The organism is Novosphingobium sp. MD-1 (assembly GCF_001014975.1).
In the GTDB taxonomy this organism is placed as follows: Bacteria; Pseudomonadota; Alphaproteobacteria; order Sphingomonadales; family Sphingomonadaceae; genus Novosphingobium.
In genome coordinates, this window is record NZ_BBXA01000020.1 from 339,531 (window position 1) to 393,738 (window position 54,208).

Annotated in this window: 58 protein-coding genes and 3 tRNA genes (2 of these 61 only partly in view); 25 read left to right on the forward strand and 36 right to left on the reverse strand. The window is 67.7% G+C overall.

The genetic code is table 11. From position 1 onward, the window contains the following. Nucleotides 1-505, forward strand: the 3' portion of a protein-coding gene (locus tag NMD1_RS06460; RefSeq protein WP_125954093.1) for an adenylate/guanylate cyclase domain-containing protein. The gene continues 1,277 nt to the left of window position 1, outside the view; the window shows 505 of its 1,782 coding nt (coding positions 1,278-1,782); the start codon falls outside the window, past its left edge; its stop codon occupies nucleotides 503-505. A 209-nt stretch (nucleotides 506-714) separates the two neighbouring features. Here NMD1_RS06460 and NMD1_RS06465 read toward each other — a convergent pair whose 3' ends face one another. The 10 genes from NMD1_RS06465 to NMD1_RS06510 form a co-directional block, all read right to left on the reverse strand. Continuing rightward, the gene (locus NMD1_RS06465; RefSeq protein ID WP_125954094.1) at nucleotides 715-1,128 is read right to left on the reverse strand and encodes a DUF3035 domain-containing protein; all 414 of its coding nucleotides are present in this window, start codon (nucleotides 1,126-1,128) and stop codon (nucleotides 715-717) included. 1 nt (nucleotide 1,129) lies between these two features. After that, the gene (lspA, locus tag NMD1_RS06470) at nucleotides 1,130-1,663 is read right to left on the reverse strand and encodes a signal peptidase II (RefSeq protein WP_223806752.1); all 534 of its coding nucleotides are present in this window, start codon (nucleotides 1,661-1,663) and stop codon (nucleotides 1,130-1,132) included. Next, nucleotides 1,660-4,536, reverse strand: a complete 2,877-nt coding sequence (ileS, locus tag NMD1_RS06475; RefSeq protein WP_125954096.1) for an isoleucine--tRNA ligase — start codon at nucleotides 4,534-4,536, stop codon at nucleotides 1,660-1,662. The genes lspA and ileS overlap by 4 nt, the downstream gene beginning before the upstream one ends. Nucleotides 4,537-4,740: 204 nt before the next feature. Beyond that, on the reverse strand, nucleotides 4,741-5,670 hold the full coding sequence (locus NMD1_RS06480) for a bifunctional riboflavin kinase/FAD synthetase (protein WP_125954097.1): 930 nt from the start codon (nucleotides 5,668-5,670) through the stop codon (nucleotides 4,741-4,743). Next, nucleotides 5,667-6,872 (reverse strand): dipeptidase, encoded by a 1,206-nt coding sequence (locus NMD1_RS06485; protein ID WP_125954098.1) that lies wholly within the window; start codon nucleotides 6,870-6,872, stop codon nucleotides 5,667-5,669. The genes NMD1_RS06480 and NMD1_RS06485 overlap by 4 nt, the downstream gene beginning before the upstream one ends. Nucleotides 6,873-6,875: 3 nt before the next feature. Next, nucleotides 6,876-7,364, reverse strand: a complete 489-nt coding sequence (locus tag NMD1_RS06490; protein WP_125954099.1) for a dihydrofolate reductase — start codon at nucleotides 7,362-7,364, stop codon at nucleotides 6,876-6,878. Next, nucleotides 7,364-8,422 carry a 5-(carboxyamino)imidazole ribonucleotide synthase gene (locus NMD1_RS06495; protein WP_125954100.1) on the reverse strand — a complete coding sequence of 353 codons (1,059 nt, stop codon included), beginning with the start codon at nucleotides 8,420-8,422 and terminating at the stop codon, nucleotides 7,364-7,366. The genes NMD1_RS06490 and NMD1_RS06495 overlap by 1 nt, the downstream gene beginning before the upstream one ends. 40 nt (nucleotides 8,423-8,462) lie before the next feature. Next, on the reverse strand, nucleotides 8,463-8,960 hold the full coding sequence (gene purE / locus NMD1_RS06500; RefSeq protein WP_124810619.1) for a 5-(carboxyamino)imidazole ribonucleotide mutase: 498 nt from the start codon (nucleotides 8,958-8,960) through the stop codon (nucleotides 8,463-8,465). A gap of 30 nt (nucleotides 8,961-8,990) precedes the next feature. Then, nucleotides 8,991-9,677 carry a 2,3-diphosphoglycerate-dependent phosphoglycerate mutase gene (gene gpmA, locus NMD1_RS06505; protein ID WP_125954101.1) on the reverse strand — a complete coding sequence of 229 codons (687 nt, stop codon included), beginning with the start codon at nucleotides 9,675-9,677 and terminating at the stop codon, nucleotides 8,991-8,993. Nucleotides 9,678-9,713: 36 nt separating this feature from the next. Beyond that, the gene (locus tag NMD1_RS06510; protein WP_125954102.1) at nucleotides 9,714-9,938 is read right to left on the reverse strand and encodes a hypothetical protein; all 225 of its coding nucleotides are present in this window, start codon (nucleotides 9,936-9,938) and stop codon (nucleotides 9,714-9,716) included. Nucleotides 9,939-10,095: 157 nt separating this feature from the next. Here NMD1_RS06510 and NMD1_RS06515 point away from each other — a divergent pair. After that, nucleotides 10,096-10,170 (forward strand) — tRNA-Thr (locus tag NMD1_RS06515). A 42-nt stretch (nucleotides 10,171-10,212) separates the two neighbouring features. Here NMD1_RS06515 and NMD1_RS06520 read toward each other — a convergent pair. After that, entirely contained in the window at nucleotides 10,213-10,503 is a 291-nt protein-coding gene (locus tag NMD1_RS06520; protein WP_125954103.1) for a GNAT family N-acetyltransferase, read from the reverse strand. A 50-nt stretch (nucleotides 10,504-10,553) separates the two neighbouring features. Between NMD1_RS06520 and NMD1_RS06525 the strand changes: the two genes are divergently transcribed. Beyond that, complete coding sequence (locus NMD1_RS06525) at nucleotides 10,554-11,582, forward strand: low specificity L-threonine aldolase (protein WP_125954104.1); 1,029 nt, start codon at nucleotides 10,554-10,556, stop codon at nucleotides 11,580-11,582. Next, nucleotides 11,579-12,499, forward strand: a complete 921-nt coding sequence (locus NMD1_RS06530; protein ID WP_125954105.1) for a DMT family transporter — start codon at nucleotides 11,579-11,581, stop codon at nucleotides 12,497-12,499. Before NMD1_RS06525 ends, NMD1_RS06530 begins: the two co-directional genes overlap by 4 nt. Here NMD1_RS06530 and NMD1_RS06535 read toward each other — a convergent pair. Next, nucleotides 12,409-13,272, reverse strand: coding sequence for an SDR family NAD(P)-dependent oxidoreductase (locus NMD1_RS06535; RefSeq protein WP_125954106.1), 864 nt, complete (start codon nucleotides 13,270-13,272; stop codon nucleotides 12,409-12,411). The genes NMD1_RS06530 and NMD1_RS06535 overlap by 91 nt on opposite strands. Further along, a complete protein-coding gene (locus NMD1_RS06540) occupies nucleotides 13,269-14,582 on the reverse strand; it encodes a M48 family metallopeptidase (RefSeq protein ID WP_125954107.1) in 1,314 nt (437 codons plus the stop codon). The genes NMD1_RS06535 and NMD1_RS06540 overlap by 4 nt, the downstream gene beginning before the upstream one ends. A gap of 105 nt (nucleotides 14,583-14,687) precedes the next feature. On the opposite strand from NMD1_RS06540, the gene pepN reads away from it, so the two are divergent. Both pepN and pgeF read left to right on the forward strand, forming a co-directional pair. Then, a complete protein-coding gene (gene pepN, locus NMD1_RS06545; protein WP_125954108.1) occupies nucleotides 14,688-17,360 on the forward strand; it encodes an aminopeptidase N in 2,673 nt (890 codons plus the stop codon). A 1-nt stretch (nucleotide 17,361) separates the two neighbouring features. Then, the gene (gene pgeF, locus NMD1_RS06550; RefSeq protein WP_375600790.1) at nucleotides 17,362-18,159 is read left to right on the forward strand and encodes a peptidoglycan editing factor PgeF; all 798 of its coding nucleotides are present in this window, start codon (nucleotides 17,362-17,364) and stop codon (nucleotides 18,157-18,159) included. A gap of 117 nt (nucleotides 18,160-18,276) precedes the next feature. Here pgeF and NMD1_RS06555 read toward each other — a convergent pair whose 3' ends face one another. The 4 genes from NMD1_RS06555 to galE form a co-directional block, all read right to left on the reverse strand. After that, nucleotides 18,277-19,560, reverse strand: a complete 1,284-nt coding sequence (locus NMD1_RS06555) for an MFS transporter (protein WP_125954109.1) — start codon at nucleotides 19,558-19,560, stop codon at nucleotides 18,277-18,279. A gap of 83 nt (nucleotides 19,561-19,643) precedes the next feature. After that, a complete protein-coding gene (locus NMD1_RS06560; RefSeq protein ID WP_194918862.1) occupies nucleotides 19,644-20,294 on the reverse strand; it encodes an HAD-IA family hydrolase in 651 nt (216 codons plus the stop codon). 120 nt (nucleotides 20,295-20,414) lie between these two features. After that, nucleotides 20,415-20,540, reverse strand: a complete 126-nt coding sequence (gene ykgO, locus NMD1_RS06565; protein ID WP_003046794.1) for a type B 50S ribosomal protein L36 — start codon at nucleotides 20,538-20,540, stop codon at nucleotides 20,415-20,417. Nucleotides 20,541-20,612: 72 nt separating this feature from the next. After that, a complete protein-coding gene (galE, locus tag NMD1_RS06570; RefSeq protein ID WP_125954111.1) occupies nucleotides 20,613-21,617 on the reverse strand; it encodes a UDP-glucose 4-epimerase GalE in 1,005 nt (334 codons plus the stop codon). A 152-nt stretch (nucleotides 21,618-21,769) separates the two neighbouring features. Here galE and NMD1_RS06575 point away from each other — a divergent pair, with 152 nt between their 5' ends. The 4 genes from NMD1_RS06575 (at nucleotide 21,770) to NMD1_RS21670 (ending at nucleotide 24,533) form a co-directional block, all read left to right on the forward strand. Next, the gene (locus tag NMD1_RS06575; RefSeq protein ID WP_125954112.1) at nucleotides 21,770-22,516 is read left to right on the forward strand and encodes a DUF4136 domain-containing protein; all 747 of its coding nucleotides are present in this window, start codon (nucleotides 21,770-21,772) and stop codon (nucleotides 22,514-22,516) included. A 75-nt stretch (nucleotides 22,517-22,591) separates the two neighbouring features. Next, nucleotides 22,592-23,194, forward strand: coding sequence for a DUF4136 domain-containing protein (locus NMD1_RS06580; RefSeq protein WP_125954113.1), 603 nt, complete (start codon nucleotides 22,592-22,594; stop codon nucleotides 23,192-23,194). Continuing rightward, nucleotides 23,191-24,345 (forward strand): M14-type cytosolic carboxypeptidase, encoded by a 1,155-nt coding sequence (locus tag NMD1_RS06585; RefSeq protein WP_125954114.1) that lies wholly within the window; start codon nucleotides 23,191-23,193, stop codon nucleotides 24,343-24,345. The genes NMD1_RS06580 and NMD1_RS06585 overlap by 4 nt, the downstream gene beginning before the upstream one ends. Before the next feature lie 56 nt (nucleotides 24,346-24,401). Next, on the forward strand, nucleotides 24,402-24,533 hold the full coding sequence (locus NMD1_RS21670) for a hypothetical protein (protein WP_255352090.1): 132 nt from the start codon (nucleotides 24,402-24,404) through the stop codon (nucleotides 24,531-24,533). 18 nt (nucleotides 24,534-24,551) lie between these two features. On the opposite strand, the gene arsC is transcribed toward NMD1_RS21670, so the two are convergent. Genes arsC through NMD1_RS06600 form a run of 3 tightly spaced genes read right to left on the reverse strand, consistent with a single transcriptional unit; the run spans nucleotide 24,552 to nucleotide 26,258 of the window. Continuing rightward, complete coding sequence (gene arsC / locus NMD1_RS06590; protein WP_125954115.1) at nucleotides 24,552-24,893, reverse strand: arsenate reductase (glutaredoxin); 342 nt, start codon at nucleotides 24,891-24,893, stop codon at nucleotides 24,552-24,554. 55 nt (nucleotides 24,894-24,948) lie between these two features. Continuing rightward, a complete protein-coding gene (locus NMD1_RS06595) occupies nucleotides 24,949-25,458 on the reverse strand; it encodes a (2Fe-2S)-binding protein (protein ID WP_125954116.1) in 510 nt (169 codons plus the stop codon). 32 nt (nucleotides 25,459-25,490) lie between these two features. Then, on the reverse strand, nucleotides 25,491-26,258 hold the full coding sequence (locus tag NMD1_RS06600) for a class II aldolase/adducin family protein (RefSeq protein WP_124810635.1): 768 nt from the start codon (nucleotides 26,256-26,258) through the stop codon (nucleotides 25,491-25,493). A 174-nt stretch (nucleotides 26,259-26,432) separates the two neighbouring features. Between NMD1_RS06600 and NMD1_RS06605 the strand changes: the two genes are divergently transcribed. Then, nucleotides 26,433-27,158 (forward strand): 2OG-Fe dioxygenase family protein, encoded by a 726-nt coding sequence (locus NMD1_RS06605; protein WP_125954117.1) that lies wholly within the window; start codon nucleotides 26,433-26,435, stop codon nucleotides 27,156-27,158. On the opposite strand, the gene NMD1_RS06610 is transcribed toward NMD1_RS06605, so the two are convergent. Further along, nucleotides 27,136-27,627: an Lrp/AsnC family transcriptional regulator gene (locus NMD1_RS06610; RefSeq protein WP_158453919.1), complete on the reverse strand. Its 492-nt coding sequence runs from the start codon at nucleotides 27,625-27,627 to the stop codon at nucleotides 27,136-27,138. The two genes, NMD1_RS06605 and NMD1_RS06610, sit on opposite strands and share 23 nt — an antisense overlap. Before the next feature lie 154 nt (nucleotides 27,628-27,781). Here NMD1_RS06610 and hppD point away from each other — a divergent pair, with 154 nt between their 5' ends. From hppD to NMD1_RS06645, 7 genes are all read left to right on the forward strand, one after another. Next, nucleotides 27,782-28,867, forward strand: coding sequence for a 4-hydroxyphenylpyruvate dioxygenase (hppD, locus tag NMD1_RS06615; RefSeq protein WP_124810600.1), 1,086 nt, complete (start codon nucleotides 27,782-27,784; stop codon nucleotides 28,865-28,867). After that, a complete protein-coding gene (locus NMD1_RS06620) occupies nucleotides 28,864-29,409 on the forward strand; it encodes a VOC family protein (protein ID WP_125954119.1) in 546 nt (181 codons plus the stop codon). Before hppD ends, NMD1_RS06620 begins: the two co-directional genes overlap by 4 nt. Then, a complete protein-coding gene (gene fahA, locus NMD1_RS06625) occupies nucleotides 29,406-30,698 on the forward strand; it encodes a fumarylacetoacetase (RefSeq protein WP_125954120.1) in 1,293 nt (430 codons plus the stop codon). The genes NMD1_RS06620 and fahA overlap by 4 nt, the downstream gene beginning before the upstream one ends. Then, nucleotides 30,695-31,351, forward strand: a complete 657-nt coding sequence (gene maiA, locus NMD1_RS06630) for a maleylacetoacetate isomerase (RefSeq protein WP_199558073.1) — start codon at nucleotides 30,695-30,697, stop codon at nucleotides 31,349-31,351. Before fahA ends, maiA begins: the two co-directional genes overlap by 4 nt. 81 nt (nucleotides 31,352-31,432) lie before the next feature. After that, nucleotides 31,433-32,476 (forward strand): YeiH family protein, encoded by a 1,044-nt coding sequence (locus tag NMD1_RS06635; protein WP_125954121.1) that lies wholly within the window; start codon nucleotides 31,433-31,435, stop codon nucleotides 32,474-32,476. Between the two features lie 39 nt (nucleotides 32,477-32,515). After that, the gene (locus tag NMD1_RS06640) at nucleotides 32,516-33,760 is read left to right on the forward strand and encodes a molybdopterin-dependent oxidoreductase (protein WP_125954122.1); all 1,245 of its coding nucleotides are present in this window, start codon (nucleotides 32,516-32,518) and stop codon (nucleotides 33,758-33,760) included. Continuing rightward, nucleotides 33,757-34,158 (forward strand): cytochrome c, encoded by a 402-nt coding sequence (locus tag NMD1_RS06645; protein ID WP_199558074.1) that lies wholly within the window; start codon nucleotides 33,757-33,759, stop codon nucleotides 34,156-34,158. Before NMD1_RS06640 ends, NMD1_RS06645 begins: the two co-directional genes overlap by 4 nt. Before the next feature lie 3 nt (nucleotides 34,159-34,161). On the opposite strand, the gene NMD1_RS06650 is transcribed toward NMD1_RS06645, so the two are convergent. Beyond that, nucleotides 34,162-35,040, reverse strand: a complete 879-nt coding sequence (locus NMD1_RS06650) for a LysR family transcriptional regulator (protein ID WP_125954123.1) — start codon at nucleotides 35,038-35,040, stop codon at nucleotides 34,162-34,164. Nucleotides 35,041-35,143: 103 nt separating this feature from the next. On the opposite strand from NMD1_RS06650, the gene NMD1_RS06655 reads away from it, so the two are divergent. Next, a complete protein-coding gene (locus NMD1_RS06655; RefSeq protein WP_125954124.1) occupies nucleotides 35,144-36,256 on the forward strand; it encodes an S-(hydroxymethyl)glutathione dehydrogenase/class III alcohol dehydrogenase in 1,113 nt (370 codons plus the stop codon). Nucleotides 36,257-36,447: 191 nt separating this feature from the next. On the opposite strand, the gene NMD1_RS06660 is transcribed toward NMD1_RS06655, so the two are convergent. Genes NMD1_RS06660 through NMD1_RS06680 form a run of 5 tightly spaced genes read right to left on the reverse strand, consistent with a single transcriptional unit; the run spans nucleotide 36,448 to nucleotide 41,462 of the window. Further along, nucleotides 36,448-37,233 carry an enoyl-CoA hydratase/isomerase family protein gene (locus tag NMD1_RS06660; RefSeq protein WP_125954125.1) on the reverse strand — a complete coding sequence of 262 codons (786 nt, stop codon included), beginning with the start codon at nucleotides 37,231-37,233 and terminating at the stop codon, nucleotides 36,448-36,450. Continuing rightward, a complete protein-coding gene (locus NMD1_RS06665) occupies nucleotides 37,230-38,306 on the reverse strand; it encodes a phosphotransferase (RefSeq protein ID WP_125954126.1) in 1,077 nt (358 codons plus the stop codon). The genes NMD1_RS06660 and NMD1_RS06665 overlap by 4 nt, the downstream gene beginning before the upstream one ends. Then, nucleotides 38,296-39,483: an acyl-CoA dehydrogenase family protein gene (locus tag NMD1_RS06670; protein ID WP_125954127.1), complete on the reverse strand. Its 1,188-nt coding sequence runs from the start codon at nucleotides 39,481-39,483 to the stop codon at nucleotides 38,296-38,298. The genes NMD1_RS06665 and NMD1_RS06670 overlap by 11 nt, the downstream gene beginning before the upstream one ends. A gap of 41 nt (nucleotides 39,484-39,524) precedes the next feature. Beyond that, the gene (locus tag NMD1_RS06675; RefSeq protein ID WP_125954128.1) at nucleotides 39,525-40,289 is read right to left on the reverse strand and encodes an SDR family NAD(P)-dependent oxidoreductase; all 765 of its coding nucleotides are present in this window, start codon (nucleotides 40,287-40,289) and stop codon (nucleotides 39,525-39,527) included. A gap of 33 nt (nucleotides 40,290-40,322) precedes the next feature. Next, on the reverse strand, nucleotides 40,323-41,462 hold the full coding sequence (locus NMD1_RS06680; protein ID WP_125954177.1) for an acyl-CoA dehydrogenase family protein: 1,140 nt from the start codon (nucleotides 41,460-41,462) through the stop codon (nucleotides 40,323-40,325). Between the two features lie 89 nt (nucleotides 41,463-41,551). Here NMD1_RS06680 and NMD1_RS06685 point away from each other — a divergent pair, with 89 nt between their 5' ends. Beyond that, nucleotides 41,552-42,169 carry a TetR/AcrR family transcriptional regulator gene (locus tag NMD1_RS06685; protein ID WP_233497385.1) on the forward strand — a complete coding sequence of 206 codons (618 nt, stop codon included), beginning with the start codon at nucleotides 41,552-41,554 and terminating at the stop codon, nucleotides 42,167-42,169. Nucleotides 42,170-42,288: 119 nt separating this feature from the next. After that, nucleotides 42,289-43,455, forward strand: a complete 1,167-nt coding sequence (locus tag NMD1_RS06690) for an iron-containing alcohol dehydrogenase (RefSeq protein WP_125954130.1) — start codon at nucleotides 42,289-42,291, stop codon at nucleotides 43,453-43,455. 13 nt (nucleotides 43,456-43,468) lie between these two features. Here NMD1_RS06690 and NMD1_RS06695 read toward each other — a convergent pair whose 3' ends face one another. Then, nucleotides 43,469-44,164 carry an RlmE family RNA methyltransferase gene (locus NMD1_RS06695; RefSeq protein ID WP_125954131.1) on the reverse strand — a complete coding sequence of 232 codons (696 nt, stop codon included), beginning with the start codon at nucleotides 44,162-44,164 and terminating at the stop codon, nucleotides 43,469-43,471. Further along, a complete protein-coding gene (locus NMD1_RS06700; RefSeq protein ID WP_124811173.1) occupies nucleotides 44,161-45,453 on the reverse strand; it encodes a Ppx/GppA phosphatase family protein in 1,293 nt (430 codons plus the stop codon). Before NMD1_RS06700 ends, NMD1_RS06695 begins: the two co-directional genes overlap by 4 nt. Before the next feature lie 168 nt (nucleotides 45,454-45,621). Between NMD1_RS06700 and NMD1_RS06705 the strand changes: the two genes are divergently transcribed. After that, nucleotides 45,622-45,695 (forward strand) — tRNA-Gln (locus tag NMD1_RS06705). A gap of 212 nt (nucleotides 45,696-45,907) precedes the next feature. Here the strand turns inward: NMD1_RS06705 and NMD1_RS06710 are convergent. The 7 genes from NMD1_RS06710 to NMD1_RS06740 all read right to left on the reverse strand — a co-directional run bounded on the left by NMD1_RS06710 (nucleotide 45,908) and on the right by NMD1_RS06740 (nucleotide 50,416). Then, nucleotides 45,908-45,984: transfer RNA gene (locus tag NMD1_RS06710), tRNA-Arg, on the reverse strand. A 30-nt stretch (nucleotides 45,985-46,014) separates the two neighbouring features. Further along, on the reverse strand, nucleotides 46,015-46,380 hold the full coding sequence (locus NMD1_RS06715) for a DUF2280 domain-containing protein (protein ID WP_125954132.1): 366 nt from the start codon (nucleotides 46,378-46,380) through the stop codon (nucleotides 46,015-46,017). Between the two features lie 279 nt (nucleotides 46,381-46,659). Then, the gene (locus NMD1_RS06720) at nucleotides 46,660-47,916 is read right to left on the reverse strand and encodes an AAA family ATPase (RefSeq protein WP_158453920.1); all 1,257 of its coding nucleotides are present in this window, start codon (nucleotides 47,914-47,916) and stop codon (nucleotides 46,660-46,662) included. Continuing rightward, the gene (locus tag NMD1_RS06725; RefSeq protein WP_125954134.1) at nucleotides 47,909-48,859 is read right to left on the reverse strand and encodes a toprim domain-containing protein; all 951 of its coding nucleotides are present in this window, start codon (nucleotides 48,857-48,859) and stop codon (nucleotides 47,909-47,911) included. Before NMD1_RS06725 ends, NMD1_RS06720 begins: the two co-directional genes overlap by 8 nt. Beyond that, entirely contained in the window at nucleotides 48,856-49,167 is a 312-nt protein-coding gene (locus NMD1_RS06730; protein WP_125954135.1) for a MarR family winged helix-turn-helix transcriptional regulator, read from the reverse strand. Before NMD1_RS06730 ends, NMD1_RS06725 begins: the two co-directional genes overlap by 4 nt. A gap of 142 nt (nucleotides 49,168-49,309) precedes the next feature. Next, nucleotides 49,310-49,570 (reverse strand): helix-turn-helix domain-containing protein, encoded by a 261-nt coding sequence (locus NMD1_RS06735; RefSeq protein ID WP_125954136.1) that lies wholly within the window; start codon nucleotides 49,568-49,570, stop codon nucleotides 49,310-49,312. A gap of 21 nt (nucleotides 49,571-49,591) precedes the next feature. Next, nucleotides 49,592-50,416, reverse strand: coding sequence for a hypothetical protein (locus NMD1_RS06740; protein WP_125954137.1), 825 nt, complete (start codon nucleotides 50,414-50,416; stop codon nucleotides 49,592-49,594). 128 nt (nucleotides 50,417-50,544) lie between these two features. Between NMD1_RS06740 and NMD1_RS06745 the strand changes: the two genes are divergently transcribed. The 3 genes in view from NMD1_RS06745 to NMD1_RS06755 are tightly spaced (at most 5 nt apart) and all read left to right on the forward strand, a layout consistent with a single transcriptional unit that may run on beyond the window. Further along, nucleotides 50,545-52,044 (forward strand): class I SAM-dependent DNA methyltransferase, encoded by a 1,500-nt coding sequence (locus tag NMD1_RS06745; RefSeq protein WP_125954138.1) that lies wholly within the window; start codon nucleotides 50,545-50,547, stop codon nucleotides 52,042-52,044. Continuing rightward, a complete protein-coding gene (locus NMD1_RS06750) occupies nucleotides 52,034-53,071 on the forward strand; it encodes a virulence RhuM family protein (protein ID WP_125954139.1) in 1,038 nt (345 codons plus the stop codon). The genes NMD1_RS06745 and NMD1_RS06750 overlap by 11 nt, the downstream gene beginning before the upstream one ends. Nucleotides 53,072-53,076: 5 nt before the next feature. Beyond that, nucleotides 53,077-54,208, forward strand: partial view of a restriction endonuclease subunit S gene (locus NMD1_RS06755; protein ID WP_233497386.1) — the 5' portion only. Its footprint extends 65 nt past the window's final position; the window shows 1,132 of its 1,197 coding nt (coding positions 1-1,132); it begins with the start codon at nucleotides 53,077-53,079; the stop codon falls past the right edge of the window.

The window sequence follows — 54,208 nt, forward strand, 5'->3', positions numbered from 1 at the left end:
GGGTGCGCCCAGCGTTTCGGCGCGGATCGGCCTCGCCACGGGCGATGTGGTGGTCGGCTCGATCGGTTCGGCCGCCTCGCGCAATTTCACGATCATGGGCGATGCGGTCAACGTCGCCTCGCGCCTCGAAAGCGCCAACAAGACCTATGGCACGCTGATTCTGGCCGACGAGGCGACCATGCTCAAGGTGCGCCACCGCATCGAGGCGCGCGAGATCGACCTGCTGGCCGCGCCGGGCAAGAGCGAGGCGGTGCGCATCTACGAGCTGCTGGGCGAGATTGGCGAGGTCGAGCCGGACCTGCTTTCCGCGCGCGATGCCCATGCCCACGCGCTCGCGCTCTACCGCGCGCGGGAGTGGGACAAGGCCGAAGCCGCCTTCGCCGAAACGCTGCGGATCGCGCCGGAAGATGGCCCGGCGCGCGTGTTCCTCACCCGCATCGCCGCCTTCCGGGCGGCCCCGCCGCCGGCGGACTGGGCCGGCATCTGGCTCAGCCCGGGAAAGTAGGCGACACGATCCTTCGCATACGCGGCGCGTTTTCCCACCCCCAACCCCTCCCGCAAGCGGGAGGGGAGCGAGACTTGCGCCGCCGCAGGCGGCGTTAGTCGCAGCGGGGTGGGCTTTCCACGCCCCGCGCTCGCGAAAAATATAATCGCCAAAAGGAAAACCCCCGCGCGCGGCGGAGGTTTCTGAGTCCGACAGGGACTGTGCCCGGATCAGCCGGGAATATTGGCCTGTGCCTCGGCGCCGTCGCCCTGCGGCGCGGCCAGGATGTCGCGCAGCCCGCTGCCCTTGGCAACCGTCTTGGTATCCGGATCGCCCACCGAGCTGCGGATGCCGGCGGCCGAAGCGCCCGAACGGTTGATCACGTCGGTTTCCACCGCGCTGCGCGGGGCCGGGCCACCGAACAGCGCTTCCAGCGCCTGCTTGCCGGAATCGACGTCCTGCGGGCGCGGCGCGCCGGGGTTGGGCGGGGTCAGCGCGAAATCGGGCGGCACCACCAGCGGCGCCTGGCGCGTCACCGCGAATTCATCGGGACGCACGCGATTGAACAGCGAGCCGCCCGCGCCGCAGGCGGACAGCAGGCCCGCGCCCGAGACGAGAAGGCAAAGAGTGGCGGCTTTACGCATATCAGGCATTCTCCGTGGCGGCGGCATCAGCTTCGGCATCCGCGCCATTGGCGGGCTTTTCGCGCGAAAGCAGCGACCGGGCAAGCAGTATCAGCACGCCGAAGGTGATGGCGGCATCGGCGATGTTGAAAATCAGGAACGGGCGCCATTCCCCGAAATGGAGGTCGGCGTAATCGATCACGTAACCGCGCGAGGCGCGGTCGTAGATATTGCCCAGCGCCCCGCCCAGTACCAGCGCAAGGCCGACGATATCGCCCAGCACCTTTTCGCGCAGCATCCACACGGCCACGCCCAGCGCGATCACGGCGGTCACCAGGATCAGGCCGTAGCGCATCTCGGCCGAGGTTGCCGTGAACATGCCCAGCGAAACGCCGTAGTTCTCGGTCCAGCGCAAGTCGAAGAACGGCAGCAGCGGAATTGCGCCCACGTCCGCCAGCGCGAGCCGGCCGGTCATCAGCGCCTTGACGCCGCGATCCACCGCGAACGTAAGCAGCGCCAGCGCGAAGCCGGCAAGGCGGCGGCCGGAAACGGTCACGCGGCCTGCCCGTCCAGTTCCGCGACCACCGTTTCGCAGCGCGCGCACAGCGCGCCGTCTTCGGCCACTTCGGGCAGATGGCGCCAGCAACGGCCGCATTTGTGGTCGTGGGTTCGGGTGACGGTCACGCCGTCATCCTGCCCGCGCACGACTGTCCCGGTGATGAACAGTTCGGCCAGATTGGCCTCCGGCGCGCCTTCGGGCACCAGCACTTGCGCTTCCAGCCCCGACCCCAGCACCTTTTCGCGGCGCAGCGGCTCGATCGCCTCGTTCACCGTGGTCCGCAGCGCGCGCAGTTCGGCCCAGCGGTCCTCTTCCACCACCGAGACCGGCACCACCGGCCATTCGAGCAGGTGCACGCTGTCGCTGCCGGGGAAGCGCGTCTGCCACACTTCCTCCGCGGTGAAGACCAGCACCGGCGCGGCATAGCGCACCAGCGCGTGGAACAGCATGTCGAGCACGGTGCGATAGGCGCGGCGCTTGGGATCGCCCGGCGCGTCGCAATAGAGCGAATCCTTGCGGATATCGAAGAAGAACGCGGAGAGGTCCTCGTTGCAGAACTCGCTCAGCGCGCGGACATAGGTGTTGTAGTCATAGTCCGCCACCGCCTGCCGCAGCGTGCCGTCCAGCCGTTCGAGCAGGACGAGCATGTAGCGCTCCAGCTCGGGCATCTCGCCCACCGGCAGCTTCTCGTCCTCGCCGAACCCGTCGAGCGCGCCCAGCAGGTAGCGGAAGGTGTTGCGCAGCTTGCGGTACTGGTCCGCCACGCCGGCCAGGATTTCCTTGCCGATGCGGTGGTCCTCGGTGAAATCCACCGACAGCGCCCACAGCCGCAGGATATCCGCGCCGTAATCGCGCATCAGGTCGATCGGGCTGATCGTGTTGCCCAGCGACTTGGACATCTTCAGGCCCTTGGCGTCCATGGTGAAGCCATGGGTCAGCACGCCCTTGTACGGCGCATGGCCGCGCGTGGCGCAGGCTTCCAGCAGCGAGGACTGGAACCAGCCGCGGTGCTGGTCCGATCCTTCCAGATAGAGGTCCGCGTGCGGACCCTGATAGCCTTCGGGCCGCAGCAGATCGGGCCAGCGGCCCGATTCCAGCACGAAGGCATGGGTGCTGCCCGAATCGAACCACACGTCCAGGATGTCGGCCACGCGCTCGTAGTCTTCGGCCTTGTAGTCCGGCCCCAGCAGGTCCTGCGCCGCCTCGTCCGACCAGGCATCGACGCCTTCGGCGCGGATGGCGTTGACGATGCGGTCGTTCACCGCCGGATCGACAAGGTACTGGCCGGTCTTGCGCTCGACGAACAGCGTGATCGGCACGCCCCACGCGCGCTGGCGGCTCAGCACCCAGTCGGGCCGGCCTTCCACCATCGCGCCGATGCGGTTGCGGCCCTTTTCGGGCACGAAGCGCGTTTCGGCGATGGCCGCCATCGCCGCCTGCCGCAGCGTGGGCGCGGCGCACAGCGCTTCCTCGGCCGGGTTGATCGCGCCGCCTTCGGTTTCCCAGCGGTTCTCGCCCGGCGTCTTGGGCGAGATATGCGTCATCACCCGGTCCATCGGCACGAACCACTGCGGTGTGCAGCGGAAGATCACCTTGGCCTTGGAGCGCCACGAATGCGGGTAGGAGTGCTTGTAGTCCGCGCTCGCCGCCAGCAGCCCGCCCGCCTCGCGCAGCGCGGTGCAGATCGGCCCGTCGGGTGCGTTGAACTTCGGGTTGATGACCGAGCCTTCACCGCCCAGCCACGCCCAGTCCGCGCGGTACTTGCCATCGCCCTCGACCGCGAACACCGGATCGATCCCGTGCGCCTTGCACAGCAGGAAGTCGTCCTCGCCGTGGTCGGGCGCCATGTGGACAAGGCCCGTGCCGCTGTCGGTGGTGACGAAATCGCCGGCGAGCAGCGGGCGCGGTTTGGCGAAGAACCCGCCAAGGTGGTGCATCGGATGGCGAGCGACGGTACCAGCTAGGGCCGAACCCAAATACCGCCCCGCCGGACCGCTCTTGTAGGTCTCGATTTCGCAATCGGCTCGATCGAGAAATGCCCCGGCGAGATCCCGAGCCACAAGGTAGCGGCGGCGATCGACCTCAACAATCGTATATTGAACATCCGGCCCATACGCGAGCGCCTGGTTCACCGGAATCGTCCACGGCGTCGTTGTCCAGATCACCGCGTAAGCGCCGACCAGTTCCGCGATCGGCGATTCCGTGATCTCGAACGCCACGTCCACCTGGGTCGAGACGATGTCCTCGTATTCGACTTCCGCCTCGGCCAGCGCGGTCTTTTCCACCGGGCTCCACATAACCGGCTTGGCGCCGCGATAGAGCATCTGGTTCTCGGCGAACTTGAGCAGTTCGCCGACGATGGTGGCCTCCGCCTGGAAATCCATCGTCAGGTACGGATGGTCCCAGTCGCCGTTGATGCCGAGCCGCTTCAACTGTTCGCGCTGCACGTCCACCCACTTCTGGGCATAGGCGCGGCATTCGGCGCGGAATTCGCGCGGGGGAACCTCGTCCTTGTTCTTCTTCTTCTTGCGGTATTCCTCCTCGACCTTCCATTCGATGGGAAGGCCGTGGCAGTCCCAGCCGGGCACATAGGGCGCGTCCTTGCCCAGCAGGCTCTGCGTGCGGCAGACCATGTCCTTGAGGATATGGTTCAGCGCATGGCCGATGTGCATGTCGCCATTGGCATAGGGCGGGCCATCGTGGAGGATGAACTTCTCGCGCCCGGCGCGGGCATCGCGCAAGCGGCTGTAGAGGTCCTGTTCCTGCCAGCGCGCGAGAATGCCCGGCTCCTTCTGCGGGAGTCCGGCCTTCATCGGGAAATCGGTCTTCGGCAGGAAGACGGTGCTTCGGTAGTCGCGCTGTTCGGTCATGATCGGCGGGCCTTAGCGGCGCGCGGGGATTCCTGCAATTGCGTGATGGTTTGGCGTAAAGGGGATCAGCCCACCCCGCTGCGACTAGCCGGCACTGCGGCCCGGCAAGTCTCGCGCCCCTCCCGCTTGCGGGAGGGGGTGTGTCGCGCGTTCCCTCCCCTCCCGCTTGCGGGAGGGGCCGGGGGTGGGCCGTGGCACGAGCTGCTACCCCGCCGCCAGCAGCCGCCGCGCCTCGTCGCAATCGCGGTTCATCTGTTCGACCAGCGCATCGAGCGAATCGAACTTCGCCTCGGGCCGCAGGAAGTGGTGGAAGGCCACCTCGATCTCCTGCCCGTAAAGATCGCCGGACCAATCGAAGAAATAGGGTTCCAGCAGTTCCTTGGGCGGATCGAAGGTGGGGCGGATGCCGATGTTGGCCGCGCCCTGCACCACGCGCCCGTCGGGCATCCGGCCGGTGACGGCATAGATGCCGTAGCGCGGGCGCAGATAGCTGCCGAGCGGCAGGTTGGCGGTGGGAAAGCCGATCGTGCGCCCCAGCTTGTCGCCGTGCTGCACCACGCCCCGGATCGCGAAGGGCCGCGTCAGCAGCCGCGTGGCGGTGGCGCAATCGCCCGCCTGCAGCGCGGCGCGGATGCGACTGGAGGAAACCACTTCGCCGCTTTCCACCACGGGGCCGACCGCGCGCGCCGTCAGCCCGCTTTCCGCGCCCAGTTCCGCCAGCACGCGCACGTTGCCGCCGCGCCCCTTGCCGAAGGTGAAATCCTCGCCCGTGACCACGCCCGCCGCGCCCAGCCGTTCCACCAGCAGCCCGCGCACGAAGTCCTCCGCCGTGGTGGCGGCCAGCGTTCCATCGAAGGCGAAGACCAGCATGGCATCCGCCCCGGCGGCGGCGAACAGTTCCTCGCGCTGGTCCAGCGTGGTCAGCCGGAACGGCGGCGCATCGGGTTGGAAATGGCGCACCGGGTGCGGATCGAACGTGGCGACGATCACCGGGCGGCCTTGCGCCCGCGCCTGGCGCACCGCCTCGCCCACCACGGCCTGGTGGCCGAGGTGGAAACCGTCGAAATTGCCGAGCGCGATCACCGCCCCGCGCAGATGATCCGGCGCGCGATCGCGCGCGTCGATTCGCGTCATCGATGCGCCTCTGCCGTGACCCCGGCCGACGCAGACGCCATCGGCCGCAATCCGGCGCGAATCACGCGCAGGGCATTGCCGCCCATCGCCGCGCGAATCTCGTCCTCGCTGAAACCTTCGTCGATCAGGGCCTGGGTTACCTGTTCCAGTTGCGCGGTATCGAACCGGGTCGTGGTCGCCCCGTCGAAATCGCTGCCTAGCGCGACATGGTCGATCCCGACAAGATCGCGCACGTGGCGCATCGCCTTGGCCGTCGCGCGGGGGCTGGTATCGCAGACCGCCGCGTCCCAATAGCCGATGCCGATCAGCCCGCCGGTTCGCGCCACGCCGCGAATCTCGTCGTCGGTCAGGTTGCGGTTGACCTTGCAGGTCGCCTGCACTCCGCCGTGGCTGGAAACCACCGGCCGCCGCGCCATCGCCAGCACGTCCGCCACGCCGGCGTGGCTGAGATGCGCGATATCCACGATCATGCCCTTGTCTTCCATTCGCCGCACGATCTGCCGGCCGAACGGGGTCACCCCGCCCTTCTTCAGCCCGTGCATCGATCCGGCCAGTTCATCGTCGAAGAAATGCGTCAGGCTCGCCATGCGGAAGCCGGCGGCATAGAACCGGTCGAGGTTCTCCGCCTTGCCTTCCAGATCGTGCAGCCCCTCGATCGAGAGCATCGCGCCCACCGGCTGCGCCTTGTTCCCGCGCCGGGCCAGCAGCAGATCGAGCGAGGCATCGTCGCTGACTTTCAGCAGCATCCCGCCCGAGGCCGCGACCGCGCGGTCCAGCTTCTGCCCGTGCCACAGCGTGCGTTCGGCCAGCGAATTCCACGTCCGCACCGGCTGCAATTGCGCCACCGCCAGCGCGCCCAGCGTGTCGCTGTCCGCCGGATTGGCGTCGTAGTTCAGGCCGCGCGGCGATTTGGAGACCGACGAGAACACCTGCAGCGCGACATTGCCCTCTTCCAGCCGCGGCAGATCGACATGCCCGCGCCGCGCCCGGTCGCGCAGGTCGCGCCGCCACATCAGCGTATCGGCATGCAGATCGACGATCCGCAGCGATCGGTGCAGTTCCCGCGCCCGGTCACTGACCGCGATCAGCGGCTGCCCGTCGATCCGGTTCATCTGCGATTCGACGAAGGCCGGCAGCGGCCCGAAGAACGCCGCCGCCGCCAATCCGGTCACGCCAAGTGCAATCGCCACCCAACGACGCATGGTTCAGCCCCTCCCCCTTTCCAGCGTCACGAAAGCGAACGCCGGGCGTCCCTTTTCGGCCGGGTGCGTCTCGCGCGCAAGCTCCCGCCATTCGGGGCCAAGGGGGGGCATCACCGTGTCGCCCGCGACATCGGCATCGACTTCGGTCAGTTCCACCCGCGCAGCCAGCGGCAGGAACAGGCGGTAGATCTCCGCGCCGCCGACCACGGCCACCTCGCCATCGCCCGCCAGCGCCAGCGCGGCCGGTACATCGTGGACCACTTCGGCCCCTTCCGCCTGCCAGCCGGCATCGCGCGTCAGCACGATATGGCGGCGGCCGGGCAGCGGCGCGGGAAAGCTCTCGAACGTCTTGCGGCCCATGATCATCGGCTTGCCCATGGTCAGCGCCTTGAACCGCCGCAGGTCCGCCGGAAGGTGCCAGGGCAGCGCGTTGTCCCGACCGATCGTGCCGTTGGCGGCGCGCGCGTAGATCAGGACCAGGGCCTGCGCCATTACAGGATCAGCCGGGTGACGTGGCCCATCTTGCGTCCGGGACGGACCGCCGCCTTGCCATAGAGATGGAGGTGGTTGGCGGGATCGGACAGGATCTGCGCCCAGTCGCGCGCGGCATCGCCGATCAGGTTGTCCATCACCGCGCCCTTCGCCGCCAGCGCCGTGCTGCCCAGCGGCAGAGCGCAGATCGCGCGGATATGGTTCTCGAACTGGCTGACCAGCGCGCCCTCGATCGTCCAGTGCCCGGAATTGTGGACGCGCGGGGCCATCTCGTTGAACACCGGGCCGTCCGCCGTGGCGAAGAATTCCAGCGTCAACACGCCCACATAGTCCAAGGCGTCGGCCACTTTTGCCGCCAGCGCGCGCGCCGCGTCCACCTGCGCCGTGATGAACGTGGGCGCGGGCACGGTCGAACGGGCGAGGATGCCACTGTCGTGCTCGTTTTGCGCCGAATCCCAGAAGCGCACATCGCCGGCCGCATCGCGCACCAGAATCACCGAGAACTCGCCCGCGAAGCGCACGAAGCCTTCGTAGATCAGCGGCACCGCGGGCAGGTCCAGCCCGGCGGCGTCGGCCGGGTCCATGATCCGCCACTGGCCCTTGCCGTCATAGCCGTCGCGCCGCGTCTTGAGGATGCCGGGCGCGCCGATCCGCGCGATCGCGGCGGCCAGGTCGGCGGCGGAATCGACTTGCGCCCACGGCGCGGGGCGGCCGCCCAGCGCCTCGACGAAGCTCTTCTCGTTCACCCGGTCCTGCGCCACTTCCAGCGCGCGGACCGGCGGATGCAGCGGCGCATGGTCGCCGATCGCAGCCAGCGGCCCGGCGGCGACGTTCTCGAACTCGTACGTCACCACCGCGCATTGCGCGGCGAAGGCGGCCAGCGCGGCCTCGTCGTCATAGCGCCCTTGCGTGAACGCGGCGCTGACATCGGCCGCGACCGAATCCGCTTCCGGCGCATAGACATGGCAGCGATAGCCGAGGTTCGCCGCCGCCAGCGCCAGCATCCGGCCCAGTTGGCCGCCGCCGAGAATGCCGATGGTTTCGCCGGGGGCGATCATGCGCGGCTCCCGCGCGGGGTGTGGCGCACCACCATCTCCCTCAGGACGGCCGTTCCGCGACCGAATCGGTCTGCGCGGCGCGGAAGGCGATCAGCCGTTCGGCCAGCGCGGGATCGGACGTGGCGAGGATCGACGCGGCCAGCAGGCCGGCATTGGTCGCGCCCGGCACGCCGATGGCCAGCGTACCCACGGGAATGCCACCGGGCATCTGGACGATCGACAGCAGGCTGTCCATGCCCTTCAGCGCCTTGGATTCGACCGGCACGCCCAGCACGGGCAGGTGCGTCATCGAAGCGACCATGCCCGGCAGGTGCGCCGCACCGCCGGCCCCGGCGATGATAACCCGGAAGCCTTCCCGGTGCGCGCCCTTGGCGAAGGCGACGAGCCGGTCGGGCGTGCGGTGCGCGGAAACGATGCGGCATTCGTGCGCCACGCCCAGCTTGTCGAGCGCGGCGGCCGCGTTCTTCATCGTCTCCCAGTCGGACTGGCTGCCCATGACGATGGCCACGGCCGGCGCCTGCGGCGAGGTATCACTCATGCCCTGCCCCCTCTCAGGCCGGAACGCGCCTCAGCGTTCCGACAGGTAGTACCGCTCGATCTCGGCGAGGTTGTCGTCCAGCTCATAGACGATCGGCTGGCCGGTCGGAATCTCGAGGCCGGTGATGTCGGCGTCCGAAATGCCCGAAAGGTGCTTCACCAGCGCGCGCAGCGAGTTGCCGTGAGCGGAGACGATCACCGTTTCGCCGGCCTTCAGCGCCGGGGCGATCTTCTGCTCGAAGCACGGCAGCACGCGGGCGATCGTGTCCTTGAGGCTTTCGGTAGCCGGCACGGCGATGCCGGCATAGCGCGGGTCGGCCGCCAGGTCGAAAGCGCTGCCCGCTTCCAGCGGGGGCGGCGGAATGTCGAAGCTGCGGCGCCAGACCTTGACCTGCTCGTCCCCATGCTTCGCGGCGGTCTCGGCTTTGTCCAGCCCGGTCAGGCCACCATAGTGCCGTTCGTTGAGCCGCCAGTCCTTGTCTTCGGGAATCCACAGCCGGCCGGCCGCTTCCAGCGCGAAATGCAGCGTCTTGATCGCGCGCGTCTGCAGCGAGGTGAACGCCACCGTCGGCAGCACGCCCTTGTCTTTCAGCAGCGTGCCGGCGGCGAGCGCTTCGGCCGCGCCCTTTTCGGTCACGTCGACATCCCACCAGCCGGTGAAACGGTTTTCGAGATTCCATTGCGATTGACCGTGACGGATCAGGATCAGGCGGGGCATCGTGGCTCCTGCTGCTCTACTGCGGGAAACGGCCCCCTAGCGCTCCCCTTGCGGTTTGGAAAGGCCGCCGGTGCCGGATTCGCCGTTGCCCGCCTCGCGCGCGCCAAGTTCGCGCGTCCCAAGTTCTCTGGCCCCGAGTTCTCTGACCCCGAGTTCTCTGACCCCAAGTTCCCTGGCCTGCGCCTTGCGCCGCTTCAGGTTCTCGCGCAGGCGCGCGGCCAACCGTTCCTCGCGCGTCATTCTTGCCGGATCGTCGCTCATGCCGTGCGATGTGCCTTGCCGGCGCGCGCACCGCAAGGGCACGCCGCTGATACCACGGCACGTCATACCACGCTTGACAAAGCCGGCCCTCGCAGCCAATAGCGCGCCCCTGCCCGCCGCCGGTTCTTGCCGGCGCGCCGGAGCGCGGAAATGGTGTGCTGCTGTAGCTCAGTGGTAGAGCGCATCCTTGGTAAGGCTGAGGTCGGGAGTTCAATCCTCCCCAGCAGCACCATTTCCCGCCCCGCTTCCAACAAGCAGTGTCAGGCCATCAGTATCAGGCCAGCAGGTCCGCCCATTCGGGATGACGCTGGAAGGCGGCGGCGACATAGCTGCAATCGGGCGCGATCTTCCAGCCTTCGGCCCGCGCATCCGCGATCAGCGCCTCCACCAGCTTGCCCGCCACACCGCGCCCGCCGATTTCGGGCGGGACCAGCGTGTGTTCGGCCGCGACCACATCGCCCCGGCGGCGCCAGGTCAGCCGCCCCACCGCGTCGCTTCCCGCGACCGCCGCGTGGTATTCGCCCTCGGCGCCACCGCCGACGCGCGTGATCGTGACCTGTTCCATTGCTTGCTCCCGCTTGACCGCTTGTGTCGGTGCCTTAGATGCCTTGGCGCATGAAGTTCTTCTCCGATAACGCCGCCGGCGTCCACCCCCGCGTCTGGGACGCGATGCGCGCGGCCGACCAGCCCGACGCCGCCTATGACGGCGACCGCCTGAGCGCGCGGCTGGACGAGGCCTTTTCGGCCTTGTTCGGCACCGAATGCGCTGCATTGTGGGTGGCGACGGGCACCGCTGCGAACTGCCTGGCGCTGGCCGCGCTGGCCCAGCCACATGGCGGGATCGTCTGCCATCGCGAGGCGCATATCGAGGTGGACGAAGGCGGCGCGCCCGGCTTCTTCACTCACGGCGCCAAGCTGCTGCTGGCCGACGGCGAAGGCGCGAAGATGACGCCCGAGACGATCCGCGCGACGATCGACCCGATCCGGCGCGACGTGCACCAGGTGCAGCCGCACGCCATCTCGATCACGCAGGCGACCGAATACGGGCGCGTCTATACGCCCGGCGAGGTCGCCGCGATCGGCGCGCTGGCCAGGCAGCGCTCGCTGGGCCTGCACATGGACGGCGCGCGCTTTGCCAACGCGGTGGCCCATCTCGGTTGCGATCCGGCCGCGCTGACGGTGAACGCCGGCGTCGACGCGCTGACGTTCGGCTGCGTCAAGAACGGTGGCATGAGCGCCGAGGCGCTGGTGTGCTTCGATCCCGCGCTGGCCGAGGTGGTGCGCTATCGCCGCAAGCGCGCGGGGCATCTCCAGTCCAAGGGGCGCTATCTGGCCGCGCAGGTACTGGCGATGATAGGGGACGGGATCGGGGACGGCCTGTGGCTCGAGAACGCGCGCGCCGCCAATGCCGCCGCCGCCACGATCGGCGAGGCCTGCGACGAGCGCCTGCTCCACCCGGTCGAGGCCAACGAGGTCTTCGCCGTACTCTCGCCCGCCGAACAGGCCGCGCTCCACGCGCAGGGCTTCGAGTTTTACGATTGGCCCGCCCCCGAAGGCGCGCCCGGCGCGGCGCGGCTGGTTACCGCGTGGAACAGCGATCCGGCGCATGTCGAGGCGCTGGCCCGCGCCATTGCCGCGCTGTGACATCGCCCGACGGCGGGCCGGCTTCGTTCTGGAGCCCGCGCATCCTGGGGCCGTTCGCGCTGGTGGCGCTGATCTGGGGCTCCACCTGGCTGGTCATCAAGGATCAGATCGGGTCCGTGCCGGCCAGCTGGTCGGTCACCTGGCGCTTTGCCGTGGCCGCCGTCGGCGTGCTGCTGCTGGCGCTGGCGCGCCGCGAGAGCCTGCGGCTGGACCGGCGCGGACACCAGCTCGCCGTGCTGATGGGGCTGCTCCAGTTCGTCTGCAATTTCCAGTTCGTCTACCGCGCCGAGCAGCACATCACCTCGGGCATCGTCGCCGTGCTGTTCGCGCTGCTGCTGGTGCCCAACGCCTTGTTCGCGCGGCTGTTCCTGGGGCAGCCGCTGACGCGCGGCTTCCTGGCCGGATCGGCCATCGCCATCGCCGGCATCGCCCTGTTGCTGCTGCACGAGGTGCGCACGGCGCCGGTCGGCAACGCGGCGCTGCTGGGCGTGCTGTTCACGTTCTGCGGCATCCTGTCCGCGTCCAGCGCCAACGTGCTGCAGGCGAGCGAGGCCGCGCGGACGCGCCCGATGCTGGCCCTGCTGTTCTGGGCGATGGTCTGGGGTGTCGCGATCGACGCGTTGTTCGCGTGGATGGTCTATGGCCCCCCGCAAATCGACATGCGGCCCGGCTATCTGCTCGGCATCGCCTATCTGGGCGTGATGGGGTCGGTGGTGACCTTTCCGCTCTATTTCCAGCTGGTGCGCGAACTCGGCCCCGGCCGCGCGGCCTATAACGGGGTGGTCGTGCCCGTGGTGGCGATGCTGCTGTCGACGCTGTTCGAAGGTTATCGCTGGTCGTCGCTGGCCGTCGCCGGCGCGGTGCTGGCGATGGCAGGGCTGATCGTGGCGCTGAGAGCGCGCAACCCTTCGCGATAGGTCGGATAGCGCGGGCGCCAGTTCAACAGGCGCCGCGCCCGCCCGTTCGCGACGCGGCGGTTCTCCGCGTAGAACGCGCGCGCGGCCGGAGAAAGGCCGGCCGCCTCCAGCGTGAGCAGCGGCGGCGGCGCGCATCCCGCCAGCCGCGCCGCTTCCTCGATCACCGCGTTCTGGCTGCACGGCAAATCGTCGGACAGGTTGTACACGCCCGCCGGCCCGCCGAACGAGGCGATGATTCCGCCGGCGATGTCCTCCACATGGACGCGGCTGAACACTTGCCCGGGCAGGTCGATGCGGTGCGCTGTCCCCGCGCGCACCCGCTCCAGCGCACTGCGGCCGGGGCCATAGATGCCCGGCAGGCGGAACACGCGCACGCGGGGATCGAGCGCCTGCCAGGCCAGGTCCGCATCGGCCCGGGCGGTCCGGCGGCCCCGCCCCACCGGCGCGCTTTCGTCCACCCAGGCGCCGGCTGCATCGCCATAGACGCCGGTGGAGGACAGATAGCCGATCCAGGCCGCGCCGCATTGCCGGATGCGCGCGCCATGGCGCAGCAGGACCGGATCGCCACCCGCCTCCGCGCCCATGCCCGAGGGTGGCACCGACGAGAGGACATGCGTGGCGTGCGCCAGCTCCGCCGCGATGCCGGCGTCGTCATCGAAGGCCAGCGTGCCTGCGCGGCCGGTTCCGGCGACGCGCCAGCCCTGCCGCCGCAACCGCTCCGCCAGTATCCCCGCGCTGTAACCCAGCCCGAAGACGAACAGGCGGCCCGTCAATGCTGTGCGTCCATCGGCTCCAGCACGATCGGCGTCGGCTTTGCCATCGGCGCGCCGGGCATGTGGATCTGCTTCCACCGCATCGCCAGCCGCACGCGCGTGGCGCCCGAGGGATGATCGTAGAACAGCGCTTCCTCGACCGGGCCAGGATCGATCTTGCGGTATTCGGAAAGCTTCATCGACAACGAGGCGAACCCGTCCGGCTCGTGCGCGGCGTCCAGCCCGAAGACATCGGCGTCCCGCTCGGTCACGCGGACCAGCGTGTTGGTGATCGGCGTGACCATCAGCGAAAAGACCACGAAAACGCCGGCAAGGAGAGGCATCGAGGCGGGATCGGCCACGTCGCGAATGTTCCACCGGGCTCCGTACCGGGCCAGGATCAGCGGCATGGCCCAGGCCGCCAGGAACAGCATCAGCCCGTAGAGCGCCGTCAGCCAGATCCACGAGCGCCAGACATGGCCCAGCACGTAATGCCCCATCTCGTGCCCCACCGCGGCGAGGATTTCCGGCTCGGTCGCGCGGTGCAGCAGGTTGTCGTTGAGGCTGATCCGCACGCTCGGCCCGATGCCCGAGACATTGGCCGAAATGCGCTTGGTCTGCTTGGACGCGTCATAGACGTAGATATGTTCGGCCGGCACGTCATAGGCCTTGGCCATGGCCACGATGCGATCGCGCACCGGCCCCTGGGGCAGTTCGGAATAGGTATTGAACAGCGGGAGGATATAGACCGGCGCGAACAGCATCGCCAGCGCGAGGAAGACCGAGACGACCCCCGTCGATACCATCCACCAGTTCTTCGGCATCCGCCGGATCACGGCATAGATCACCACGAACAGCAGGCTGCCGATCACCAGCGTCACGAACAGGCCGATCACCTGTTCGCCCAGCCAGCCGGCGAAGGACTGGTTCAGCAGGCCATAGCGCGCCTCGCGCACGAACCCTGTGTAGATGGTCCACGGCAGCAGCAGCAGCGTGCTGGCCATCAGGAACACGGCAGCCACTTCGAACACCACCAGCGCGCGCCTGCGCCCTTTGCGTTCGGCCGCATCGCGCACGCGGGGCAGGATGCGCAGCCGCAACATGACCCAGTAGACCGCCACCGAAACCAGCGTGCCGATCAGCGCGATCCAGTAACCGCCCTCGAAATAGGCGTCCGACTTCACCCGCGCGGACCCCTGCAGCGTATCGAGGTAGGCGCGCGTGGCGGCATCGGCGTTGAAGCCAGCCGCATGGCCGACGCCCGGCACAGCAAGGAGGGCAAGGAGCGACAGAACGGCATATGTGAAAGGGAAGAAAAAGCCCCGGCGCATTCACAGTCCTCAAACGGTCGTTCAACAAGGCCTGCGCGGCGAAACCGTCTGGAGTCAAGAGCGTTTGGCGATTGCCCTTGGCCGGCTTCGCCCTACATTGGGACCATGAACGACCTCGCCAATCCGCCATCCGCCTCCCAGACCGTCGCCACGCCCGCCTCCCCGGCCGACGCCCCGGCGCCCGCGCACCCCGCCGTGATCCATCGCGCCGACTACCAGCCGCCGGCCTGGTTGGTGCCGGAAATCGCCCTCGATTTCGCCCTGTCGCTCACCGAAACCCGCGTGCAGGCGACGCTTTCGGTCGAACGCAACCCGGCGGGCGACGGCGCACGCACGCTCCGTCTCGACGGGGATGGCCTGCGTCCCGCACGCGTGTCCGTGGACGGACTGCCGCACAACGACTGGCGCTTGGAAGGCGACGCGCTGCTGATCGACCTGCCGGGCGGAAAGCACCAAATCGGCATCGAAACTCTGGTCGATCCCACTGCGAACACACAGCTTTCCGGTCTCTACGCGTCCGGCGGGATGCTCTGCACCCAGTGCGAGGCGGAGGGATTCCGGCGGATCACCTTCTTCCCCGACCGGCCCGACGTGCTGAGCCGCTACACGGTGCGGATGGCGGGCGACAAGGCGCGCTTTCCGGTGCTGCTGTCGAACGGCAATCCGGTGGCGCAAGGCGAGGGGCCGGACGGCACGCACTGGGCCGAATGGCACGATCCCTGGCCCAAGCCGTCCTATCTCTTCGCGCTGGTGGCGGGCGATCTGGTGCCCACGCGCGACAGCTTCACCACCCGGTCCGGCCGCAAGGTCGATCTGGCGATCTGGGTCCGCGCCGGCGACGAGACGCGCACCGGCCACGCCATGCGCTCGCTGATCGCCTCGATGAAATGGGACGAGGAGGTCTACGGCCGCGAATACGATCTCGACCTGTTCAACATCGTCGCCGTCTCGGACTTCAACGCCGGCGCGATGGAGAACAAGGGCCTCAACGTCTTCAACACGCGCTACATCCTGGCCGATCCGGAAACCGCGACCGATGCGGACTACGACGCGATCGAGGGCGTGGTGGCGCACGAATACTTCCACAACTGGTCGGGCAACCGCGTGACCTGCCGCGACTGGTTCCAGCTCAGCCTCAAGGAAGGCTTCACCGTGCTGCGCGACCAGCAGTTCAGCGCCGATCGCGGATCGCCGCCGGTCAAGCGGATCGAGGACGTGCGCGTGCTGCGTGCGGCGCAGTTCCCCGAGGATTCGGGGCCGCTCGCCCACCCGATCCGGCCCGACAGCTACGCCGAAATCTCGAACTTCTATACCGCCACGGTCTATAACAAGGGCGCCGAAGTCATCCGCATGATGACGGTGCTGGCCGGGCCGGAACGCTTCCGCAAGGGCACCGATCTCTATTTCGCGCGCCACGATGGCGAGGCGGCGACCTGCGAGGATTTCGTCAAGGCGATCGAGGACGGGGCAGGGCTGGACCTCACGAAATTCCGCCGCTGGTACGAACAGGCCGGCACGCCCAGGGTGGACGCGGCGCTGGCGCACGACGCGGCATCGGGCACCGTCACGCTCACGCTCCGCCAGACCGTGCCGCCCACGCCCGGCCAGCCGGTCAAGCAGCCGATGCCGATCCCGCTGCGCACCGCGCTGTTCGACCGCGCCACCGGCACGCACCGGGGCGAACACCTGCTGGTGCTGGAAGAGGCGGAACAGGCCTTCACGTTCGAAGGCCATGCCGAGGCACCGGTGCTGTCGATCAACCGGTGCTTTTCCGCGCCCGTGGCGATCACCAGCCCGGCGACGACGGCCGACCTCGTGTTCCTGGCCGAACATGACGACGATCCCTTCGCCCGGTACGAGGCGATGCAGCAGCTGGTCGTCCAGCATCTTGTCGCGGCGGTGACCGGCACGCTCGACGATGCCGCGCGCGCGGCCGGCGAAGCGGCGATTACCGAAGCCTTCGGCACGATCCTGGCCGACGCCAAACTCGACGACCTGATGCGCGGCGAACTGGTGATCCTGCCCGGCGAGGCCTATCTCGCCGAACAGATCGCCGGGGTCGATCCCTCGCGCGTCCATGCCGAACGCGAAGCGCTGAAGCAGCACCTCGGCACGCGGTTGCGGGCGGAGATCATCGCGCTTCACGATCGCTGCTCCGCCGTGCCCTACAGCCTAGACTCCGCCGCGCGCGGCGCGCGCAAGCTGAAAACGCAGGCGCTGGTCTATCTGGCCGCGGCCGAGCCCGCCGAAGCCGCCCGGCGCGCCAAGGCGCAATACGACGCAGCCGACAACATGACCGACCGGCAGGGCGCGCTGATGGTGCTGTGCGGCCTGTCCGCACCCGAGCGCGAGGCGGCGCTGGCCGATTTCCACCAGCGCTTCGCGGGCAACATGCTGGTGATCGACAAGTGGTTCTCGCTCCAGGCGGGATCGCTCCACCCGCAGGCGATCGCGCACGTGAAGGCGCTGGCCAGCCATCCGGACTTCACCATGACCAACCCCAACCGGGTGCGCTCGCTCTACATGGCGTTCGCGGCCAACCCGCAGGCGTTCCACAAGCCGGACGGCGAAGGCTATCGCCTGATCGCGGACCTGATCCTGGCGCTCGATCCGATCAACGCCAACACCGCCGCGCGCTTCGTGCCGCCACTGGGCCGCTGGCGCAAGGTGGAGCCGGGCCGCGCCGCGCTGATGCGCGCGGAGCTGGAACGCATCGCGGCCTGTTCCACGCTGTCGCGCGACGTGCGCGAGCAAGTCACGCGCAGCCTGGACAGCTGACGTGGTGGAGGGTGCGGGCATTACCGGCGTGGACGTGCTCACCCACCCGGCGTTGGGCGGCGTGCCCCACGGCTTCCTGGGCCGGCGCGGCGGAGTGAGCGAAGGCGTGCTCGCCGGCCTCAACGTCGGCTGGGGCAGTGAGGACGATCCCGCCGCCACGGCCGAGAACCGCCGCCGCGCGACCGAGGCCGTCCTTCCCGGCGGCCGGCTCGTCTGTGCCTATCAGATCCATTCACCCGACGTGGTGACGGTGACCGAGCCGTGGTCCGAGAGCGACCGCCCGAAGGCCGACGCGCTCGTCACCCGCCTGCCCGGCGTGGTGCTGGGCATTCTCACCGCCGATTGCGCCCCCGTGCTGTTCCACGACGCAAAAGCCGGGGTGATCGGCGCGGCGCACGCCGGCTGGAAAGGCGCGTTCGGCGGAGTGACCGACAATACCATCGCGGCGATGGAAGCGCTGGGGGCCAGGCGCGCGGACATCGCCGCCGTCGTCGGCCCGTGCATCGCGCAGAAGAGCTACGAGGTGGACGCCGCCTTCGAGGACCGCTTCCTGGCCACCGACCCGGCCAACGCGCGCTTCTTCCGCGCCGGCAAGGCGGGGCACGCCTGGTTCGATCTGGAAGGCTACGTCGCCGCGCGGCTGCAGGCGGCCGGCGTCGGCACGGTCGCCATGCTGGGCGAGGATACCTACAGCCAGCCCGACCGCTTCTATTCGTTCCGCCGCGCCACGCACCGGGGCGAGCCCGACTATGGCCGCGAGATCTCGCTGATCGCGCTGCCGCAAAACCGGACGGCATAGCCTTTGATCGTCATTGCGAGGGGCAAAGCCCCGCGGCAATCCAGAGCCGCGCGCGGGACTCTGGATTGCGTCGCGTGCCGCTCGCAATGACGAAGCGGGTCAACCCGGCGTCATGCTTCAGGCGATTCGCGATGTCTTTCGCGTATCGGGCATCAGCAGGTAGACCACGAACGATACCGCGATGCAGCCGGCCACGTACCAGAAATAGCCGTCTTCCCAGCCTTCGGTCTTGAACCACAGCGCGATGTATTCGGCCGATCCGCCGAACACCGACACCGTGACCGCATAGGGCAGGCCCACGCCCAGCGCGCGGATGCCGGCGGGGAACAGTTCGGCCTTCACCACCGCGTTGATCGCGGTATAGCCGCTGACCACGACCAGCGCCGCCATCAGCAGGGCGAACCCGGTCCAGAAATCGTGCGCCACCGCCAGCGCGCGCATCAGCGGCACGGTGATGACCGCGCCCACCAGCCCGAAGGCCAGCAGCAGCGGCCGCCGCCCGATCCGGTCCGACAGCGCGCCGACCAGCGGTTGCAGCACCATGAAGCCCGCCAGCACCAGCGCGGAGACCAGCGTCGCGTCCTCCTTCGACCAGCCGGCGGTGTTGACCATGAACTTCTGCGCATAGGTGGTGAAGGTATAGAACGCGACCGTGCCGCCCATGGTCAGGCCCACCACCGTCAGCACCTCGCGCGGGTGGGCGAGCAGGCGGCGCAGCGAAGGCTGGTGTTCGCGCTCCTGCTCGAACGCGGCGGTTTCGTGCATGGTCCGGCGCAGCCACAGCGCGGCGACGGCGCACGCGGCGCCGATCAGGAACGGTACGCGCCAGCCCCAGGCGTGGAGTTGCTCCTCCGTCAGCACCTGTTGCAGCACGATCAGCACGCCCAGCGCCAGCAACTGCCCCATGATCAGGGTAACGTACTGGAAACTGGACCAGAAGCCGCGCCGCTCGGCCGATGCCACTTCGGACAGGTAGGTCGCGCTCGCGCCGTATTCGCCGCCGACGCTGAGGCCCTGCAACAGCCGCGCGATCACCAGCAGCACCGGCGCGGCCACGCCGATCCGGTCATAGCCCGGCGTCAGCCCGACGATCAGCGAACCCAGGCACATCAGCAGCACGGACGCGGTCAGCGCCGTCTTGCGCCCCGCCCGATCGGCGTAGAGCCCCATCAGCCAGCCGCCGACAGGGCGCATCAGGAAGCCCACCGCGAAGACCGCGGCGGTGTTCAGCAGCTGCGCGGTGGGATCGCCCTTGGGAAAGAACGCCGAGGCAAAATAGAGCGAGAACGCGGCATAGACGTACCAGTCATACCATTCGATGAGATTGCCCACCGATCCGCTGAAAATCGAACGCAACCGGCTCGGCGCCTCCTTCGATCCGTGATGCGCGCCCGATGCCATAGCTCTCCCCGCCGATGTCAGGAAGCGACGCTAGGCGGCGGCGGGGGCAAAGATCAAGCGACCGCTGCCGCAAGGGTGCGGGTTCAGAGCAGGCCCCGCGCCTCGAGATCGGCGCGCAGCGCGGCGGCGTCGTCGCGGAAATGGTGGGTGTGCCAGCCGAGCGCGTCCGCCGCCGCGATATTGGCGGCGTTGTCGTCGATGAACAGCATCCGCGCAGGCTCATGACCGAAACGGCGGGCCGCCAGCGCGAAGATCGCCGCATCGGGCTTGATCAGCTTTTCCACGCCGGAGACGACGATATCGCGGAAATGGTCAAGCACCGGGAAGGTCGGGCGGAACATCGCCCAGGTATCGGCGCCGAAATTGGTGATCGAAAACTGCGGTATCCCGCGCGCATCCAGCGCCCGGACCAGTTCGTGCGTGCCCGTGACCGGCCCCGGCACCGCATCCAGCCAGTTGGGCGCATAGGCTTCGATCAACGGGCGATAGGCGGGAAATTCGGCAGAGCGCGCGGCGATCATCTCCGCCAGCGGAACGCCCGCGTCGTGCTGCGCGTGCCATTCCTCGGTCACCACGTTGGCCAGGAACCAGTCCAGTTCGCGCGGGTCGGCGATCAGCTTTTCGTAAAGCGAGGCGATTCGCCACTGCACCAGCACGCGGCCGATATCCCAGACGACCGCGTCGATCGCGCCATCAACGGGCGCATCGACCGGGGCATCGTCCTGCTGGCTCACGCTGCGTTCCCGCAAACAAATGCGCCCCCGCGCAGGCGGGGGCAGCCTTGCCTCTGCAAGAGGCGTCGATCAGGACGGAAGCGTTCCGGCAGGTGCGGGAACGCTTCCGCCAGAGCCGGATCAGCCCTGGCGCGCCTTGAAACGACGGTTGGTCTTGTTGATGACGTAGGTCCGGCCACGGCGGCGGATCACGCGGTTGTCCCGGTGGCGGTCCTTGAGCGACTTCAGGCTGTTGCGAATCTTCATGACGAATCCCTTTGCCCGAAGCGACCGGGCTTGAAACTGAAGGCGCGCCGATAAGGGCGGGCCGGTGGAAAGTCAACCTTCGCCACGGATCTCGGTCAGCTTGCGCTCCCACGCCAGCGCGTGCGTGACGATGGTTTCGAGATCGGCGTATTTCGGCACCCACGGCACCGTCGCCCGGATCCGGCTGTTGTCGGAAATCAGCGAATCGGGATCGCCGGCACGGCGATCCTCCAGCTTGCGGACGATGGTGCGGTTGGTGACGCGGTCCACCGCGTCCAGCACTTCCAGCACCGAGAATCCGCGCCCATAGCCGCAGTTCATCGTCAGCGACCGTTCCGGCTGTTCGATCAGCGCGCCCAGCGCCAGCACGTGCGCCTCGGCCAGGTCCGACACGTGGATATAGTCGCGCACACCGGTGCCATCGGGCGTGGCATAATCGGTGCCGAACACCGCCACATGCCCGCGCTTGCCCAGCGCCGCCTCGACCGCGACCTTGATCAGGTGCGTCGCGCCGGCGGTGGACTGGCCCGTGCGCGCCTGCGGATCGGCGCCCGCCACGTTGAAATAGCGCAGCGCGCAGAAGTTCAGCGGATGCGCCCGGGCGGTGTCGGCCAGCATGATCTCGGTCATCAGCTTGGACATGCCATAGGGATTGATCGGCAGCTTCGGGCTGTCCTCGTTCACCGGCGAAACCTCGGGCACGCCATAGGTCGCCGCGGTCGAGCTGAAGATGAAGTGGCGCACGCCGCCCTTCACCGCCGATTCGATCAGCGCGCGGCTCTTGGCGGTGTTGTTGTGGTAGTATTTCAGCGGGTTCTCGACCGATTCGGGCACCACGACCGATCCGGCGAAGTGCATCACCGCCCCGATCCCTTGTTCCGCGATGATCCGCGCCAGCAGATCGCCGTCCTCGATATCCCCCTGGTAGAACGGCACGCCATCGGGAATGGCGAAGCGGAAACCCGTGGTCAGGTTGTCGATCACGCTGACGGGCCACCCCGCGTCCTTCAGCGCCAGCACGGCATGACTGCCGATATAGCCTGCGCCACCAGTGACGAGGACGGGTACTTTAGTCATGCGCGAATCACTCCGGAATGCAACGGACACCCTGCCCTAGCAGCAAGATTCGCAGGGAATCATTAAGTAGCGCGTTCAGTCAGGTGAAAGCGCCGGCGTGGCATCGCGCGGGCGGGATCGCCGTCGAAGCCCTTACCGAAAGATCACACGCCATGCCCCGGGTTCGCACAACCTCCGCCCTTTCACCCCTCCTGATCGCGGCCGCGCTGCTGGCCGGCGCGCCGGCGGCACTGCACGCCCAGCCTTATGGCGGCGGCTGGGGCGGCGGCTGGGGGCGCGGCGACCCGTTCGGCCCCTATGGCGCGAACGGCCGCGACAGCCGGACGGGCGGCGAACCGTCGAAGAAGGTCGATGTCACCACGTTCCGCGCGGCCGATGCCGGCAGCGCGCTGGCGCAGGGGCCGATCGTGATCGCCGCCGTCGCGCCCGATGGCTACGACGGCAGCGAGGACAACGTCGAGCCCGACGCCAAGCTGCCGGTCTATGAGGCGGCGGTGGTCGATCAGCTTGCCGGGCATGGCTACAACACCGCCACCTCGGGCGCGGAAGGCGGGCAGGTGGCCGAAGTGGCGGTCAGCCATTCGGTGGTGCAGCCGGAGGAAGCCCCGCACAAGCCCGTGAGCGGCGCGATGAGCACCACGATCAGCAACCGCGGCAGCGGCGTCGGTCTGGCGCTGGCGGTCGATCTGTCCAAGCCGAAGAAGGCGATCATCGGCACGCGGCTGGAAGTGCGCATTCGCGACAAGGCGACCCGCCGCGTGCTGTGGGAAGGCCATGCCGAAGGCGTCGCGCGCGAGGGCGAGGCCGGGCTGGACAACACCGCCGTCGCCACGCGCCTGGCCACCGCGCTGTTCGCGAAGTTCCCCGAAGGCACCGAAGTGGCGGCGCTCCAGCCCTGATCGGAGCAACCTGCGGTTGCACGGGCACGTATCACGCCCATATCGGTTACCGGGACAACGATTGAGGATACGCCGATGCGCCGCCTGCTGATTGCTTCCGCCCTTGTGCTGGCCGCCTTGCCGGCCGCGCCCGGCGTGGCGTTCGCCGCCCCGGTCGAAGTCACGCGGTTCCACACCCCCGAATCGCTGGCGAAGCTGGTGCCGGGCGCCGCACTAGCGTTGGCACCCGCGCCGGGCGAAGACCCCGCCGGTCTCGAAACCGCGCTGTGGAACGATGCGGTCATGCGCGAAGTGGCGGCCCGTGGCTTCGGCACGGCGACCGCCGGCGCGGCGGACGCACTGGTCGAAGTGCGGGTGGAGCGGCGCACCGAACGGCAGGAACGGCAGCGCGGACCGGTCAGCGTCGGCGTGGGCGGCTCCACCGGCGGCTGGAACAGCGGCGTGGGCCTGGGCGTCGGCTTCAGCCTGGGCGGCGGATCACGCGAATGGACCGACACCCGCCTGTCCGTGACGATCCGCGACCGCGCGACAGGGCAGGCGCTGTGGGAAGGCCGCGCCGAATCGCGCGACAACGCGAAGAAGAAGGAGGCCGATGCGGCCAACGTGGCGCCGCGCCTGGCCCATGCGCTGTTCGCGGACTTCCCCGGCAAGTCCGGACAGACTATCCAGGTCAAATGACGCAAGCCCCCATCCGGATCGACGCCGCGTTCGACAGCGGCAACATTGACGTTCTCTCCATCGACGGAACCGCCGCCCGGCTGGCGATCCGGCGCGATCACCAGTCCGAATTCGCCCAGTGGTTCCACTTCCGCGTGGCCGGTGCGGCGGGCCGCGAACTGACGCTGGCGATCTCCGGGCTTGGCCAGTCCGCCTATCCCGGCGGCTGGCCCGATTACAACGCCTGCGTCTCCGAAGACCGCGAATACTGGGGCCGCGCCGCATCGAGCTATGACCCGGCGACCGATGGCGGCACCCTGACGATCCGCCACACCCCTGCCGCCGACATCGCCTGGTTCGCCTATTTCGCGCCTTATTCGATGGAGCGGCATCACGATCTCGTCGCCGCGGCCGCGGCCAGCGAGGGCGTATCCCACCGCACGCTGGGCACCACGCTGGATGGCCAACCGATAGACTGCCTCGACCTTGGCGACGGTGAAACGCAGGTCTGGCTCTATGCCCGCCAGCATCCGGGCGAGAGCATGGCCGAATGGTGGATGGAAGGCGCGCTCGACCTGCTGACCGATCCCGCCGATCCGCACGGGCGCAAGCTGCGCCAGCTCTGCCGCTTCCACATCGTGCCCAACATGAATCCCGACGGATCGCGGCGCGGCCACCTGCGCACCAACGCGGCGGGCGTGAACCTGAACCGCGAATGGGATACGCCATCGGCCGAACGCTCGCCCGAAGTGCTGTGCGTGCGCGACGCGATGGACGAAACCGGCGTCCACTTCGCCATCGACGTCCACGGCGACGAGGCGATTCCGGCGGTATTCCTGGCCGGGTTCGAGGGCATCCCTTCGTGGACCGAACAGCAGGGCGCGGAATACCGGCGCTATCGCGCTATCCTCGAACGGCGGACGCCCGATTTCCAGACCCGGCGCGGCTATCCGGTGGCCCCGGCGGGCAAGGCCAACCTGTCGATGTCGACCAACCAGCTCGCCGAACGCTTCGGCGCGAGCCACGGCTGCGTCTCGATGACGCTGGAAATGCCGTTCAAGGACAACGCCGACCTGCCCGATCCGGCGCAGGGCTGGAGCCCGGAGCGCAGCAAGCTGCTTGGCCGCGAATGCCTGGCGGCATTGCTGGAACTGCTGCTGACGCGCCCGTAACCGCGCCTAGGGTCGGATTTACGGTCTGTTAACCCGGTACGCAGCATGAACGGGCGATGTCCCGCGCGATTTCCTCGATCAAGGCTGCCTCGATCACGGCCGCCCCGCTTGCCGAAGGGCTGCGCGCGGTGATCGTGCTCGGCTGCGCGCTGGCGCTGATTCTCGCCGGACGCGCCCTGCCCTTCTGACGCGCGTTCCGAGGCGACTCAGAGGATTTCCTGAACCTTTTCCTTGGGCCGGCACAGCCGCACGCCCTTGTCGGTTTCCACCAGCGGCCGTTCGATCAGCTTCGGGTCCGCCGCCATCGCCGCGAGCACGGTGGCGTCATCGGCTGCGGGCAGGCCGCGTTCCTCGGCATCGGTGCCCCTCAGGCGCAGGCCCTGCTGCGGCGTGATTCCGGCATCGCGATAGAGCTGCGCCAGCTTTTCGGCGCTCGGCGGCGTCTTGAGGTATTCGACCACGGTCACGTCCGCGCCCGCTTCCTGCAACAGCGCCAGCGTGTTGCGCGATGTGCCGCAGTTGGGATTGTGCCAGATCGTCGCCTTCATCGCCGGGTCTCCTGTGATGCCGTTCCGCTAGCGCAGGCGACGCCCGAGGGGAAGATCAAAGCCCCGGCGCGGTGGCGGTCGCCGGCACGGGCAGCGGCGGCAGCGTTTCGGCATGCCGCAGGGCGCGGCCGGCGCGCTGGATCGCGCGAACCAGACGCGGATAGACGCCGCAACGGCAGATATTGGTGATCGCGGCGGCGATGTCCTGCTCGGTCGGATCGCCGTTGTGCGCCAGCAGGGCGGCGGCGGCCATGACCAGGCCGGGCGTGCAGAACCCGCACTGGATCGCCTGTTCGGCCACCAGCGCCTGCTGCACGGGATGGTTGCGATCGGGGGCCAGCCCCTCGATCGTCGTCACGCTGCGGCCCTCCGCCTCCCCCAGCGACAGCGTGCACGAGGGCATCGCCTGCCCATCGACGATCACCATGCAGGCGCCGCATTCGCCGGTGCCGCAGCCGTATTTGGTGCCGGTCAGGTTCGCCGCGTCGCGCAGCGCCCACAGCAGCGGGGTATCCGGTTCCAGCCGGAATTCCATCGGCTGGTTGTTGACGGTCAGACGGGCCATGCGCGTGCCCTAGCCCACCTTTCCGCCGCGCTTCAATCCCGCCAGGACCGGTCGATCTTGTCGATCCGCCGCACCCAGGCGTTGAAATCACCCACGCCGGCCCCGCCGCCCGGCGGCGTCGCCTCGCGCAAGTCGCGCTGGTGGACGGCGATGACATCGTCGGGCACCAGGATCGGCTTGCGCCCCATCGACAGCGTGGCCATCTGGATTTCGCAGGCGCGCTGGAGGCTCCATTGCTGGATGAACATCGCCTGGAGCGTGGGCGCCAGCACCACCGGCCCGTGGTTGCGCAGCATCAGGATGTTCTTGTCGGCCAGGTTCGCCAGCAGACGCTCGCCCTCTTCGGCGCGCACGGTGATGCCTTCGAAATCGTGGTAGGCGAGCCGGCCGGCGAAGTTGCAGGCGTAGAAGTTGATCGGCATCAGCCCTTCCTCAAGGCTGCACACCGCCATCGTCGCCGTGGTGTGGACGTGGCAGATGGCGTGCGCCCAGTTCAGATGCCGATGAAAATAGCCGTGCTGGGTGAAGCCCGCCTTGTTCACCGCGTGCGGGCTGCCGTCCAGCTTGTTGCCGTCGATGTCGATCTTGACGAGGTTGGACGCGCAGACTTCCGAATAGAGCAGGCCGAAGGGGTTAATCAGGAAAGCGTTGTCCTCCCCCGGCACGCGCACCGAAATGTGATTGTAGACCGATTCCGACCAGCCGAGCAGATCGAAGATACGGTAGCACGCCGCCAGCTCCTGCCGGGCCTGCCATTCGGCATCGCTGCATTCGATATTCGGGCGCATCTGCGTGGCCATGGTCATCGCTCTCCGATCGGTTTCTTGTCGCAACCTTATCGCACGATTCGGAGGCGGGCAATCGCGCGGCCTCATTCCCGCCTTGGTGGCGCGCTAGGGCGCGGAGCCGGCCGCCGGCGGGGTAGGCATCCTGCCCAAGGGTTCCCATATCGCGGCCGTACCCAAGGAAGGGCCATGGACGCGACATCGCCAGTCTGCACGCTCGCCGACGAACGGCCGGAAACCAATGGCCTGCTACCGCTGGCGCGCGCGCTGGCGCACAAGGGCTATGCGATCGCGCGCGGGGCGCCGTTACCGCCCGATTTCGCGGACTTCTGGAACGACCTGCCGCTCGATACCTTCATGGCCGATGGCGGCCGCTACCGCCGGCGGCGCTATGCGACCTTCGCTCTGGAAGGTGGCGAAATCGCGCCCCGCCCCGCCGAACCGCATTACCAGAGCCTGTCGTACAACCCGCTCAACGGCGGAATCGCCCGCCATTTCGTGCCCTTCGCCCCGGAAGCCACCACGCACCCGTGCCTGCTGGGCCTGCTGCGCGATGCCGAGGCGCTGTTCGCGCGGTCCGCGCCGGGCGCGCGCTGGCATGTCGAGGCGCACCAGTTCCGCATCCTGGCGGGAAGCGAGAACGCCGGCCTGCCTACGCCCGAGGGGCTGCACCGCGACGGCGTGGACCGGGTGCTGGTGCAACTGGTGGCGCGGCACAATGTGATCGGCGGCGTCACCCGCATCACCGATCCGGCGGGCAGGACGCTGGACCGGACCACGCTTACCGTACCCGGTGATCTCTACCTGCTCGACGACCGGCGCGTGATGCACGAGGTTTCGCCGGTGCGGCCCGAAGACCCCGCCCGGCCGGGCTGGCGCGACGTGCTGGTGGTCACGTTCCGTCGGCGGGATTGACCGCGCCGGCAAAGCCCAGCGGCAGCGCGGTGGTGCTTTTCACGTCCTCCAGGATGATGCTGGAACGCGCGGTCGCCACTTCGGGAGACCCGAGAATCTGCCGCGTCAGCAAATGGTTGAACGAGGCGAGATCGCGCGTGGCGACCTTCAGGATCATGTCGGCCTCGCCGGTCAGCTTCTGGCATTCCAGCACTTCGTCCAGCTCCAGCACCCGCGCGCGGAACGCCTCCGCCGCCGCGATCCCGTGGCTGTTCATGGTGAGCAGGATATAGGCGGAAATGCCCACCCCCAGCCGCCCGGCATCGAGCGCGGCATGGACCCCGCGAATATAGCCCGCCTTGCGCAGCTGCTGCATCCGGCGCGAGCATTGCGACGCGGAGAGATGGACGACCTGGCTCATCTCCACCGGGCCGATATCGCCCTTCTGCTGGAGGATCGCGAGAATCTTGAGATCGAAACGGTCGAGCACGGGCAAGTTCCTGCTGGCACGGACGGTGCCTCAAATCGCCCTATAACGCATCATGTGTGCATTTCACTCCTGAAATCGCGCAAGAATGCACGCCCTTTGAGCACGATCAGCGCTAGACTGTGCGCCACATTCTCAATGCATGCTGGGGAGAGCCATGGCTGACCTGTTCGAAAACCCGCTGGGCCTCGACGGTTTCGAGTTCATCGAATTTTCCGCGCCCGAAAAGGGCGTGCTGGAACCCGTTTTCGCCGCGATGGGCTTCATCCGAGTCGCGCGGCACCGGTCCAAGGACGTGCAACTGTGGCGGCAGGGCGATATCAACCTGATCGCCAATTACGAACCGCGCAGCCCCGCCGCCTATTTCGCCGCCGAACACGGCCCTTCGGCCTGCGGCATGGGCTGGCGCGTGCGCGATGCGGCGAAAGCCTATGCCGAGGCGCTCGAACGCGGCGCGGAACCGGTCGAGGTGCGCACCGGCCCGATGGAACTGCGCCTGCCGGCGTTCCGCGGCATCGGCGGCTCGATCGTCTACCTGATCGACCGCTATGGCGATGCCCTGTCGATCTACGACATCGACTTCGTCTACGAGGAGGGCGTGGATCGCCATCCGGCCGGCGCGGGCCTGAAGCTGATCGATCACCTGACGCACAACGTCTATGGCGGGCGCATGGCGCACTGGGCAGCGTTCTACGAGCGCATCGCCGGTTTCCGCGAGATCCGCTATTTCGACATCAAGGGCGAATATACCGGCCTCACCAGCAAGGCGATGACCGCGCCCGACGGCAAGATCCGCATCCCGCTGAACGAGGAAGGGAAGGCCGGCGGCGGCCAGATCGAGGAATTCCTGCGCGCCTACAACGGCGAGGGCATCCAGCACATCGCCTTTGCCTGCGACGATCTGCTGGCGACGTGGGACAGGCTCAAGGCCAGCGGCACCCCGTTCATGACCGCCCCGCCCGCCACCTACTACGAGATGCTGGCCGAGCGCCTGCCCGGCCATGGCGAGCCGGTGGACCAGCTCCAGGCACGCGGCATCCTGCTCGACGGGTCGACCGTCAACGGCGATCCGCGCCTGCTGCTGCAGATATTCTCGGAAACGATGATCGGCCCGGTGTTCTTCGAATTCATCCAGCGCAAGCGCGACGAAGGCTTTGGCGAAGGCAACTTCACCGCGCTGTTCGAATCGATGGAACGCGACCAGATGCGCCGGGGCGCGCTGCAGGCGGAGCCGGCGCAATGACCGCGCCGCGCCTCAGCCGCATCCACCACGTCGCCTACCGCTGCAACGATGCCAAGGCGACCGTGGAATGGTACGAGCGCGTGCTCGGCATGACCTACACCACCGCCTTCGCGGAAGACCATGTGCCATCGACCGGGGCCTACGATCCCTACATGCACGTGTTCCTCGATTGCGGCGGCGGCAACGTGGTGGCCTTCTTCGAACTGCCCGAACAGCCCGCGATGGGCCGCGATCCCCACACGCCGGCCTGGGTGCAGCACCTGGCCTTCGAGGTGGAGGACGAAGCCGCGCTGCTGGCAGCCAAGGTGCATATCGAGGCGCAGGGCATCGACGTGCTGGGGCCGACCTGGCACGGCATCTTCAAGTCGATCTATTTCTTCGATCCCAACGGGCACCGGCTGGAACTGGCGTGCAACATCGGCACGCCCGAACAGTACGCCGAACTGAAGACGCTGGCCCCGGTCATGCTCGAGGAATGGAGCCGGACGAAGCGCGCCCCGCGCCATGCCGCCTGGCTGCATGCGGAGCCGAAGGACGCATGAGCATCGACCACACGCACAATCCGCAGGCATCGAGCTGGGTGCCGGGGGCGGACGACCATGCCGAATTCCCGGTCCAGAACCTGCCGCTGGGCATCTTCTCGACCGGCGGCGGCCCCGCGCGTGCCGGCACCGCCATCGGCGATTGCGTGCTGGACCTTGCTGCCATGGCGGAACAGGGCCTGCTGCCGCCGGCCGTAGTGCCGGCATTGGGGCAGGCCACGCTCAACGCGCTGTTCGCCCTGCCCGCCGACGACCGGCTGGCGCTGCGCCACGCGTTGTTCGCGTGCCTGACTTCCGACCGGTTCCGCGTGCGGCTGGACCCACTGCTGCACCGCGCGGAAGACTGCGCGTTGCACCTGCCGTTCCACATCGGCGACTACACCGATTTCTACGTCGGCATTCATCACGCCACCAACATCGGCAAACTGTTCCGGCCCGACAATCCGCTGCTGCCCAACTATCGCCACGTGCCGATCGGCTATCACGGCCGTGCCTCGTCCGTGCGGGTCTCGGGCACCACGCTGCTGCGCCCCAAGGGCCAGCTCAAGGCGCCCGATGCCGAAGCGCCGGTGTTCGCGCCATCGCAGCGGCTCGACTACGAGCTGGAGCTGGGCGTGTGGATCGCGGGCGACAACGCGCTGGGCGAACCGGTGCCCATCGCAGATGCTTGGAGCCGGATCGGCGGGCTGACCCTGCTCAACGACTGGTCGGCGCGCGACATCCAGGCGTGGGAGTACCAGCCGCTCGGACCGTTCCTCGCCAAGAACTTCCTCACCACGGTATCTCCGTGGGTGGTGACGGCCGAGGCGCTGGCCCCGTTCCGCGTGGCCCAGCAACCCCGGCCGGAAGGTGATCCGCAGCCGCTGCCCTACCTGGTCGATGCCGCGGACGCCGAAGCCGGCGCGCTCGCACTGGACCTCGAAGTCACGCTCGCCAGCGCGGCGATGCGCGATGCCGGCCTGTCGCCGCTCCGCCTGAGCCACGGCCCTGCGACGAACATGTACTGGACCGTGGCGCAGATGGTGACGCACCATACCTCCAACGGCTGCGATCTCCATGCCGGCGACCTGCTGGGCACCGGCACGATTTCCGGCCCGGCGCGCGATAGCTTCGGCAGCCTGATGGAGCTTTCGGGCGGCGGGCGCGAACCGGTCACGCTGCCGGGCGGCGAAACGCGCTGCTTCCTCGAGGACGGCGACCAGCTCACCCTGTCCGCGCGGGCGGTGCGCGACGGGTTCCGCAAGATCGGCTTCGGTCCCTGCACCGGCACCGTCCAGCCGGCGCGATGACGCTGCAACTCCACGGTTACTGGCGCTCCACCGCCAGCTACCGCGTGCGGATCGCGCTGGCGCTGAAAGGCGTGGGCCACGAACAGGTGACGCACGACCTGCGCACCGGCGCGCAACGCGCGCCCGCGTTCCTCGCGCTCAACCCGCAAGGGCTGGTGCCCGCGCTGGAGCTCGATGGCGAAAGGGAGGGCGAAGCCGCCGTCCTCACCCAGTCGCTCGCCATTCTCGAATGGCTGGACGAAGCCTATCCGCACACGCCGCTGCTGCCGCGCGATGCCCTGGGCCGCGCCACGGTGCGGGCGATGGCAGGGCTGGTCTGCTGCGACATCCACCCGCTCAACAACCTGCGCGTGCTGCAAGCGCTGCGGCGGGACTTTCAGGCAAGCGAGGCGCAAGTCTCGGCGTGGATCGCGCGCTGGATCGGCACGGGCTTCGACGCGCTGGAAGTTCTGATCGCGCGCCACGGCGGCGATTTCGCCTTCGGCGATGCCGCGACCATGGCCGATTGCTGCCTGATCCCGCAGGTCTATTCCGCTCAACGGTTTGGTATCGACCTTGCGCCCTGGCCGGCCATCGCGCGGATTGCCGCGCGTTGCGAGGCCCTGGAGCCTTTCCGACGCGCCCACCCTGCGCAGCAACCCGACGCGGATTGAGCAAGTTTGATAGATAAGTTCTATTGAATCTCCAATTTCAATCAGTTGGAGTTGTTTGATTGAAAAGCCCATCTTCGGTGCATGACAGCTTTTCTTTCCGCTCGCACCCACGCGCCCGGCCTTCTGGTCTGCGGGGCGGTGGCGCTGGGCGCGCTCGCTCTTGAGCGGCTTGAAGTCCGCGTTGCCGGCCATGCCTGGGTGGAAGCCCTGGTCCTGGCGATTCTGGCCGGCACCGCGGTCCGCACGCTGTGGACGCCGCCCGCGCGGTTCGCATGCGGCATCCAGTGGGCCGCCAAGGGCCTGCTCGAATGCGCGGTGGCGCTGATGGGCGTGACGATCAGCTTCGCCACGATCGCCGCCGCCGGGCTGCCGTTGCTCGCCGGTATCGTCGCTATCGTGTTTGGCGCGATCGCTGCCAGCTTCCTGCTCGGCCGCGCGTTCGGACTGCCGCCCAAGATGGCGGTGCTCGTCGCCTGCGGTAACGCGATCTGCGGCAATTCCGCCATCGCCGCCGTCGCGCCGGTAATTGATGCCGAAAGCGACGACGTGGCCACGGCGATCGCCTTCACCGCCGTGCTGGGCGTGGCCGTGGTGATCGCGCTGCCGATCGTGGCACACGCGCTGCACCTGAGCGCCGCCGCCGGGGGAACGCTGGCCGGCCTGACCGTCTATGCCGTGCCGCAGGTGCTGGCCGCCGCAGGCCCGCTCGGCCCCTCCGCCGTGCAGACCGGCACCCTGGTCAAGCTGGTGCGCGTGCTGATGCTGGGACCGGTCGTCGCCTGCCTGTCGGTGCTCAAGGCGCATCAGGCCGAAGAAGCGGAAGCCGCCGCGGTCCGGACTCCGGGGCTCCGCCATGGCTTGCTACATTTCCTGCCGCCGTTCATCCTTGTGTTCCTGGCGCTGGCGGCGCTCCGTTCGCTGGGCCTCGTCCCCGTGGCGATGATCGCCCCGGCGCACGAGGCCAGCGTGTTCCTGACGATCCTCGCCATGGCGGCGCTGGGCCTTGGCGTCGACCTGCGGAGCGTTACCGCCGCCGGCCCGCGCGTGGTAACGGTGGTTACGCTGTCGCTGCTGCTGCTCGGCCTGGCCGCGCTGGCGGTGCTGCGGCTGACCGGCCTGGCCTGAATCAGAAAACCTGAACGGGGGCCGGAAGGAGAAGAAACGATGAACCAGTTCGATTCGATGCTGGCCACGCGGCTCGGCCGGCGACGGCTGCTGCAAGGCGGCGCGGCGCTGGGCGCGGGCGCGCTGGCCGCCCCGGCGTTCGCGGCCGACGGCACGGTCGACCTCCACCTGCCGGGCGGCCCGTCCACGCGGCCGATGACCACGGCGTTCCCGGGCAAGGGGCCGATGATCCTGCAGCGGATGCGGCCGCCGCTGCTCGAAACCCCGCTCTCGGTATTCGATGGCGATGTTTTCACCCCCAACGACCGGTTCTTCGTGCGCTGGCACTGGGCGGACATTCCGACGACGGTGGACGTCAACGCCTTCCGCCTTGCCGTGCGGGGGGAAGTGGCGAAACCGCTTTCACTGACGCTGGCGGACATCCTGCGCCTGCCGCGCTTCGAGATCGCGGCGATCAACCAGTGTTCGGGCAATTCGCGCGGGCTGTTCCAGCCGCGCGTGCCCGGCGCGCAATGGGCGCATGGGGCCATGGGCAACGCGCTGTGGACCGGCGTCCGCCTGCGCGACGTGCTCGATCTTGCGGGCGTGCGCCCCGGTGCGGTGGCGGTGCGCTTCGGCGCCATGGACCAGCCGCTGGTGCCCGAAGCCCCGGATTTCTCCAAATCGCTCGACCTCGACCACGCGCGCGATGGAGAAGTGATGATCGCCTTCGCCATGAACGGGGAGCAGTTGCCGCTGCTCAACGGCTTCCCGCTGCGGCTGGTGGTGCCGGGCTGGTATTCGACCTACTGGGTCAAGATGCTCAACGACATCGAGGTGCTGGCCACGCCCGATACCGGGTACTGGATGGCCAAGGCCTACAAGATTCCGGACACGCCCGGCGCCAATGTCGCCCCCGGCAGTTCCGGCTTCCCGACCACGCCGATCAACCGCATGGTCGCGCGCAGCTGGATCACCAGCCTGGCCGAAGGGCAGAGAGTGCCCTGGTCGCCGACGATCGCGGTGGGCGGCATCGCCATGGGCGGCGATTGCGGCGTCGCCCGCGTCGATGTCTCGGCCGATGGGGGCAAGACCTGGCTCCCCGCCACATTGGGGCCGGACAAGGGCAAGTACGGCTTCCGCCGCTGGGATGCGCGGGTGCCGGTCAGCGCGCCGGGCATGGTCGCGCTCATGGCCCGCTGCACCAGCGACAAGGGCGAGACACAACCGCTGCAGCCGATCTGGAACCCCGGCGGCTTCATGCGCGCCAATGTCGAAACGACCACGATCATGGTGACCGCATGATGCGCTGCCTGCCCACGTTCGCACTTCTCGCCGCGCTCGCCTCCGCCACGCTCGCCGTGTCCGCCGCCGGCGCGCGCAAGCCGGAGCCGGCGCCCGCGCGCGTCACCGCCAACGGCTTCACGCTGACTTCCAGCGCCATCGAACTGCCGGTGGAGGAGCCGTTCTTCCCGGACAGCCCGGATGGCGGGCCGAAAGCGGACACGATCAACGCCGATTGCACCGCCTGCCATTCGGCCAGCATGACGCTGACCCAACCCGCGCTCTCGCCCGAAGCCTGGGCCGGCGTGGTCCACAAGATGCGCGACGTCTATCACGCGCCGGTGCCGGAGGAGGACGTGCCCGCGATCCTCGCCTATCTGGCGCACCTTTCCCCGAAAGCAGCACCCGTCAGGGAATGACGATCAGGGAATGACGCGCCCCAGCCGGTCTTCCAGCAGGTCGATCATGCCCTTGACCTTGGGCACCAGCTGGCGGCGTTGCGGATAGACCGCCCAGACGGGCTCGGGCGCGTCGCGATAGCGGTCGAGCAGCGTGACCAGCCGCCCGGCGGCGATATGATCGCGGACGTAGAACGCGGGCAGCTGGCACACGCCCATGCCCGCCACCGCCGCCTCCACCACCGCCGCGCCGCTGTTGCAATGCAGCCGGCCGGTGGGCACGAACGTCAGCCGCCGGCCGTTTTCCACGAAATGCCAGGTGGCGTTGGTGCCGATCAGGCAGTCGTGCGCTTCGAGATCCTGCCAGCGCGCCGGCGCGCCCTTGCGCGCGACATAGGCCGGCGCGGTGCAGAGGTCGGACGAGCGGCTGGCGATCTGCCGCGCCGCCAGCCGGTTATCCGCAGGATGGCCGGTGCGGATGCCGATGTCGAAGCCTTCCGCGATCAGATCGACCACACGGTTGGTCAGTTCCACGGTCGCGGTGATGCCGGGATGGCGCTCCAGGAACTCGGTGACCACCGGCGCGACGAAGCGTTCGCCCATCGAGATCGAGCAGGTGATGCGGATTTCGCCCTGCATCTCGCCCTGCCGGGTCAGGTATTGCAGCGCCTCGTCGCGTTCTTCGACCAGCCGGCGGCCCTGCTCCACGAAGGCGCGGCCCACCGGCGTCAGCGTGACGGTGCGCGTGGTGCGGTCGAACAGGCGCGCGCCCACTTTCGCCTCCAGCCGCGCCACCGCCCGGCTGACGTGCGAGGTGGACGCCCCCAGGCGCCTGGCCGCCGCCACGAAGCTGCCGGAATCGGCAATCGCGACGATCTCTTCGAAGCCGTCCCACTTGGACAATCGATTATCCCATGCTAGCAATAGAATAAACCAGAACCACGTATTTATCGCACGGCTGGTCCAATGTTAAGGGCGGCCGTCCCATTTCCTGGAGGATGCCCTCATGAAGACCCGCGCCGCCGTTGCCTTTGCGCCCAAGCAGCCGCTCGAGATTGTGGAACTGGACCTCGAAGGCCCCAAGGCGGGCGAGGTTCTGGTCGAGATCATGGCGACCGGCGTGTGCCACACCGACGCCTATACGCTCGACGGGTTCGACAGCGAGGGCATCTTCCCCAGCGTGCTGGGCCACGAAGGCGCGGGCATCGTGCGCGAGGTCGGCCCCGGCGTGACCAGCGTGAAGCCGGGCGATCACGTGATCCCGCTCTACACCCCCGAATGCCGCCAGTGTAAGTCGTGCCTTTCGGGCAAGACCAACCTGTGCACCGCGATCCGCGCCACGCAGGGCCAGGGCCTGATGCCCGACGGCACCAGCCGCTTTTCCTACAAGGGCCAGACCATCTTCCACTACATGGGCTGCAGCACCTTCTCGAACTTCACCGTCCTGCCCGAGATCGCGGTGGCGAAGATCCGCGAGGATGCGCCGTTCCAGTCCGCCTGCTACATCGGCTGCGGCGTGACGACCGGCGTCGGCGCCGTGGTCAACACCGCCAAGGTCCAGGTGGGGGACAACGTCGTGGTCTTCGGCCTCGGCGGCATCGGCCTCAACGTCATCCAGGGCGCGCGCCTTGCCGGGGCCAACAAGATCATCGGCGTCGACATCAACCCCGATCGCGAGGAATGGGGCCGCAAGTTCGGCATGACCGACTTCCTCAACAGCAAGGGCCTGAGCCGCGAGGAAACCGTCGCCAAGGTGGTCGAGCTGACCGACGGCGGCGCCGACTACACCTTCGACGCCACCGGCAACACCGAGGTGATGCGGACCGCGCTCGAAGCCTGCCATCGCGGCTGGGGCACCAGCATCATCATCGGCGTGGCCGAGGCGGGCAAGGAAATCAGCACCCGCCCGTTCCAGCTGGTGACGGGCCGCAACTGGCGCGGCACCGCGTTCGGCGGGGCCAAGGGCCGTACCGACGTGCCCAAGATCGTCGACATGTACATGACCGGCAAGATCGAGATCGACCCGATGATCACGCACGTCATGGGCCTGGAAGAGATCAACACCGCGTTCGACCTGATGCACGCGGGCAAGTCGATCCGCTCGGTCGTGGTGTTCTGAAGCACGCTATCGCGCTTCTCCCGCCAGCGGGAGAGGCGCCTGTTCCTTGCCCTGGGGCACGATGACCTGATCGTGCCCACTTCTCGTCATTGCGAGCGGCACGCGAAGCAATCCAGAGTCCCGTGTGCGGCCCTGGATTGCCGCGGGGCTGCGCCCCTCGCAATGACGCTTCAAGGCAAGGCCATCCGCGTCTACGAAGCGCGCGTGAAATCCGGCCTGCGGCGTTCGAGGAACGCCGCAACGCCTTCCCGGCCTTCCGCGCCGGAGCCCGCCGCCGCGATCGAATCCGCCTCCACCGCCAGATGCGCGGCAAGATCGCGCGTCGAACTGTCCAGCAGCAGCGCGCGGGCGGCGCCCAGCGCCCGCACCGGCGCAGCGGCCAGCCGTACCGCCATCGCCTGCCCTTCTGCTGCGAGATCGGCATCGGGCACCACACGCGTCACCAACCCCAGCCGCGCTGCCTCTTCCGCGCCGACGCGGCGGTTGGTGAGAATCATCTCCTGCGCCACGCGCAGGCCCGCCACGCGCGGCAGCAGCCAGCTCATGCCCCCATCGGGGGTCAGGCCGATGCCGGAATAGGCCGCGGTGAAATGCGCGGCTTCGCCCGCCAGCACCACATCGCCCAGCAGCGCCAGGCTGAGGCCCGCGCCCGCCGCCGGGCCGTGAACCAGCGTCAACAGGGGCTTGTCCATCCGCGCCAGCACCAGCACCGCCTCGTGCAGCGCGCTCGCCAGTTCGTGCAGGAAAGCGCCCGCGCGATCGCCGGCGGCGGCGAAAGAGGCGATGTCCCCGCCCGCGCAGAACAGGCGGCCGTTGCCCGCCAGCACCACGCAGCGCACCGCCGGATCGCCCGCGCAGTCGCGCGCCGCGGCATCCAGCGCGCGCGCCAGATCCATGTCGATGGCGTTGCCCTGATCGGGCCGGTTGAGCGTGATCGTGGCGACACCGCCATCACGGGTGAGCAGGACGGGGTTCATGCGCAGGCCTCCATCGCTTCGCGCGCCAGCGCCGCCAGCCGGGGGAAGGCTTCCGCCCGTTCCCGCGCGTGGGCGCTGTTGGCGGTGCCGCGCAGCACGCGGCCCTTGATGCCGTGAAAGATCGCGGCCAGCCGGAAGAAATTGAACGCGATATAGAAATCCCAGTCCGGAATCCCCGCGCGCCCGGTGCGGTGGCAATAGGCGGCGATGTAATCCGCCTCGGTCGGCAGGCCCAGCGGCACCGGATCGGCCCCGCCCAGCCCGGCGACGATGTCCGGCGGCATCCGGTACATCGTGGCGTGATAGGCGAAGTCCGACAGCGGATTGCCCAGCGTCGACAGCTCCCAGTCGAGCACCGCAACCACGCGCGGTTCGGTGGGATGGAAGATCATGTTGTCGCAGCGGAAATCGCCGTGGGTCACACGGCTTTCGTCGCCCGGCGGAATGTGCGCGGGCAGCCAGGCGACCAGCGCGTCCATGTCCGCGTTGCGGCCGGCCAGCTCGTCCTCAAGATACTGCTTCGTCCAGCGCCCGATCTGCCGTTCGAAGAAATTGCCGGGCCGGCCAAAGTCGCCCAGGCCCACCGCCGCGGGATCGACCGCGTGCAGCGCGGCGATCGTGGCGTTCATGGCATCGTAGTAGGCGGCGCGCTCGCCCTGCGGCACGTCGGGAAAACGCGCATCCCAGAAGATGCGGCCATCGACCATCGCCATGACGTAGAACGCGCTGCCGATCGCGCCATCGTCCTCGCACACGCCCAGCACCGGCGGCACCGGCACCGGCGTCGGCCCCAGAGCGGTCAGCACGCGCGCCTCGCGCAGCACGTCGTGCGCGCCTTTCAGCAGCGGCCCCGGCGGCTTGCGGCGCAGCACATAGCGCGCGCCCGGCGTAGACAGGCGATAGGTGGGGTTCGACTGGCCGCCATTGAACTGCGCCACCTCCAGCGGCCCGGCGAAGCCCGCGACATGCGCCGCCATCCACCGCGCCAGCGCGGCTTCGTCGAACGCGACGCGAACCTCGCCCGCGCCGGCGTTGGCCCCGCCGGCGTTGTCGACCGCCCCTTCAGCCGCCATGGCTGTGCCGCCAGTCGCGCTTGACCTTCTTGGCCAGGCTCCACTTGTGGACCTCGGTCGGGCCGTCATAGATGCGGAAGGCGCGCACTTCGCGGAAGATCTGCTCGACGATGGTCTTGTCGGTAACGCCGGTGCCGCCCATCACCTGCACGCAACGATCAGCGATGCGCATCAGCGCCTCGGACACCGCCACCTTGGCCATCGAGCTTTCGACGGTGCCGAGCGAGCCGGTATCGAGCACGGCGGCGCACCAGTCGATCATCAGTTCGGCCTGCTTCAGATCGATCATGTTCTCGGCCAGCATGAAGCCCACGCCTTCGTGATCGATCAGCTGCTTGCCGAAGGCCATGCGCCGGTTGGCATAATCCACCGCGATCTCGTTGGCGCGGATGCACCCGCCCAGCCAGCGCATGCAGTGCGACAGGCGCGCCGGGCTGAGCCGCACCTGAGCATACTTAAAGCCTTCGCCCGCATCGCCCAGCATCTGGTCGGCGGGGATGCGCAAGTTGTCGATGGTGACCGTGGCATGGCCGCCCGGCATCGAGCTGTCGATGGTGTTGGGCACGTGATCGATGCGGATCGCGGGATCGGGCAGGTCCACCAGGAACATGCACGCGCCGCCCTGCGAATCCGGATCAACCGACTTCGCCATGACGATGCCCACTTTCGCGCCTTCGGCACCGGTGATGAACGCCTTGCGCCCGTTCACCACCCAGTGGTTGCCATCGCGCCGGCACGTGGTCTGCATCATCGAGGGATCGGACCCGGCGCCGCCTTCGTCGGACGGCTCGGTCATGAAGAAGGCCGAACGCACGCGCCCTTCGACCAGCGGCGCCAGGAAGCGCGCCTTGAGATCGGCGCTACCGACATGGCCCAGCAGGTACATGTTCCCCTCGTCGGGCGCCTGGGTGTTGCAGGCCAGCATCCCCAGCGGCGAAAGGCCCGACGCGATCAGGATCACGGCGGTTTCGCGCTGGTTGAAATGGCTGCCATCGGGGCGGATATGGGGGGTGAGGACGCCCGCCGCGCGCGCCTTCTCGCGCAGTTCCATGACCAGCTCGTCGGTCGGCGCGCCATGATGGTCGCGGCGCGGGTCCTGTTCATAGGGAACCACGGTTTCGCGGACGAAGGCTTCCACCTTCGCCGCCATGTCGAGCGCTTCGCGGCTGATCGTCATCGTATCCTCACCCCCTGTTGCATACTCACCCGTGTTTGGTCTTAGCGTGGCGCCATGCGGATCGCGCCGTCCAGGCGGATGGTCTCGCCGTTCAGCATCGGGTTGGTAACGATGCTTTCGACCATCTGCGCATATTCGTCGGGCTGGCCAAGCCGGTTCGGGAACGGCACCTGCTTGCCCAGCGAATCCTGCGCGTCCTGCGGCAGCGAGGCCAGCAGCGGCGTCCAGAAGATGCCCGGGGCGATCGTCATCACGCGGATGCCGCTGCGGGCGAGTTCGCGCGCGATCGGCAGCGTCATGCCGACGATGCCGCCCTTGGAGGCGGAATAGGCGGCCTGCCCGATCTGCCCGTCAAACGCGGCGACCGAGGCGGTGTTGACGATCACGCCGCGCTCTTCCGGCCCCACCGTTTCGGCATCGTGGATGCGCGCGGCGAACTTCGACAGCACGTTGAAGCTGCCGATCAGGTTGATCTGGATGATCTTCGCGAAATCGGCGAGCGGCAGCGCCTTGCCATCGCGGCCGATCACCTTGGCGGGCGGGCCGATGCCGGCGCAGTTGACGCAGATGCGCGCCTTGCCGTTGACTGCCTCGGCTTCGAGGATCGCGTTCTCGACCGCCGCTTCGTCGGTCACGTTGACGGGGAAGAACGTTGCGCCGATTTCGGCCGCGTGCTTCGCGCCCAAGTCGGCGTTGAGATCGAAGATCGCAACCTTCGCGCCAGCCTTCGCCAACCGCGCCGCGGTGGCGCCGCCCAGACCCGATGCGCCGCCGGTGACGATGGCGGCCACTCCCTTGATTTCCATGCTTCCCGCTCCTTCAGCGATATTCCGTTGAACTTACAGCGCGCGGGCGATGACCATGCGCTGGATATCGGACGTGCCTTCGTAGATCTGGCACACACGCACATCGCGGTAGATCCGCGCGATGCCGAATTCCTCAAGATAGCCATAGCCGCCCAGCGTCTGCAGTGCGCCGGTCACCACCGCCTCGGCCGTCTCCGACGCCACCAGCTTCGCCATCGAGGCTTCCTTGAGGCAGGATTGCCCGGTATCCTTGCCGGCATCCTTGACCGCCGCCGCATGGAGCACGAGCTGGCGCGCCGCTTCCAGCCGGGCGGCCAGATCGGCGAGACGGAAGCCCACCGCCTGGTGCTGGATGATCGGCTGGCCGAAGCTCTTGCGCTCCTTGGCATAGTCCACCGCGATCTCCAGCGCCGCCTGCGCCATGCCGATGCATTGCGCGGCGATGCCGATGCGGCCCGCTTCCAGGTTGGACAGCGCGATCGCATAGCCCGTGCCGGCCTCGCCCAGCATCAGGTCATCGGGCACGAACAGGTTGTCGAAACGGATGGCGCAGGTATCGGACGCGCGCTGGCCCAGCTTGTGCTCCACCTTGTCCACCACGTAGCCGGCGCTGTCGGTCGGCACGAGGAAGGCCGAGAGGCCGCGCTTGCCGGCATCGGGATCGGTCACCGCGAACACGATCGCCAGGCTGGCGATGCGGCCGGAAGAGATGAACTGCTTCGCCCCGTCCAGCACATAGCCGCCCTCCACCTTGCGGGCGCGGGTGCGGATGGCCGATGCGTCGGAACCCGCATCCGCCTCGGTCAGCGCGAAGGCGCCGATCGCCTTGCCGCCCACCAGATCCGGCAGGAAACGCGCCTGCTGCGCCGGCGTGCCATAGCGCAGCAGCGCGGACACGATCAGGCTGTTCTGGATCGACAGGATCGTCGACAGCGCGCCATCGGCCGCCGCGATCTCGATCAGCGCGGCGGCATAGGACACGTAATCGAGCCCGGCCCCGCCAATCTCTTCGGGCGCGGTCATGCCGGTCAGCCCCATCTCGGCCAGCGCGGCGAACAGGTCCGGCGGATAGCCGCCGGCCGCTTCATAGGCCGCCGCGTTCGGCCGGATCTGCTCCTGCGCGAAATCACGCACCATGTCGCGCACGGCGGCCTGGGTTTCCGTCAGAATCATGAAACTCACCGGTTGATTATCTACTGATGAGTAACTTGCATTCCCGTGGGTTTTTTGTCAACACGGGGGGCGACAGACCGGACCCCGCCTTGACCCCCATTTCCTCGCCTTTCCAGACCCCTGAACAGCGCCAGGCTGATCGCGCCGCCAAGCGCGACGCGGTGCTGCGCGCGGCGGTGCGGATGTTCAACGAGAAGGGCTTCCACCAGACCTCGCTCGATGACGTGGCGGCGCGGCTCGGCATCTCCAAGCCGACCATCTACCACTACCTTGGCAACAAGGATCAGGTGCTGCTCGAATGCGTATCGCGCGGGCTGGGCCAGATCATCGAGGCGGCGGCGGAGGCGCGCCAGGAAGCGGGCACGGGCGCGGACCGGCTGGCATGGTTCCTGCGCCGCTATGCCCAGATCAACATGGACGATTTCGGCCGCTGCGTGATCCGCACCGGCGACGAGGCGCTGGCGAGTGAAAGCCAGCAGCAGTTCCGCGCGCTCAAGCGCCGGATCGACAACGCCCTGCGCGAACTGATCGGCGAGGCGATCGCCGACGGCTCGCTGGCGCCGACCGATCCCAAGCTGCTGGCCTTCACCATCGCGGGCGCGCTCAACTGGCCCGCGCGCTGGCACGATCCCGATGGCGAGCACGCGCCGGCGGACCTTGCCGAGTATCTCGTCACCAACCTGGCGCGCGGCTACCTGCCACGCTGAAGCGCGCGACGGGACTTCCGGCTTTCCATGCATACGTAGTGTGATTGCGCCGGCCCCGCGCCACAGGCTAGATCCGGCGAAAGCCCGGCCCATGAAAACGCCGGCATGGAGAGGATTTTATGAGCATTGCCAGCATCGCGCTCCCCCGCATCCTGCGCATCGGCGGCGGCGCATCGCGCCAGTTGCCCGATGTGCTGGCCACGCTGGGCCTGTCCCGCCCACTGATCGTGACGGATGCCTTCCTGGTCGGACAGGGCCGCGTGGAAACGCTGCAAGGCAGCCTGAAAGCTGCCGGCATCGCCAGCCGCGTCTTCGACGGGACCGTTCCCGATCCGACCGTCGCCTCGATCGAGGCCGGCCTCGCCTTCCTGCGCGAAGGCGATCACGATTGCGTGGTCGGCTTCGGCGGGGGCAGCCCGCTCGACAGCGCGAAGGCCATCGCCATGCTCGCGCGCCACGGCGGAGCCATGGCCGACTACAAGGCGCCGCACGTGCAGGACGAACCCGGCCTGCCCGTGATCGCCATCCCGACCACCGCCGGCACCGGATCGGAAGCGACGCGCGTCACCGTCATCACCGACGAAGCCACAGACGAGAAGATGATGTGCCCCGGCCTTGCCTACCTGCCCGTGGCGGCGCTGGTTGACTACGAACTGACCTTCACCAAGCCGCGCCGGCTGACCGCCGATACCGGGATCGATTCGCTGACTCACGCGATCGAGGCCTATGTCTCGAAGCGCGCCAGCCCGTTCACCGATGGCATGGCGCTGCTGGCGATGCGCGCGATCGCGCCCAACCTGCGCCGCGCCTGCGACGATCCCGATGACCGCGCAGCGCGCGAGGCGCTGATGCTGGGCGCGACGCAGGCGGGCATCGCCTTCACCAACGCCTCGGTCGCGCTCGTACACGGCATGAGCCGGCCGATCGGCGCGCATTTCCATGTGCCGCACGGCCTTTCCAACGCCATGCTGCTGCCCACGGTGACGGCGTGGTCCGCCCCCGCCGCGCTGGCGCGCTATGCCGAATGCGCCCGCGCCATGGGCGTGGCCGACGCGCGCGAGGGCGATCAGGGCGCGGTGGCGCGGCTGCTGGAGGAACTGGGCGCGCTCAACCGCGATCTCGGCGTGCCGGGGCCAGCCGCCTGGGGCATCGACGCCGCCCGCTGGCAGGGCCTGATCCCGACGATGTGCGAACAGGCGATCGCCTCGGGATCGCCCGCCAACAACCCGCGCGTGCCCGATGCGGCCGAGATGGCGGAACTCTACGCCCGCGTCTGGGACGGTTAGCGGCCCCGGGGCCTCACGTTTCTTCCTCGTCCGCCGGCTCCGTGCGCACACGGCCCTTGAAGCCTTGGGCGATCACGTACCATTCCGAGGAATCCTTGCGGCTCGCGGGCGGCTTGGCGTGCTTTACCGTGGTGAAATTGCGCTTGAGCAGGCCCAGCAGTTGCGTGTCCGTGCCACCGGCGAAGACCTTGGCGACGAACGCCCCGCCCGGCGCCAGCGTGGCGATGGCGAAATCGACCGCCGTCTCGACCAGCCCCATCGTGCGCAGGTGGTCGGTCTGCTTGTGCCCCACGGTGTTGGCCGCCATGTCCGACAATACCAGGTCCGGTTCGCCATCGAGCGCGCCTTCGAGCGCCGCCGGCGCCTCGTCGGCCATGAAATCCATCTGGAAGATGGTCACGCCGTCGATCGGATCGGTTGGCAGCAGGTCGATCCCGACGATCTTCGCCGCCGGCGCCTTCTGCCGCACGATCTGGCTCCACCCGCCCGGCGCGATGCCCAGGTCCACCACGCGGCGCACGCCCCGCAGCAGGCCGAACCTGGTATCGAGTTCGGCCAGCTTGTAGGCGGCGCGGCTGCGATAGCCATCGGCCTTGGCCTGCTTCACATAGGGGTCGTTGATCTGGCGCGACAGCCAGCGCGCCGAAGAGGCGGTGCGCTTCTTGGCCGTGCGCAGTCTTTCGCCCGGATCGCGTCCAGACCGGCTCATGGCCTATCTCCTGTTATCTGGTCGCCTGTTATCTGGTCACCGGTCATTTGCGCGCCCGCTTTCCGGCGGATCGCGCGCAGCGCCTCGCGGCTGCGCTCGGCTTCGCCGCCCGTCGCCATCAGGCTGCGCAGGATGCCTTCGCGGATGCCGCGATCGGCAATGCCCAGCCGCTCCGCCGGCCAGATGTCGAAAATCGATTCCAGGATCGCGCAGCCGGCCACCACCAGGTCGGAGCGCTCGCGCCCGATGCACGGCACCGCGATGCGCTCGGTGGGGCTGAGCGAGGACAGCCGGCGGCTGATCCCGCGCATCGATTCGACCGGCACGATCAGCCCGTCCACCGCGCGCCGGTCATATTGCGGCAGCTTCAGGTGCAGGCTGGCCAGCGTGGTTACCGTGCCGCTGGTGCCGAGCAGGCGGATCGCACCGCGCTCCAGCGCCGCCTTGCGCTCGCCCGCCACGCGTTCGGCAAAGGCGGCGAAGCCTTCGTCCACGCGCCGCCGCATCTCCGCGAAAGCGGCGGCGCGCGCCGCCGGCTCGTCGGAAATCGGGCCGATGCTCTCGGTCAGCGAAACGACGCCCCAGGGCACGCTCTGCCAGTCGAGGATGCGCGGCACCGGCTCGCCGGTATCGACCAGCACCATCTCGGTCGATCCGCCGCCGATGTCGAAGATCATCGCCGGGCCGTCGCCGTGTTCCAGCAGGATGTGGCAGCCCAGCACCGCCAGCCGCGCCTCTTCCTGCGCGGTGATGATGTTCAGCCGGATGCCGGTCTCGCTGTGCACGCGCTCGATGAATTCCGCGCCGTTGGTGGCGCGCCGGCACGCCTCGGTCGCCACCGAGCGGGCCAGGTGAACATTGCGCTTGCGCAGCTTTTCGGCGCAGATGTGCAGCGCGCCCAGCGCGCGGTCCATCGCCGCGTCGGAAAGGCGGCCGGACTGCGCCAGCCCTTCGCCCAGCCGCACCACGCGACTGAACGCGTCGATCACCACGAAATGATCGCCCGATGGCCGCGCGATCAGCAACCGGCAATTGTTGGTGCCGAGGTCGATCGCCGCATAGGCCTGGCGGTGAAAGGGCATGGGCCGGTTCCACAGCGGCCGCGCCTGCTGCGCCGATTCCTCCGGCAAGGCTGGTGTCTCGGGCGGGCGCAAGGCACCCTGTGGAACGCCGGCGGCTTTCGGTTGCGGAGACGAGGAACCGGCCAGAGCGTGCGGCGGAGGTCGTTGCCGCTTCTTGCTGCCGGAACGCGCCCCCTGCCCCGGGGCCGGCGGATTGATCTCCGCCATGTTTCAATTCGCTTATGTTTTCCCGCCTGCGTGATGCGTGGCGGGTACTTGACGGCCATGGTAACGGCACGAGGGACGCCCGGCAAGACCGCCGCGCCCGCATCGCGCGGAACGGCGCGCAAGGCCGCTTGACTTGCCGCCAGCCCCCCTCTAAGTGCGCCGCTCCATTGCCCGATCGTCTAATGGTAAGACTACGGACTCTGACTCCGTCAATCGAGGTTCGAATCCTCGTCGGGCATCCAAATTTCCGCAAAATATGTTGTATTCTCAATATTTTGCGGGATGAGGGTGAAATTCACCCCCACACTTTCCCCCACATCGCACCATGTTTGCAGGTGGTTGGTGACGAACGACGGCGAAGTGGTGCTCGACATCGCCCCGACCGGAATTGCATCGCACCGAATCATATTGCAGGGCAGAGCGACCGCCAGAAAAAGGGATAGCGGCAGAGCGTTGGCGCCCCCGGCAGGACTCGAACCTGCACCAGAAGGGATAGAAGCCCTTTGCCCTATCCAGTTGGGCGACGGAGGCAGCCAGAATGCTCCTTACCCTAGCCTTAGCTCAGCGAACATACCAGTTCCCCATTTCCTTTGCCGCCTGCTCAAGGGTTTTGAGAGCCAGCCGGTAGTCCCCACGTTCCATTGCCTGATCGAGTATCCGCTGAAGCCGTCGAATCCGATAGATTCGGTGTGCGATGGCAACCTCGCCCAGTTCCTGCTCGCACCGTTTGCGGACGAGTTGAAAATAGTCGAGCCATCGGTGCGAGCCAGCAAACTGGAAGGATGTCGGATCATAGGCGCGGACGTGTCGCGGCGTCAGGGTGACATCGAACTCGCTGGCGATCAGTTCGGCGACCTCGGCATGTGACTGATAACAGGCGAGGTGCTCGACAATCCGCCGCTTGATGGCATTCGATAAACGCCTCATCGGGTAAGTCCTGGGTAAGTCGCCCACGCCCCGCCAACGTCCATGACCCCGTATCCATGATGAACGGCTGAGCGGACCAACCGCTCATGATCGACCGACGTGTGGGCAACGGTCCACCAGGTCGTGTCACCTACCCTGTACGACCCCCACCCTGCGGTCAGGTCTTGGTCGGCGATGTTGGCCTGCTCCCCCTCACCACCACCACCCCACTCCCAATAAGGGAGGTGGGGGTGGTGGGAACGGGGGTCAGCGCCAATCAGGTTCCTCACTTTCCCCACCTCACTTTTCAGGGTGAGGAGGGCGACCGATCTCATGCGGATCGACAGGCTTCCCGACGGTGACAAATGGACGGTCATTGCCCTTGCCGTCGCGACGATGCTCCTTTGCCAAAGCGCCGTTCCTGAACCATGCCCGGAGAATAGCCTTGATCCGCGCCTTGTCGGCTTCGGCGGAAAAGCCCGCCACTTCGGCGACCAGGTGGCCAACCCAATCTTTGGCCTGCACGTTCTCGCGCCAGTTACCAGCCGCAAGCCTTTGCTGGACCATGTAGAGGTGCCGTGCGCTCAGCCCATGGAACACATCCGGCTTTTCCCAGAGGCAGGCAACGCCGACATAATCGGCAGGCTCGTTGGCATTGCCGTTATCGAGGCACTGACTTTCCAGCTTGATCCACGTCGCCGCATCCGGGGGAGCGCGATTGGCCTTGCCGGTATCGACGCGCACCAGCGAGCGGCGCAAGGCCGGATCGGTAATGCCCAGTTCCTCGGCCTCGGCCTGGCTCATCGCATTGAGCGGCAGCACGACGCGGGCAGCATCGCGCAACGCGACGGCACCGCGCCCGTCCTCTGCCGTCACCTCACGCCCGCCCAGCTTCTTGGTATGATGCACCAGCACGACCGCGCAGCCGGTTTCCTGAGCCAGCCGTTTCCACCGCTTGGCGATGGCGTCGATTGCCTCATTGCTGCTTTCCCGCACGGTATGGCTGGAAACGAACGGGTCCACGATCACGACCGAGATTGCCCGCTCCCGCACCGCCGCCGCGACCTGTGCAAACACGTCCTCGGCAATGGCGAAACCGTCGCGATCTTCGGTTGCCGTACAGAGCGGCTGGACCAGCCCGCTATCGATGCAAAGACGGTCTTGGCAGACAGCGTTCGTGATCCCGTGGAAAAGGCAGGCTGCGGACACTTGCCGTTCCAGTTCGTCTTGCGAGTCCTCAAGATTGTAGATCCAAGCCGATTGCGGGCCGCGCGGAAGCGGCTTGCCAAGCAGCGGTCGTCCGGACGCGAGCGACAACGCCAGCGCGGTGCCGATCGTGCTCTTGCCGGTGCCGCCGGGCGCAATGATCGCCGTAACCTCGCCCTTCAGCAGCCAATGGCCTAGCAGCCATTGCCGCCTCGGCAGCGAACTGGGATTGGGCCAGCGATAGGGTGTGGCGCGAATGGACGTGCCCGCCGGCACCGCCTTCGCAATGCGGCTGGCTACCTCCTCCGGTTCCATGTCGGCAAAGTCCATGGGAGCGGCCGCATTACGCATGACCAGCCGTTCCGGCCTGGGCGATCCGGGCTGCCACCTCGGCAGGCGCAATGTCCGCAAAATCGGCTTCCGTTTCAGCCGAGTGCATTTCCGGTGCAAAGGGCAGCGGAGTAGCCACAAGCGCTCCAACGGACGCGGCTGCCTTCCGGGCGGCATTCAACCCGATGTTCTCCGACAGGTGGCGGTCATCGTCCGCCGCGATGATGAGCGTCCGGCTGGGGAACAGCTTGCGCACGGCGCGAGCAACGGTTTCAAGGTTGCGTGCCGACATGGCCGCGACAACCCCGTGGCCGATTGCATGATGGACCGCGGCCATGGTGGCGAAGCCTTCCCCGATCACCAGCGGCCCGGCCGATGGCCCGCCATCGCAACTGAACACGCCGTGCGGCCAGAACAGGCCATCGGTGCGCCCGCCGGATAGGAACAGCTTGCGCCCGTTCGGATAGATGCGCTGGACGTTCCGCAGACGAAAGTCGCAATCGAACATCGGGACAAGCAGCGCATTACGGTGCTGCCGGATACCGAACGGGGGCAGCCGCTTGCGCGTGAGATAGCCATGCGCGGGATCGGGCTTGCCTGCGGCGCGCCACAGATCGCGGGCAACGCCAGTTGCCGCTTCCTGCTTGGCTTCCGTTTCCGCCTTGCGCCGGGCTTCGCTTTCACGGGCCTGAGCCATGATCGTGCGCCGTTCGGCTGGGGACAGCGAACGGGGATCGCTCCCCGCCCGCCACACCGTCCGCACGCCCAGCCGGTAATGCCGGAACACGCCAGCGGGCACACCATCGAGGTGCAGCCATGCCCAGCCGTTGCGCCGCCCTGGCTTGTCGCCATCTGCGCGGAAGCGGACGGGATCGCCGGAAGCGAGCTTGTCGGCAATCGGCTCCATGGGGCGGATACCGGCCGCCCCCATGGCATGGAGAAACTCCGAAACGGGATCGGTCACAGCGCGGCCCTCCCCTTGTCGGTAAGGCGAAGCACTGCCGCGCGCTTGCCGGACGGATTGCGGCGACGTGCGCCGGTCGGCTCCACAAGGCCCATGGCCCGCAGTTCGGAGAAACGCGGTTGCAGGCTCTCGCGGGCGACCTGGGCAAAGGCGACAGCCTCCAGCACCGTTGCCTCGCCCAGCCTGTCCAGCGAGCGCATGGCAACGCAGCGAAGGTGGGAAGCGCAAGGCGCGATAGCCTCGGCGGCGTCCTGGCTGGTGCCGTCCGGACCTTTCGCGCCGGGAACGTCGGGATAGCGATCAGACATGGGCCTGGCCTCCGAATGCGAGCACGGCGGTCAGGAATTGCGTCTGGATGGCGAGAGGGTTAGGGCAGTCCCGGAACCAGCCGCCACAGCTATTCCGCGATGCCCGCGCCTCCGCGCGGGTTTCGCTTTTATGGGCCATGGTTCACACCTCGCCTTCGATGAGGCGACGCAGCGAGCGCGTCAGAATCAGGCGCTTGCGCCCCACCTTGCGCGTTTCCAGACGGCCATCGGCCATCGCTTCATAGAGGGTCGTTTTGCCGAGACCGGACGCCTTGACGGCATCCGACACGCTGAGAGCAATCGGTTCCATGATCTTTGTCTCCGCCAGCGTCCCGGCGAAAGTGCGGGGATGCGCTGGAGGAGCCAGCAGCGCACGATGAAAATTCCGCAGCAAAATGCGCATGTGCGGAACTATATGCGCCTTTTATGGGGTCTTTCGTTTGGGCCTTCCGCCCGGCTTCCATCGCCCTTTTAGAAGTTCGCGAACCGCGACTGTGGCAACATTCTCAAAGCCTTCCTCAAGCCTCATCATGCTGGCAATGGTCCGTCCATCCATGCCCCGCGCCTTCATTTCATCGGCCTTGGCAAGAATTGCCTTGTCCTCGGGCGGGTGGCCATCCTTGACCGATGGTGAACGCGCAGTCGTAGTCAGGGACACTTGGCCTGACGCCCCAATTCGCTCGACCTCGACAAGCAGATAACCGTCTGCCGCGCGAGCATCGTCTCCGAATGACTCATATTCACGGTCAAAACTGCGCGGATCGCCCTGCCACAGGATACTCGGCGATCCTTCGGGCTGGCGTCGAAGTGCGCCCGTCGAGACATCGAATTGCGAAAACGTCGCGAGTATATTCCCGTTCAATTCCTCCACTTCAGCCAGGTACGCGTCGGCAAGAGACATTTTAGACGTGAGTCTGCCGCGCATTTTGACGTTACCGCGATCAACAGCATCCCGCAGTTGACGCCAAGCCTCTGTCAGCCTGCCTAGCCCCGACCGACGGTCCTCAAAATGGCCTATGCCGGGAACATCGGGCGCGCCCTCATCTGCATGGGCAAAGAACTTTCGCACCCGCTCATTCGGGTCATCACTGACGGGCGGACGATGGCCTTCCACCTGCACCCGCAGTTCCTCACACTTCATCGCATCGCCAAATGCGATCCAGGTCAGCGCTTCGGATAGTGTTACATATTTGGTTCCGGGCAATTGGCGGCGGGGTGGTCGCGATGTCATTCCGCGCACATACACCACCGGCCGCCGCCGATCACGGCCTCACTGCACTGCCCGTTCAACAGTTCCGATTGATTGGCCGCCGCACGTTGATAGTGATCGATCCGAACAGCCGACGTTTGTCTGCCAAGGGAAATTTTACGAACCCGATGCCAAAGCTTACCCAACAAGAACTTGAGCGCCACCTGTGGGGCGCGGCCGACATTCTGCGGGGCACGGTCGATGCCGGGGACTACAAGCAGTACATTTTCGGCCTGCTGTTCTACAAGCGCCTGTGCGACGTGTGGGACGAGGAGTACGAGAAGCTCCTGGCCGAAACCGGCGATCGCGATGAAGCGGCCGACCCCGACGAGCACCGCTTCCACATTCCCAAGGAACACCGCTGGGAGGCCGTGCGCGAGCAATCCACGCTGATCGGCCAGCGGCTGAACGGCGCGCTGGCCGCCATCGAAGACGCCAACCTGCGGCTGCGCGGCGTGTTCGGCGACGTGGACTTCGCCAATCAGGACCGCTTCTCCGACGCCCTGCTGGAAAAGCTGCTCGCCCATTTCGAGAAGCACCGGCTGCGCAATGCCGACGTCCCCGCCGACATGCTGGGCGACGCCTACCTCTACCTCATCAAGATGTTCGCGGAGGGCGCGGGCAAGAAGGGCGGCGAGTTCTACACGCCCCGCTCCATCGTCCGGCTCATGATCGAGATCGTCGAGCCACGCCCCGGCATGTCGGTGTACGATCCCACCTGCGGATCGGCCGGCATGTTGCTGGAGGCGGTGCAGTACCTGAAGGACCGGGGCGAGAACGCCCGCAGCCTGTCGCTCTATGGGCAGGAGAAGAACTTCGCCACCTGGGGCATCGCCGAGATCAACCTGTTCCTGCACGACGTGGACGATGCCTTCATCGCCAAGGGCGACGTGATCCTCAGCCCCAAGCGGTATGACCCCAAGGCCCGCGAGTTCGTCGAGGGCGTGGGCGCGTATGACCGGGTGCTGGCCAACCCGCCGTTCTCGGAAAAGGTCTGGGGCCACGAGGTCTGGCAGAACGGCGACCCGTTCGGGCGCGACGAATATGGCTGCCCGCCCAAGGGCTATGGCGACCTTGCCTTCGTCCAGCACATGCTCGCCAGCCTGAAGGACGGCGGCGTGCTGGCGGTGGTGGTGCCGCACGGCGTCCTGTTCCGGGGCGGGGCCGAGGGCCGCATCCGGGAGGCCATGCTGGCCGCCGACGTGATCGAGGCGGTGGTGGGCCTTGCGCCCAATCTGTTCTACGGCGCGGGCATTCCTGCCGCGCTGCTGATCTGCCGGAAGAAGAAGCCCGCCGACCGGCGCGGCAAAGTGCTGATCGTCAACGGCGACGCCACCTATATGCCCGGCAAGGCGCAGAACTTCCTGACCGACGAGCATATCCGCACGCTGGCCGATGCCGTCCACGGCTTTGCCGACATCGCCAAGCTGGCCCGCGTGGTGCCGGTAGCGGAGATCGCCGCCAATGGCCACAACCTCAATATCAGCCGTTACGTCCAGACCGGCGCGGATGCCGAGGCGGTCGATGTCACGGCGGAAGTCGCCAGGCTGCAAGACCTGATTGCCCAGCGCAACGAGGCCGAGGCCGTGATGTTCGGCCACCTGCGGAGGCTCGGCTATGTCGGGTGAGATCGTCGTCTACAACACCGAGGACGGCCGGGTTACGGTCCAGCTCAAGACCATCGGCGACAACGCGTGGCTGACGCAGGCGCAGATCGCCGAGCTTTTCGACGTGACGCCGCAGGCCGTCACGCAGCACATTCGCGCCATTTACGAGGAAGGCGAGTTTGACGAGGCGGCAACTTGTAAGCCGTTCTTACAAGTTCGCACCGAGGGAAAGCGCGAGGTCTCCCGCCAGATCGCGCATTACGCCCTGCCCATGATCCTCGCCGTGGGCTTCCGGGTCCGGTCTCCACGCGGTGCGCAGTTCCGGCGCTGGGCGTCCACCACGCTGGCGGAGTATCTGGTCAAGGGCTTCGCGATGGACGACGCGAAGCTGAAAGACCCCGAAGCCGACTATTTCGAGGAACTGCTTGCCCGCATCCGCGACATCCGGTCGTCGGAAAAGCTGTTCTACAGGAAGGTCCTGGACATCTACGCCACCAGCGTGGACTACGACGGCAGCGCCGAGGCCAGCCAGCTGTTCTTCCAGACCGTGCAGAACAAGATGCATTGGGCGGCGCACGGCCACACCGCCGCCGAGATTGTCGCCGCCCGCGCCGATGCCGCCAGGGACAACATGGGCCTGACCTCCTGGGCCAACCAGTCCAAGGGCGGGCCGGTGCGCAAGGGCGACGTGCATATCGCCAAGAACTATCTGAACGCGGAAGAGATCGAGGCGCTGAACCGCATCGTCACCGCCTATCTGGAGTTTGCCGAGTTGCAGGCCCTGGCGCGCAAGCCCATGACCATGCGCGACTGGATCGCCAAGCTGGATGACTTCTTGGCGTTGGGTGACCGCGATGTGCTGACCCATGCCGGCCATATCTCTGCCGAGGTCGCCAAGGCCAGGGCGCTGGCCCAATATGACCAGTGGCACGCCCGCCAGCTTGACGCGCCCAGCGCGGTGGAGGGCGCGTTTGTGGAGGCGACGAAGAAGGCCAAGCAGATCGGCGCGGTCCGCCCCAAGGCCAAGCCGAAGGGCAAGGGTAAGTGAGTGCGGTGACGGAACTGGAGCGCGACGTGACGAACCTGCCGAATGGCTGGCGGCGCGTTCGGCTTGGGGCAGTATTCGCCGAGCGGAAGGAGAAAGGCCGAGTGGGGCTTCCGGTTGCTTCGGTCAGCATCGAGCACGGCCTTGTGCTGCGGTCATCGCTGGACAGGCGCGTTGCGTCTGACCTGCCTCCAGAAGGTCATGCCTTGGTGCGCAAGGGCGACATCGCATACAACATGATGCGCATGTGGCAGGGCGCGTGCGGGCTTGCAGAGGCTGACTGTATCATCAGCCCCGCATACGTGGTGATGACCCCATCGGCGGACGTTGAACCGGTGTTCGCGCACATTGCACTTCGTTCCGAACCGATGATGTCCCTATTGCATGGTTACTCACAGGGCATCGTGGATGATCGCTTGCGCCTTTACTCCGACGCCTTCGCGCAAGTGCCGATCAACCTCCCCCCGCTCGACGAGCAGCGGCGGATCGCCGAGGTGCTGCGGGCGGTGGATGAGGCGATTGCCGCCAACCGGGCCGCGCTCGATCAGGTCGCACGGGCACGCGCAGCCATTCTGCACAGCGCCTTCGAGGAAACGGTATGGGAGCCGGTTGCCCTCGGTGAGCTAGGAAGCTGGCAGAGCGGAGGCACCCCGTCCAAAGACGATGAGAGCAAGTGGGGCGGTGACGTGCCGTGGGTATGCCCACGCGATATGAAAACACCCGTCATCAGGCAGACCCACTCCACGCTTACGCCGCTTGCGCTCGGAGGAAGCTGCAAGCTGGCACCCAAGGGAACGCTGATGATCGTCGTTCGCGGTATGATCTTGGCGAAAGCTATCCCAACCGCCACGACGGCAATGGATGCGACCTTCAACCAAGACATGAAGGCGTTTCGGCCCAACGGTCGCGCTTTGCCCAAGTTCGTGCAACTATGCTTGCAGCATCAAGAACGGCAGCTTCTGCGTGTAGTCAACACTGCGACGCATGGCACGAAGAAGCTCGATACTGACACCTTGCTCACGGTGTCGGTTCCGCTTCCTAATCTTGAAACCCAGCAGGCACTTGCTGACGCGGTTTCTGATCTGGACTTTGCTTCGGTCAAGTATGGTGAGGAACATATCCGTTTGAGCACGATAAAGC

Excerpts from the sequence above, each read along its gene's own strand:
- NMD1_RS06465 (WP_125954094.1), bottom strand. The coding sequence starts at position 1,128 with ATGCGTAAAGCCGCCACTCTTTGCCTTCTCGTCTCGGGCGCGGGCCTG.
- ileS (WP_125954096.1), bottom strand. The coding sequence starts at position 4,536 with ATGACCGAACAGCGCGACTACCGAAGCACCGTCTTCCTGCCGAAGACC.
- NMD1_RS06480 (WP_125954097.1), bottom strand. The coding sequence starts at position 5,670 with ATGACGCGAATCGACGCGCGCGATCGCGCGCCGGATCATCTGCGCGGG.
- NMD1_RS06485 (WP_125954098.1), bottom strand. The coding sequence starts at position 6,872 with ATGCGTCGTTGGGTGGCGATTGCACTTGGCGTGACCGGATTGGCGGCG.
- NMD1_RS06490 (WP_125954099.1), bottom strand. The coding sequence starts at position 7,364 with ATGGCGCAGGCCCTGGTCCTGATCTACGCGCGCGCCGCCAACGGCACG.
- NMD1_RS06495 (WP_125954100.1), bottom strand. The coding sequence starts at position 8,422 with ATGATCGCCCCCGGCGAAACCATCGGCATTCTCGGCGGCGGCCAACTG.
- purE (WP_124810619.1), bottom strand. The coding sequence starts at position 8,960 with ATGAGTGATACCTCGCCGCAGGCGCCGGCCGTGGCCATCGTCATGGGC.
- gpmA (WP_125954101.1), bottom strand. The coding sequence starts at position 9,677 with ATGCCCCGCCTGATCCTGATCCGTCACGGTCAATCGCAATGGAATCTC.
- NMD1_RS06510 (WP_125954102.1), bottom strand. The coding sequence starts at position 9,938 with ATGAGCGACGATCCGGCAAGAATGACGCGCGAGGAACGGTTGGCCGCG.
- NMD1_RS06520 (WP_125954103.1), bottom strand. The coding sequence starts at position 10,503 with ATGGAACAGGTCACGATCACGCGCGTCGGCGGTGGCGCCGAGGGCGAA.
- NMD1_RS06525 (WP_125954104.1), top strand. The coding sequence starts at position 10,554 with ATGAAGTTCTTCTCCGATAACGCCGCCGGCGTCCACCCCCGCGTCTGG.
- NMD1_RS06540 (WP_125954107.1), bottom strand. The coding sequence starts at position 14,582 with ATGCGCCGGGGCTTTTTCTTCCCTTTCACATATGCCGTTCTGTCGCTC.
- pepN (WP_125954108.1), top strand. The coding sequence starts at position 14,688 with ATGAACGACCTCGCCAATCCGCCATCCGCCTCCCAGACCGTCGCCACG.
- NMD1_RS06555 (WP_125954109.1), bottom strand. The coding sequence starts at position 19,560 with ATGGCATCGGGCGCGCATCACGGATCGAAGGAGGCGCCGAGCCGGTTG.
- ykgO (WP_003046794.1), bottom strand. The coding sequence starts at position 20,540 with ATGAAGATTCGCAACAGCCTGAAGTCGCTCAAGGACCGCCACCGGGAC.
- galE (WP_125954111.1), bottom strand. The coding sequence starts at position 21,617 with ATGACTAAAGTACCCGTCCTCGTCACTGGTGGCGCAGGCTATATCGGC.
- NMD1_RS06575 (WP_125954112.1), top strand. The coding sequence starts at position 21,770 with ATGCCCCGGGTTCGCACAACCTCCGCCCTTTCACCCCTCCTGATCGCG.
- NMD1_RS06580 (WP_125954113.1), top strand. The coding sequence starts at position 22,592 with ATGCGCCGCCTGCTGATTGCTTCCGCCCTTGTGCTGGCCGCCTTGCCG.
- NMD1_RS06585 (WP_125954114.1), top strand. The coding sequence starts at position 23,191 with ATGACGCAAGCCCCCATCCGGATCGACGCCGCGTTCGACAGCGGCAAC.
- NMD1_RS21670 (WP_255352090.1), top strand. The coding sequence starts at position 24,402 with ATGTCCCGCGCGATTTCCTCGATCAAGGCTGCCTCGATCACGGCCGCC.
- arsC (WP_125954115.1), bottom strand. The coding sequence starts at position 24,893 with ATGAAGGCGACGATCTGGCACAATCCCAACTGCGGCACATCGCGCAAC.
- NMD1_RS06595 (WP_125954116.1), bottom strand. The coding sequence starts at position 25,458 with ATGGCCCGTCTGACCGTCAACAACCAGCCGATGGAATTCCGGCTGGAA.
- NMD1_RS06600 (WP_124810635.1), bottom strand. The coding sequence starts at position 26,258 with ATGGCCACGCAGATGCGCCCGAATATCGAATGCAGCGATGCCGAATGG.
- NMD1_RS06605 (WP_125954117.1), top strand. The coding sequence starts at position 26,433 with ATGGACGCGACATCGCCAGTCTGCACGCTCGCCGACGAACGGCCGGAA.
- hppD (WP_124810600.1), top strand. The coding sequence starts at position 27,782 with ATGGCTGACCTGTTCGAAAACCCGCTGGGCCTCGACGGTTTCGAGTTC.
- NMD1_RS06620 (WP_125954119.1), top strand. The coding sequence starts at position 28,864 with ATGACCGCGCCGCGCCTCAGCCGCATCCACCACGTCGCCTACCGCTGC.
- fahA (WP_125954120.1), top strand. The coding sequence starts at position 29,406 with ATGAGCATCGACCACACGCACAATCCGCAGGCATCGAGCTGGGTGCCG.
- maiA (WP_199558073.1), top strand. The coding sequence starts at position 30,695 with ATGACGCTGCAACTCCACGGTTACTGGCGCTCCACCGCCAGCTACCGC.
- NMD1_RS06635 (WP_125954121.1), top strand. The coding sequence starts at position 31,433 with ATGACAGCTTTTCTTTCCGCTCGCACCCACGCGCCCGGCCTTCTGGTC.
- NMD1_RS06640 (WP_125954122.1), top strand. The coding sequence starts at position 32,516 with ATGAACCAGTTCGATTCGATGCTGGCCACGCGGCTCGGCCGGCGACGG.
- NMD1_RS06645 (WP_199558074.1), top strand. The coding sequence starts at position 33,757 with ATGATGCGCTGCCTGCCCACGTTCGCACTTCTCGCCGCGCTCGCCTCC.
- NMD1_RS06655 (WP_125954124.1), top strand. The coding sequence starts at position 35,144 with ATGAAGACCCGCGCCGCCGTTGCCTTTGCGCCCAAGCAGCCGCTCGAG.
- NMD1_RS06660 (WP_125954125.1), bottom strand. The coding sequence starts at position 37,233 with ATGAACCCCGTCCTGCTCACCCGTGATGGCGGTGTCGCCACGATCACG.
- NMD1_RS06665 (WP_125954126.1), bottom strand. The coding sequence starts at position 38,306 with ATGGCGGCTGAAGGGGCGGTCGACAACGCCGGCGGGGCCAACGCCGGC.
- NMD1_RS06670 (WP_125954127.1), bottom strand. The coding sequence starts at position 39,483 with ATGACGATCAGCCGCGAAGCGCTCGACATGGCGGCGAAGGTGGAAGCC.
- NMD1_RS06675 (WP_125954128.1), bottom strand. The coding sequence starts at position 40,289 with ATGGAAATCAAGGGAGTGGCCGCCATCGTCACCGGCGGCGCATCGGGT.
- NMD1_RS06680 (WP_125954177.1), bottom strand. The coding sequence starts at position 41,462 with ATGATTCTGACGGAAACCCAGGCCGCCGTGCGCGACATGGTGCGTGAT.
- NMD1_RS06690 (WP_125954130.1), top strand. The coding sequence starts at position 42,289 with ATGAGCATTGCCAGCATCGCGCTCCCCCGCATCCTGCGCATCGGCGGC.
- NMD1_RS06695 (WP_125954131.1), bottom strand. The coding sequence starts at position 44,164 with ATGAGCCGGTCTGGACGCGATCCGGGCGAAAGACTGCGCACGGCCAAG.
- NMD1_RS06700 (WP_124811173.1), bottom strand. The coding sequence starts at position 45,453 with ATGGCGGAGATCAATCCGCCGGCCCCGGGGCAGGGGGCGCGTTCCGGC.
- NMD1_RS06715 (WP_125954132.1), bottom strand. The coding sequence starts at position 46,380 with ATGAGGCGTTTATCGAATGCCATCAAGCGGCGGATTGTCGAGCACCTC.
- NMD1_RS06720 (WP_158453920.1), bottom strand. The coding sequence starts at position 47,916 with ATGCGTAATGCGGCCGCTCCCATGGACTTTGCCGACATGGAACCGGAG.
- NMD1_RS06730 (WP_125954135.1), bottom strand. The coding sequence starts at position 49,167 with ATGTCTGATCGCTATCCCGACGTTCCCGGCGCGAAAGGTCCGGACGGC.
- NMD1_RS06735 (WP_125954136.1), bottom strand. The coding sequence starts at position 49,570 with ATGCGCATTTTGCTGCGGAATTTTCATCGTGCGCTGCTGGCTCCTCCA.
- NMD1_RS06745 (WP_125954138.1), top strand. The coding sequence starts at position 50,545 with ATGCCAAAGCTTACCCAACAAGAACTTGAGCGCCACCTGTGGGGCGCG.
- NMD1_RS06750 (WP_125954139.1), top strand. The coding sequence starts at position 52,034 with ATGTCGGGTGAGATCGTCGTCTACAACACCGAGGACGGCCGGGTTACG.